The organism is Paraburkholderia sediminicola (assembly GCF_046030555.1).
In the GTDB taxonomy this organism is placed as follows: Bacteria; Pseudomonadota; Gammaproteobacteria; order Burkholderiales; family Burkholderiaceae; genus Paraburkholderia; species Paraburkholderia sediminicola_E.
This window is the reverse complement of sequence record NZ_JAQQCH010000005.1, coordinates 57,672-115,342: the sequence shown is the minus strand read 5'-3', so window position 1 is coordinate 115,342 and position 57,671 is coordinate 57,672. Positions and strand designations below refer to the sequence as shown.

Sequence of the window (57,671 nt, the reverse complement as noted above, 5' to 3'; positions counted from 1 at the left end):
CGAAGGAAATGCTCGAGGCGGCAGGAGCGAAAGTGGCCGGTTCAGTGTCGAAGAAAACAGACTACGTGGTGGCCGGAGCCGAAGCCGGCAGCAAGTTGGCGAAGGCGGAGGAACTCGGTGTCCCCATACTCGACGAAGATGGTATGCGTAAGCTCCTGGAGGGGCAGTTATGATCCGCGAAATTCTCAAGATGGGCGATCCGCGCCTTTTGCAAATTGCCGATCCTGTCGACCATTTCGACACCCCGGAATTGCATGAGCTTGTCAAAGACATGTTCGAGACCATGCATGACGCGAACGGTGCGGGACTTGCCGCACCGCAGATCGGCGTCAACCTGCAGGTGGTGATCTTCGGCTTCGGGCACAACGAGCGCTATCCGGACGCGCCGCCGGTGCCGGAAACCGTGCTGATCAACCCGACTATCACGCCGGTGTCTCAAGATATGGAAGAGGGCTGGGAAGGCTGTCTGTCGGTGCCGGGCTTGCGAGGGGCGGTGAGCCGGTTCTCGATGATCAAGTATCACGGCTTCGATCAATTCGGCAAGCCGATCGACCGCGTCGCCGAGGGCTTTCACGCGCGCGTCGTGCAGCATGAGTGCGATCACCTGATCGGCAAGCTGTACCCGATGCGGATCAACGATTTCGCGAAGTTCGGTTTCACGGAAATCCTGTTTCCAGATATGGACCCGAATAGCGACGACTGACGCCGCATTCTGGCGGACGGCGATCGCATCGTCGCGTTTGTCGCTGGAAACAAAAAACCCACGCCAATGCGTGGGTTTTTTGTTGGGCGAGCTTTACGGTAGAGCACCGCAAGTCGTTCGCTGTTTGAGCGTCAAGCTCCCGGCATCAGAACGATTCGTCCGCCGACAGATAACGCCATTGGCCCGGCGGCAGAGCGCCCAGCATCACCTGACCCATCCGCACGCGCTTCAGGCCGATCACTTCGAGACCGACCAGCTCGCACATCCGGCGGATCTGACGCTTCTTGCCTTCGCGCAGCACGAAACGCAGTTGCTCGCCGTTTTGCCAACTGACCTGTGCAAGCTTCAGCGGCACGTCGTCTAGCGAGAGGCCGTGGCGCAACAGTGCGAGGCTTTCCGGCGGGAAGTGACTTTCGACGTCAGTGGTGTGCTCGCCGAACGACACGCGCACCAGATACTCCTTGTCGATCTCCGAATGGCCGCCGATCAGCTGCTTGGCAATGCGGCCATCCTGCGTCAGTACCAGCAAGCCTGTCGAATCGATGTCCAGGCGTCCGGCCGGCGCGAGCTGGCGCAGATGCGAGACGGAGAAACGAATGTCCGAGCGATCGCCTTCCCAGCGATTTTCCGGCGTGACCAGCGTGATGGCCGGCTGGTAACCGTCTTCCGCCTGGCCTGAGACAAAGCCCACCGTCTTGTGGATCAGGACCGTCACCTGGCTCGCTTGTGCAGCTTCGGCGGCGGGGTCGATCTCGATGCGCTGGTCCGGACGAACCTTGGTGCCGAGCGTATCGATCCGCTCGCCGTCGACCAATACCCAGCCTTTTTCGATCCACTCGTCGGCTTCGCGGCGCGAGCACAGACCGAGTTCCGACATCAGCTTGGACAGGCGCAGGGTGCCCGGTGCATCTTCGTAATCGCGGCGCGGCGTGCGCGGCGCGGCATCGGCGCCGCGTTCGGTTTTGGCTGCGGATGCCGGGCCGCGCGGCTTGTCGGCACGGGCGGGGCGGCTGTCATCGCCAAAGCGGCGGCCGGCAGCCGGCAGCGCCTTGTCGAAGGTGCGAGCGGAGCGTTCGCCTCGGTCGGTACGTTCGTTACGTTCGCCGGCACGCGCCGGACGATCGCCGAAATCACGTTTGGCTGGGGCTCGTTCGCCGCGGTCGTCGCGCGGTGCGCGCGCCGGAGGGTCCGTGCGATCACCGTAACCGCTTTTGACGGGCTTTGCGAATGTGCGCTCGCCACGCTCGGACGAGCCGCGCTCACCTTCAAAACGGCGCGGCGCGCTGTCGCTGCGCGGCCCACGCTCGCCGCTGCGGCGTTCCGGCGGGGCGCCACGGTCGCTACTAAAGCGGGGCCGATCCGATGCATCACGGGCCGGACGCTCGCCACGCGGGCCACCTTCCGCCGGACGGCTTGCGCCCGGGCGCGGACCGCTGAATGAACGGCGTTCGCCGTCGTCACGTCTCGGAGCGCGATTGCCTTCGAAACTGCGGGGTGCGCGTTCACTGCGATCTGCGCTGCCTTCGAAGCGGCGGGGCGCACCTTGGCTGCGTTCACCGTCGGTGCGGCGCGGAGCACGCTCACTACCACCTTCAAACCGACGGGGTGCGCGCTCACCATCGTCCCGACGCGGAGCACGTTCGCTACGGTCCCCGGCGCCTTCAAACTCACGCGGCGCACGAGCGCCATCGTCCCGGCGCGGCGCGCGATCACCGCCGCCCTCAAACCGACGCGGAGCGCCTTGAGTGCGTTCACCGTCAGCACGACGCGGAGCACGTTCGCTACGGTCCCCGGCGCCTTCAAACTTACGGGGCGCACGAGCGCCATCGTCCCGGCGCGGAGCGCGATCGCCGCTGCCCTCAAACCGGCGCGGTGCGCCTTGAGTGCGTTCACCGTCAGCGCGACGCGGAGCACGTTCGCTGCGGTCGCCAGCGCCTTCAAACTTACGGGGCGCTCGCTCGCCATCGTCCCGGCGCGGAGCACGGTCCCCACTACCTTCAAACTTACGGGGCGCACGAGCGCCATCGTCCCGACGCGGAGCGCGATCGCCACTGCCCTCGAAGCGGCGCGGCGCACCGCCAGCCCCTTCACGCCGCGGCGGGCGATCCGACGGCGCCCGGCGCGCAGCGCCGGCGCCACCCGCATCCCGTTCGCGGGAAAACGATCCTTCAGCCCGTGGCGCACGCGCACCGGCGCCCGCCGGCTTGCCCGCACCTGCCGGCCGCTTGCCACCGCCCGCTGCGCCTTCACCCCGCGCTCCGTTAAACCCAGCCGTCGGCGTAGACGGCCTTGGCCCGGTCGGACGCGTCGGCTTACGCGCCGAGGTGCTTCCGGTACGGACAGGGGCGCGTTCGGACGAAGCCGGCCGCGGGTGCTTGGCTGTTAATTTGACTCGCATGAAATCTCACACTGCAATCGCGCGCAGCAGTTCGGTCTCGACCTGAATTTGCAGGCGGTTGTCCGACAGACCGTGCCCATCCAGCAGGAACACGTCTTCGACGCGTTCGCCGAGCGTATTGATCCGCGCCGACGCGACGCCGACCCGGTGCTCGGCCAGCACGCGCGCGATCGAATAAAGAAGGCCCGGCCGGTCGTTCGCAGACACGGACAGGATGTAATATTGGCCGCGCTCGTCGGCCCGAAGATCGACGCGCGGCGTAACAGGGAAGGTCCGCGAGAGCCGTGACAAACGGCCTTTCGACGGTCCCGGGAGCAGGGTGCCGTCACCCGTGAGGCGTGCGGTCAGTTCCTGTTCGACCAGATTGGCAATATCGCGATAATGCACGTCTTCTTCGGTATGCGCGACGAGGAAATTATCGAGCGCGTACCCGTGACGGGTCGTGCTGACCCGCGCATCGAGCACCGACAAGCCGTTGCGGTCGAAATACGCACAAATGCCGGCGAACAGATCGGGTTGGTCCTTCACATACACGAGCACCTGAAGCGCTTCGCCGATCGGCGATGGACGCGCCCGGACAATCGGCGTCGTGGTCTCGACGTGCCGGTACAGCACGCGGGTTTGCCACGCGATGTCCGCGGCGTCGTGGCGCAGGAAATAGCCGATATCGAGCTTGTCCCACAGCGCCTTTTGCGCGCCTTCCGGCACGGTTTCAAGGCGCAGCAGCGCAAGCGCCTCTTCCTGGCGCGATTTCAGTTCTGAATGCGCGTCGGGCCGCGCGCCACCGAGCACAGCCAGGGTGGCGCGGTACAGGTCCTCCAGCAGCTTACCTTTCCACGTGTTCCAGACTTTCGGGCTGGTGCCGCGAATGTCGGCCACGGTCAGCAGGTAAAGCGCGGTCAGCCGGCGCTCGTTGCCGACCAGTTCGGCAAACCGCTTGATGACTTCGGGGTCGCTCGTATCCTGCTTCTGCGCGACCTGGCTCATGGTCAGATGCTGCTGGACCAGCCACACCACCAGTTCGCCGTCCTCGCCCTCAATGCCGTGGGTGCGGCAAAAGCGCCGCGCATCGGCCATGCCGAGCGTGGAATGGTCGCCGCCGCGGCCCTTGGCGATATCGTGAAAGAGAGCGGCCACGTACAGCACCCACGGCCGGTCGAAGTTCACGATCAACTGGCTGCAGAACGGATATTCGTGCGCATGCTCTGCCACCGCGAAGCGGCGCAGGTTACGCAATACCATCAGGATGTGCTGATCGACCGTGTAGACGTGGTACAGGTCGTGCTGCATCTGTCCGACAATGCGCCGGAAGTTCAGCAGATAGCGCCCGAGCACACTGGTCTGGTTCATCAGACGCAGCGCATGCGTGATGCCGGCCGCCTGCTTCAGGATGTCCATGAACAGGCGCCGGTTTTCCGGATCGCGCCGCCAGTGCTGATCCATCACTTCGCGGGCGTTATAGATCGCGCGCAGCGTGCGCGCCGACAAACCCTTCACGCCCGGCGTCTGTTCGTAGAGCAGGAAAGCTTCGAGGATCGCGTTCGGCTCGCGCTGGAATACGTCGTCGCTGGCGATTTCCAGCATGCCTTGCTTCTCGACGAAACGGTCCGACAGCACGCGCGTGATGCCGCTCGTGTTGGGGAAAAGCTGCGCTTCGATGTTCTGGATCAGGATGGTGGCGAGCTGCGTAACCGCTTTGGCGGACCAGTAATAGCGGCGCATCAGTTGTTCGCTGGCACGCTTGGTGGCCGTTGGCTGGTAGCCGAAGCTTTCGGCCACCGGCGTTTGCAGGTCGAACACCAGAATGTCCTGACGGCGGCCGGCGATCACATGCAGCCGGGCACGCAGTGTTTTCAGGAAGCCTTCGTTGCGGCGCAGTTCGCGCGCTTCACGCTCGGTGATCAGGCCGCGTGCTTCGAGTTCGCGCCAGCTGCTGCCGAAACCCGCCGCCTGTGTAATCCACAAAATCAGTTGCAGATCGCGCAGGCCGCCCGGGCTTTCCTTGATGTTCGGTTCGAGCGAATACGGGGTGTCCTGAAACTTGGCGTGCCGTTGACGCATTTCCAGTACTTTGGCCTGGAAGAACGCGCGCGGGTCGAGCGCTTCGCGGTAGCGCTTCGCAAAGTCGTCGAAGAGCGGGGCGCTGCCCGTAATGCGCCGCGCTTCGAGGAGCGAGGTGCGCACGGTGACGTCGTTGGCGGCTTCTTCGAGACATTGCGACACGCTGCGCACGCTGCTGCCCAGTTCGAGCCCCAAATCCCACGCGAGGCTGATAAAGCGTTCGATGCGTGCTTCGAGATGCTCGATCGGCGTGTCGGGCAGCAGAACCAGAATATCGATGTCGGAGTGCGGCGCGAGTTCGCCCCGCCCGTAACCGCCCACGGCCAGCAGGGCCAGTTCGGGTGGCAGCTGACAGGTGTTCCAGGCGGCGCGCAGCGACTCGTCCGTGGCACGCGCGAGCGCGGCCATTAGCGAGTCGACGTTGGAGGCGGTCTTGAAGCGTTCCAGCAACTGGGCTTTGGCCACTTTATAGTCCGCCTTGAGCGACGTGGCATGGGAGTGGGCGACGGCTGGAACACTACTCATTGGCAGGCTGGCGGGTGGGGTCGGAAGTCGGTCAGGCTGTAGCTGCGACAACCGGCGGACGCGCGGGCGTGCCAGCTGAGACAGTCAGCACGTCGTAACCGGTTTCGGTGACGAGTATGGTGTGTTCCCACTGTGCCGACAGACTGCGATCTTTGGTCTTGACGGTCCACTGATCCGGCATGGTGCGGATATCGCGCCGACCGGCATTGATCATCGGTTCGATCGTGAAGATCATGCCGGTCTGCAGTTCGAGCCCGGTGCCGGGGCGGCCGTAATGCAGAATCTGCGGGTCTTCGTGGAATACCGTGCCGATGCCGTGGCCGCAATATTCACGTACCACGCTGTAGCCCTGACCTTCGGCGTGTTTCTGGATTGCATAGCCGATGTCGCCGAGATGGGCGCCCGGGCGCACCTGATCGATGCCGAGCCACATGCATTCGAAGGTGGTCTGCACGAGGCGCTTTGCCATGATCGAGCCTTCGCCGACGATGAACATCCGGCTGGTGTCGCCGAAATAGCCTTCCTTGATCACCGTGATGTCGATATTCAGCGCGTCGCCGTTCTTCAGCGTCTTGTCGCCCGGAATGCCGTGGCAGATCACGTCGTTCACCGAAATACAGGTGGCTTTCGGATAAGGGGGATAGCCGGGCGGCTGATAATTCAGCGGCGCCGGGACCGTGCCTTGTTCCTTGAGCATATATTCGTGACACAGCCGGTCGAGTTCGCCGGTTGTAATGCCGGCTACAACGAACGGCGTGATGTAGTCGAGCACTTCGCTGGCGAGTTTGCAAGCGACGCGCATCTGCGCGATATCGTGTTCGTTTTTGAGCGTAATAGCCATGAGTCGGGCCTGAAATGCGATTTATTGCAAGATTATCGCACCATATTCCGGCCGCCGCAGGGTTTTGCCAGTGTTTTGCCATCAGGCGGCGAGCGCGTAGGTGCAACCCGGCTGCGGCAAGCAGGAGCTACCGCGCAGGTTGAGTCGGCCGATAGTCACGTGCTATAATCTTTGGCTAAGTCGATCCCTGTCTTATTTTGTTGCTTTATTGCTGTCCTAATGGGCGCAAACTGGCGGGAAAGACCCTCTGTAGCGATAGTTGCCTGCGCTATGGGGTAAGGCAGTACCAGGGCAGCAGACTCGCAAGCCGGCGCACCCAGGGTGTCCGTCGCGTTCAGCCAGAAAACAATGGCAGCGCGGCAGATGCGGCAGCCGGCTTAAGACCCAACCCTCGCGGAGAATTTCATGGCAGTTACCATGCGTCAAATGCTGGAAGCCGGTGTCCACTTCGGTCACCAAACGCGCTTCTGGAACCCGAAGATGGCCCCCTTCATTTTCGGCCATCGCAACAAGATTCACATTATCAACCTCGAAAAGACGCTGCCGATGTACAACGACGCGCTGAAGTACGCGCGTCAACTGGCAGCCAATCGCGGCACGATCCTGTTCGTTGGTACGAAGCGCCAGTCGCGCGACACCATCGCTGAAGAGGCAAAGCGCGCTGGTATGCCGTACGTCAACGCGCGCTGGCTCGGCGGCATGCTGACCAACTTCAAGACGCTGAAAGTATCGATCAAGCGCCTGAAAGACATGGAAGCAGCGCTGGAAGCAGGCGAAACCGAACGCATGAGCAAGAAGGAAGCGCTCCTGTTCGAACGCGAAATGGCCAAGCTGCAAAAGTCGATTGGCGGCGTGAAGGACATGGGCGGTATTCCGGACGCGATCTTCGTGGTCGACGTCGGCTACCACAAGATTGCCGTTACCGAAGCCAACAAGCTCGGCGTGCCGATCATCGCCGTGGTCGACACGAACCACTCGCCGATCGGTATCGACTACGTGATCCCGGGTAACGACGACGCTTCGAAGGCTGTCGCTCTGTACACCGCTGGCGTGGCTGACGCGATCCTCGAAGGCCGTGCTAACGCGGTCAACGAAGTGGTGCAAGCTGCCCGTGGCGGCGACGGCGACGAGTTCGTCGAGGTCAACTCGGAAGCGTAAAGCTGCCCCGTGTCCGGCAAAAAAGGGGGCTTTCTACAGGCCCCCTTTTTTTAAGCCGCGACAAAGTAGTGGTGTGGTGTAAGCAGTGCCTAAACGTTGTCCGTAAAAAATACGTGCAACGTTGAAACGAATTCTTGCCGCCGGTATCGAAGTCCGGGCGGCGTGTGACAGACGGAACTCAAGGAGCAAATGATGGCGGCAATTACCGCAAGCATGGTTGCAGAACTGCGCGCAAAGACTGACGCGCCGATGATGGAATGCAAGAAGGCGCTGACGGAAGCCGACGGCGACATGGCGCGCGCTGAAGAGCTGCTGCGCGTGAAGCTGGGCAACAAGGCAAGCAAGGCAGCATCGCGCGTGACGGCTGAAGGCGTAGTCGCATCGTTCATCGGCGGCAACGCGGGTTCGCTGGTCGAGCTGAACTGCGAAACCGACTTCGTTTCGAAGAACGATGATTTCCTGGCTTTCTCGAAGACCGTTGCTGAACTGGTCGCTACGCAAAACCCGGCTGACGTCGCGGCTCTGTCGGCACTGCCGCTGGACGGCTCGACGGTCGACGCAGTGCGTCTGGCACTGGTCGGCAAGATCGGTGAAAACCTGTCGATCCGTCGTTTCGTGCGTTTCGAAACCTCGAACAAGCTGGCAGCGTACCTGCACGGCACGCGTATCGGCGTGCTGGTCGAGTACACCGGCGCGGACGAGCAGGTCGGCAAGGACGTGGCAATGCACATTGCCGCCATGAAGCCGGTTTCGCTGTCGTCGGACGACGTCCCGGCGGATCTGATCGCCAAGGAACGCAGCATTGCTGAACAAAAGGCTGCTGAATCGGGCAAGCCGGCTGAAATCGTCGCCAAGATGGTCGACGGCAGCGTGCAGAAGTACCTGAAGGAAGTGTCGCTGCTGAACCAGACGTTCGTTAAGAACGACAAGCAGACGATCGAACAGATGCTGAAGGCTGGCAACGCGAGCGTGCAGAAGTTCGCGCTGTTCGTGGTCGGCGAAGGCATCGAGAAGAAGCAGGACGACTTCGCAGCTGAAGTGGCCGCTCAAGTCGCTGCTGCAAAGCAACAATAAGCATCGCTTAAGCTTCAATTAGTACCGTTGGACCCGCGGCGGAGCAAGACTTTGCCGCGGTCGGCGGCGCCGCAAGGCTGCGCGCGGGTTGACCCTCGCTGCGCAGCCGCCTCTGGCGAACCCCAGGGTTCGTCAATTTGGCGACGCTTGCCCGAATCAGCATTTCACCCCTACATTAGTCCCTTGTTGTTGCCCTGTTCTGCGCGATCTGGATACCCCCTATGCCCACTGCCTATAAACGCGTCCTGCTCAAACTCTCCGGTGAAGCTCTGATGGGCGACGATGCCTTTGGCATTAATCGCGCAACCATCGAACGAATGGTAGCGGACGTGGCCGAAGTGGTCCGTCTCGGAACGCAGCTGGCCGTGGTGATCGGCGGCGGCAATATTTTCCGCGGCGTGGCGGGCGGCGCGGCCGGCATGGATCGCGCCACGGCTGACTATATGGGCATGCTGGCCACCATGATGAACGCGCTGGCGCTGCAGGATGCCATGCGCCACGCCGGTATTGAAGCGCGCGTGCAATCCGCGCTGCGCATGGACCAGGTGGTCGAGCCGTACATCCGGCCCCGCGCGATTCGCCAGCTCGAAGAAGGCAAAGTCGTGATTTTCGCGGCCGGCACCGGCAATCCGTTCTTCACGACGGATACGGCCGCTGCACTGCGCGGCTCTGAAATCGGCGCGGAAGTCGTGCTGAAAGCCACCAAGGTGGACGGCGTCTACTCCGCCGACCCCAAGAAGGACCCGAGCGCGACCCGCTACACCACGATCAGCTTCGACGAAGCCATCGGCCGCAATCTGCAGGTGATGGACGCCACGGCGTTCGCGCTGTGCCGCGACCAGAAGCTGCCGATCCGGGTGTTTTCTATCGTCAAGCCGGGCGCGCTCAAGCGCATCGTACAAGGCGAGGACGAGGGTACCCTCGTCCACGTGTAAACTCTCGTTCACACAACGTGGGCTTTAACGCGGGCCCAGGCCGCCGCATATTGCGCGCGCTGGCCGGCTCGCACCGTTTTGAAGGTTCGGAGGCTTAAAAATGTCTGTGGCTGATATCAGGAAGGGCGCTGAACAAAAGATGCAGCGTTCCATCGACGCGTTCAAGAACGATCTGTCGAAAATCCGCACGGGCCGTGCACACACGGGCTTGCTCGATCACATCCAGTGCGATTACTACGGTTCGCCGGTGCCGATTTCGCAGGTCGCGAACCTGACGCTGATCGATGCACGCACGATCGGCGTGCAGCCGTGGGAAAAGAAGATGGTCCAAGTCGTCGAAAAGGCGATCCGCGAGTCGGACCTCGGTCTGAACCCGGCCACGCAAGGCGACGTGATCCGCGTGCCGATGCCCGCGCTGACCGAAGAACGCCGCCGCGAACTGACTAAAGTGGTGAAGAGCGAAGCGGAAACGGCCAAGGTTGCCATCCGTAACCTGCGCCGTGACGCAAACGAGCAACTGAAAAAGCTCGTTAAAGACAAGGAAATTTCAGAAGATGACGAACGCCGTGCAGGTGACGACGTTCAGAAACTGACGGACAAGTTCGTTACGGAAATCGACAAACTTGTAGTGACCAAAGAAGCCGAGATCATGACGGTCTGAGGCCGTTGGCTCCCAGGAGAATGCCGGGCCGCCCCGGGTTTTATTGCCCTCTCGGGGGCCTGCTGCGAAGCGGCAGGTTTTGGGGGCGCTCAACAGTTTCAGGGTTTCCACTTCTTTTTTTGCAGTCACTGTCCCGACGGCCATGACCTATACCAGCTCAACCGTGCGCGTGCCTGATGTCGCCGCGGTGCCGCGACATATCGCGATCATCATGGACGGCAACGGCCGTTGGGCAACCCAACGCCGGCTGCCCCGCGTGGCCGGCCATACGCGCGGCGTCGACGCGGTGCGCGCGGCCGTCGAGGCGTGCGCCCGGCAGGGCGTCGAATATCTGACGCTCTTTGCCTTCAGTTCGGAAAACTGGCGCCGCCCGAACGACGAAGTGTCGTTCCTGATGCGCCTGTTCGTCACCGCGCTGGAGCGCGAGATCGGCAAGCTGCACGCGAACGGCATCCGTTTGCGGGTAGTGGGCGATCTGTCGAAATTCGACACGCGCATTCGCGACCTGATCAAGCGCGCAGAAACCAAAACCGCGCGCAATACCCGTCTCACGCTGACCATCGCCGCCAACTACGGCGGCCGCTGGGACATCATGCAGGCCACCCGCAAGCTTGCCGAGCAATCGGCGCTGGCGGGCAAGGCGGTCGAGGTGAACGAGGACTCGTTCGCCGAACACCTGTCGATGGCCTATGCGCCGGAGCCGGACCTCTTTATCCGCACAGGCGGCGAGCGCCGCGTCAGCAACTTCCTGTTGTGGCAACTCGCCTACACCGAGTTCTATTTCACCGACACCTTCTGGCCGGATTTCGACGCGGACGCGCTCGGCCACGCCATCGCTTCCTATGCGGAGCGTGAGCGCCGCTTCGGCCGCACCAGTGCTCAACTCGAGCCGCAATCGCAAAACGTCGATTCGCTTCCATGCTAAAAACCCGTGTCATCACGGCGATCATCCTGCTGGCGATTTTCCTGCCGGTCACGTTGTTCGCGCCGGTGGGCGCGTTCGGCGCGCTGATCGCCTTCGTCGTCGTGTTCGCTGCGTGGGAATGGGCGCGCCTGCTGAAGCTCGGCGGCGCGGGCCCGATCGTATACGCGCTGGTAGCCGCCGTTGCGTTGGTCGCGAGCACACGTCTCGGTACCGGCGTCGAGGAGCCCCGGCCGCTCTTTCAGGCGGCGGCGATTTTCTGGGTGATTGCGGGGCCGTATGTGCTCCTGCGCAAGCCGACCCTCGCGCAGGGTGCCTGGCGCGCTTTTCTATTCCTTGCTGGCATTGTGGTTTTCGTCGCGTGCTGGCATGCTCTCGTCGCCGCGCGCATGAAGGGCGTGCCGTTCGTGCTGTCGCTGCTGCTCCTGGTATGGCTGGCCGATATCGGCGCATACTTCTCGGGAAAGGCTTTCGGGAAGCACAAGCTGGCGCCTGCCATCAGCCCGGGTAAGACCTGGGAGGGCGCGATCGGCGGCTGGCTGGTGGTGATGATCGTCGCCGCGGCGGCGGTCTTTTTGCACGCGTTCGAGCCGACCCTGTATTCTGCGCTGCTGGCGCAACTGGGCGCCGTACGTACGCTGCTCGCTCTGACCCTGCTGGTGGCATTCAGCGTGGTGGGCGACCTGTTCGAATCAATGATGAAACGCCAGGCTGGAGTGAAAGATTCAAGCGGCCTGTTGCCTGGGCACGGTGGCGTACTCGACCGCATCGACGCATTGTTGCCGGTGCTGCCGCTTGCCATGCTGCTGCTCGGCTAGAGAAAGAGATATGCAAAAACGTCTGACATTGCTCGGTTCAACGGGCTCGATTGGAGACAGCACGCTCGACGTCGTCGCGCGTCATCCCGAGCGCTTTTCGGTTTACGCGCTCACGGCGCATCGCAACGGCGACAAGCTCGTCGAGCAATGCCTGCGCTTTCAGCCCGAAGTCGCGGTAGTCGGCGACGCCGATACGGCCATTCGCGTGGCAGCGAAGCTGCGCGAAGCGGTCTGCAAGACCGAAGTCACGTACGGACCGCAAGCGCTCGTCGACGTGTCGGAGAGCACCGGCTGCGATACGGTAGTGGCGGCGATCGTCGGCGCTGCAGGTCTCGCGCCTAGCCTGGCTGCCGCTCGTGCCGGCAAGCGCATTCTGCTCGCCAACAAGGAAGCGCTGGTCATGTCCGGCGCGATCTTCATGGACGCGGTGCGCGACAACGGCGCCGTGCTGCTGCCGGTCGACAGCGAACACAACGCAATTTTCCAATGCCTGCCGCGCGAAGCCGCACTGCACGGCGGCGTGTCGAAGATCATCCTGACGGCGTCGGGCGGCCCGTTCCGCACCCGCGAACCGGCCACGCTGGTCGACGTCACGCCTGACGAGGCCTGCAAGCATCCGAACTGGGTCATGGGCCGCAAGATATCGGTCGACTCCGCCACGATGATGAACAAGGGCCTGGAAGTGATCGAGGCACACTGGCTCTTCAATTTGCCGGGCGAACGCATCGAGGTGCTGATTCATCCGCAAAGCGTGATTCATTCGATGGTGTCGTACGCAGACGGTTCGGTGCTCGCGCAACTGGGCAATCCCGACATGCGCACGCCGATCGCTCACGCGCTGGCATTTCCGGATCGCGTCGATTCGGGGGTGGCACAGCTCGATCTGCTACAGGTCGCGTCACTTTCGTTCGAAAAGCCGGATTACACGCGCTTCCCGTGTCTCGCGCTCGCAGTGAAGGCGCTGGCCGAGGGCGGGTTGGCGAGCGCGGCCCTGAATGCCGCGAACGAAGTCGCTGTTGAAGCGTTTCTGTCGCGTCAGATCGGTTTCATGGCGATCGCCCAGGTTGTCGACGCCGTGCTCAACGCGTTGCCGAATCGCAGCGCGCATGCGCTCGAAGACGCGATTGAGGCCGACGCCGCCGCGCGCCGCGCCGCCGCCGACTTCATTGCGCGTCTGCCGGACGGCGCCCGTCGCACGGAACGCGCCGTCCAGTGAGGCGCCTATGAATCTGTTGATCGAACTGCTTGCCTTCGCGGTCGCGATCGGCGTACTCGTGGTCGTCCACGAGTACGGGCATTACAGCGTCGCGCGTTTGTGCGGCGTCAAGGTATTGCGCTTTTCGATCGGTTTCGGCAAGCCGCTGTTTCAATGGGTGAGCCCGAAGACGGGCACCGAGTGGACGATTGCCGCGCTGCCGCTGGGCGGCTACGTGAAGATGCTCGACGAACGCGAGACCGGAGGGGCGCCGATTCCGGTTGAAGCCTTGCCACATGCGTTCAACCGGCAGTCAGTGTGGCGCCGTTTCGCGATTGTCGCGGCGGGCCCGGTCGCCAACTTCCTGCTCGCCATCGTGCTGTTCGCGCTGGTATTTGCCACCAGCGTGACGGAACCGGCCGCCGTGGTCGCAGCGCCTGCTCCGAATACGCCGGCCGCGCTGGCCGGCTTCGACGGTGGCGAAACCATCGTCGCGGTGCGTGCCGGGAACGCTGGCGAATCCGAGCGTGTGCGCTCGTGGTCCGACCTGCGCTGGAAACTGCTGGGCGCGGCATTCGATCACAAGCGCATTGTGCTGAGCGCGAAAGATGCCCACGGCACCTCGGATTTCCAGCTGGATCTGCGCGGTATCACCGAGAAAGACGTCGACGACGACTTTATGTCACATCTCGGTTTTGAGCCGGGTGGTGGCAAGCTGACGGTTGCGGGCGTGCAGTCGGATAGCGCGGCGCAAAAGGCGGGCCTTGCGGTGGGCGACCGTCTTCGCGCGGTGGACGGTATTCCTACGGACAATGCCACCGCCTTCATCGCTTATGTAAAATCGCACGCCAGCAAGCCTGTGACGCTGCAAGTGGAGCGTGGCGGGCCGGCGGCGGGCAAGCTGGAAGACGTTCGCATCGTCCCGCAGTCGCAGCGCGATGACGCGACGGGGCAGCAGATCGGCCGTATCGGCGCGGAACTCGCCACCCAGGTGCCGTCGATCGACGTGCGTTACGGGCCGGTCGAAAGTCTGCAACTGGGCGCGCGCCGTACGTGGGATCTGGCTGTTTATTCGGTGCGCATGTTCGGGCGGATGATCGTCGGCGAGGCATCGCTCAAGAATCTTTCCGGTCCTGTCACGATCGCGGATTACGCAGGAAAGAGCGCACGTCTAGGTCCTTCTGCATTCCTGTCGTTCCTGGCCCTTGTCAGTATTAGCCTCGGCGTACTGAACCTGTTACCAATTCCGGTATTGGACGGGGGTCATCTGTTATATTATTTGGTTGAAGCTGTAACCGGCAAAGTTGTCTCTGATCGCTGGCAACTCGTTTTTCAGAGGGCGGGGCTCGCCTGCATCGTCGCGTTGTCGGCGATTGCGCTGTTCAACGATCTGGCTCGTTTAATCCATTTTTAAAGTGTCTGGCGGCGTTCACGATGGCGACCGCCCGACCTGATGCAGCTATACACACTGGGGAAGCACGTTGTTTAAACCTCATCGCTTTGTTCCAAAGACGGTTATAGCCGCGGCGTTTGCCGCGCATGGGCTGGTTGCTCACGCAACAACGCCCTTCGTGGTGCAAGACATCCGGATCGAGGGATTGCAACGCGTCGAACCTGGTACCGTGTTTGCCTACCTGCCCATCAAGCAAGGCGACACGTTTAGCGACGACAAGGCTTCTGAAGCCATTCGCGCGCTGTACGCCACGGGCTTCTTCAACGACGTCAAGATCGCGACTGAAGGCAATGTCGTCATCGTGCAGGTGCTGGAACGTCCGGCCATCGGCACGATCGACTTTGCCGGCATTCACGAGTTCGACAAGGACAACCTGACCAAGGCGCTGCGCGCGGTCGGTTTGTCGCAAGGCCGTTACTACGACAAGGCACTCGTCGACAAGGCCGAGCAGGAACTGAAGCGCCAGTACCTGACGCGTGGCTACTATGCCGCTGAAGTCACCACCACGATCACGCCGATCGACCGCAACCGCGTATCGGTGCTGTTCTCGGTGGCTGAAGGTCCGAGCGCGAAGATCCGCCAGATCAACTTTATCGGCAACAAGGCGTTCAGCACGGGTACGCTGCGCGACGAAATGCAGCTGTCCACGCCGAACTGGTTCTCGTGGTACACGAAGAACGATCTGTACGCGAAAGACAAGCTCACCGGCGACCTCGAAAACGTCCGCTCGTATTACCTGAATCGCGGCTACCTCGAGTTCAACATCGAGTCGACCCAGGTGTCGATCACGCCGGACAAGAAGGACATGTATCTGACGGTCACGCTGCACGAAGGCGAGCCGTACACGATCAGCAGCATCAAGCTGGCCGGTAACCTGCTCGACCGTGAGCCGGAGCTGGCCAAGCTCATCAAGATCAAACCGGGTGACCGCTTCTCGGCTGAAAAGCTGCAAGCCACCACCAAGGCGATTGTCGACAAGCTCGGCGAATACGGCTACGCGTTTGCAACGGTGAATGCCCAGCCGCAGATCGATCAGGAACACCACAAGGTCGACCTGACGCTGCAGGTGGACCCGAGCCGCCGCGTGTACGTGCGCCGTATCAACGTGGTCGGCAACACGCGTACTCGCGACGAAGTGGTGCGTCGCGAAATGCGTCAGCTCGAAAGCTCGTGGTTCGATTCGAACCGCCTCGCGCTGTCAAAAGACCGGATCAACCGTCTCGGCTACTTTACCGATGTCGACGTGACCACGGTGCCGGTGGAAGGCACGCCGGACCAGGTCGATGTGGACGTCAAGGTGGCCGAAAAGCCGACCGGCGCGATCACGCTCGGCGCGGGCTTCTCGTCGACCGACAAGGTGGTGCTCTCCGCAGGCGTGTCGCAGGACAACGTGTTCGGTTCGGGTACGAGTCTCGCGGTGAACGTGAATACCGCCAAGACGTACCGTACGTTGACGGTCACGCAGGTCGACCCGTACTTCACGGTCGACGGCATCAAGCGGATTACCGACGTCTACTACCGTACGTATCAGCCGTTGTACTACTCGACGGATTCGAGCTTCAAGATCGTCACGATCGGTGGTGATCTGAAGTTCGGTATTCCGTTCTCCGAAGTCGACACGGTGTACTTCGGTGCCGGCCTCGAGCAGAACCAGCTGGACATCGACTCGAACACGCCGCAAAGCTATATCGACTATGTGAACCAGTTTGGACGTGTGTCGAACAACGTGCCGATCACGGTGGGCTGGTCGCGCGACGCGCGTGACAGCGCCCTGGTACCGAGCCGCGGTTATTTTACGCAGGCGAACGCCGAATACGGCACGCCGCTCGGTGGTACGCAGTACTACAAGGCCGACATCAACGCGCAGTACTATTATTCGTTTGCGCGCGGTTTCGTGCTGGGCTTCAACTTCCAGGGCGGTTACGGTAACGGCCTGAGTGGCAAGCCATACCCGATTTTCAAGAACTACTACGCCGGCGGTATCGGGTCGGTGCGGGGCTACGAGCCGAGCTCGCTGGGCCCGCGTGACGCGAAGACGAACGATCCGATCGGCGGCTCGAAGCTGCTGGTGGGTAACGTCGAATTGACATTCCCGCTGCCGGGCACGGGCTACGACCGCACGTTGCGTGTGTTCACGTTCCTCGACGCCGGTAACGTCTGGGGTACGGAAGGTAACAGTATCGGCGCGAATGGCCTGCGTTATGGCTATGGTGTCGGTCTTGCCTGGATCTCACCGATCGGCCCGCTCAAGCTCAGCTTGGGCTTCCCGCTCACGAAGCACACTGGCGACCAGTATCAGAAGTTCCAGTTCCAGATCGGGACGGCGTTCTGATCAGGCGGCCGGGGCCCCGGCGGCTGGTGGCCCGATTATGGGCCGCTTCCGACGGCGGACCAGGCCAAACTACAGTATCGAGAGGATGACTTTGCTAACCGGTATGTTTTCGAAACGTGTGGCGTGTGCGTTCGCGCTGGCAATGACGCTGGGCGTAGGAGTAGCGGGGGTAGCGCACGCGCAGGAAGCCCGGATCGCTGCGGTGAATTCGGACCGTATCCTGCGTGAATCGGCTGCCGCGAAGGCTGCACAGGTCAAGCTCGAGGCGGAGTTCGCCAAGCGCGACAAGGATCTGGCCGACATGGCGCAGAAGCTGAAGACGATGTCCGACTCGCTCGACAAGAATGGCGCGTCGATGTCGGCTGCCGATCGCGCGCAGAAGCAACGCGATCTGTCGCAGCTGGATACGGACTTCCAGCGCAAGCAACGCGAGTTTCGCGAAGACCTGAACCAGCGCCGCAATGAGGAGCTGGCGGCGGTGCTCGACCGGGCCAACAAGGTAATCAAGCAGATCGCCGAGCAGCAGCACTACGACCTGATCGTTCAGGAAGCGGTGTACGTGAGCCCACGCATCGACATTACCGACCAGGTGCTCAAGGCATTGGCGGCGTCGGGCAACTGAACGCGGCCGTGGGCCGCCGGCTGGCGGCGTCGCAGGCCGGTTCGCAGCGCGTGGCTGTAGAGCGGACAAGTTGGACTGATTGGCGGCAACAAGTTTGGATGATCGGCGTAAGCGCTGAGGCGCTAACGCCGGTCGACAGCGTTGCATGGGACCAAAGTAAGCGCTAAAGCGCTAACTCTGGTCGACAGCGTTGCATGGGACCAGAGTAAGCGCTAAAGCGCTAACTCTGGTCGACAGCGTTGCATGGGACCAGAGTAAGCGCTAAAGCGCTAACTCTGGTCGACACAGGAGACAGGATAGGCATGGCATTTACGCTCGAGGACATCGTCCATCGGTTCGGCGGTGAAGTAGTCGGAGATGGTTCGCAGCGCGTCGGCAGTCTGGCGCCGCTCGACCAGGCAGGCCCGGACCAGCTGGCGTTCCTCGCCAATCCGAAGTATCTGTCGCAGGTCGAGACGACCCGTGCGGGCGCAGTGCTGATCAATGCCGACGACCTCGCGAAGCTGGCCTCCCGCGACGCTCGTAACTTCATCGTCACGCCGAATCCGTACGCTTACTTCGCGCGCGTCGCGCAGACTTTCATCGATATGGCAGCGCCCAAGGCTATGCCTGGTGTGCACCCGAGCGCGACGATCGACCCGTCGGCTCAGATTGCCGCGAGCGCGGTGATTGGTCCGCACGTCACGGTGGAAGCGGGCGCGGTGATCGGCGAAAACGTGCGTCTGGATGCCAATGTGGTGATCGGTCGCGGCACGCGGATCGGCGCGGGCTCGCATCTGTATCCGAATGTCGCCGTGTACTACGGCTGCAAGCTCGGCGAGCGCGTGATCGTGCACGCGGGTGCGGTGATCGGTTCGGACGGTTTTGGCTTCGCGCCGGATTTTGTCGGCGAAGGCGATGCGCGTACCGGCAGTTGGGTAAAGATTCCGCAGGTCGGCGGTGTGTCGATCGCGGCAGACGTCGAAATCGGTGCGAACACCACCATCGACCGTGGCGCCATGGCTGACACGATCATCGAAGAGTGCGTGAAGATCGACAATCTCGTGCAGATCGGTCACAACTGCAAGGTCGGCGCTTACACGGTGATCGCCGGCTGCGCGGGCATCGCGGGCAGTACCACGATCGGCCGTCATTGCATGATCGGCGGCGCAGTTGGGATTGCCGGTCACGTCACGCTGGCGGACTACGTGATCGTCACGGCGAAGTCGGGCGTGTCGAAGTCGTTGCTGAAGCCCGGCATGTATACCAGCGCTTTCCCGGCCGTGAACCATGCCGACTGGAACAAAAGCGCCGCTTTGCTGCGTAACATCGACAAACTCCGCGACCGTATCAAGGCGCTCGAAAATGCCGCTTCGGCAGGCAAGCCGGGCCACGCAGCAAGTAATTCCGCAGGCGACAAAGCCTGAGTATCAGGCCGACTCGCAGAGCAACCGTAGGGCAACCTGCCGGCACCGCGTAAAATAGCGGGCAAGCATCAGGAAGCAAAGTCGGTTGCCGTGGCCGGGTGGCATGGCCTCCGGATCACAGCAAGCGCCGGCAGTACGCGTTACCAACCCACCTGCACCAGCATCCGCAGTCATCATCGCGCAGTCAATGCGTGAGTAGAAACACCATGAGCACCGAAAAAATCAATCTCGACATTCATAAGATTCTCACGCTGCTGCCGCATCGTTACCCGATTCTGCTGGTTGACCGGGTGCTCGAACTTGAGCCGCATAAGAGCATCAAAGCGTTGAAGAACGTGTCGATCAATGAACCGTATTTCCAGGGTCACTTTCCGACCCGTCCGGTGATGCCCGGCGTGCTGATTCTCGAAGCACTCGCGCAAACGGCGGCCTTGCTGACGTTTTCGGAAGAGCCGAGCGATCCGTCGAACACGCTGTATCTGTTCGTGGGCATCGACAATGCGCGCTTCAAGCGCGTGGTGGAACCGGGCGATCAGTTGATCCTGAACTGCACGTTCGAGCGTCATATGCGCGGCATCTGGAAGTTCAAGGCGCGCGCCGAAGTGGATGGTGCCGTAGCGGCGGAAGCCGACCTGATGTGCGCGGTGCGGCACACGGACAAAGACGTTTAAGCCGGTTTCCGGGCAGTCAGCGGCTTACTCTGAGCCCTGCAAGCCTCCGGCTACGCCCATCCAGACAACGCAACAGAATCAGAAGCGAGGACGCATGAGCAGGATTCATCCCACTGCGATCGTCGAACCGGGCGCGCAACTCGACGAATCCGTCGAAATCGGACCGTATGCCGTCATCGGCGCACATGTGACGATCGGCGCACGGACCACGGTCGGGTCGCACAGCGTGATCGAAGGTCACACCACGATCGGCGAAGACAACCGGATCGGCCACTACGCATCGGTCGGCGGCCGTCCGCAGGACATGAAGTACAAGGACGAGCCAACCCGGCTCGTGATCGGCAATCGCAACGCGATCCGTGAATTCACCACGATCCACACCGGCACGGTGCAGGACTCGGGCGTCACCACGCTGGGCGACGATAACTGGATCATGGCCTACGTGCACATCGGGCACGACTGCCACGTCGGCAGCAACGTCATTCTGTCGAGCAATGCGCAGATGGCCGGCCATGTGATCATTGGCGACCACGCGATCGTCGGCGGCATGTCGGGCGTGCATCAGTTTGTGCGCATCGGTGCGCACTCAATGCTGGGCGGGGCTTCCGCGCTCGTGCAGGACGTCCCGCCGTTCGTGATGGCTGCCGGCAACAAGGCCGAACCGCACGGTATCAACGTCGAAGGTCTGCGCCGCCGCGGTTTCTCCGCGGACGCGATTTCGGCGCTGCGCTCGGCGTACCGCTTGTTGTACAAGAACGGCCTGTCGCTGGAAGAAGCGAAGGTGCAGTTGCGCGAACTCGCGTCCGCGGGTGGCGATGGCGATGCGCCGGTACAAACGCTCCTCGCGTTCGTCGAAGCGTCGCAACGCGGCATCATCCGCTAAGCGATGGCATTGAACCCGAGTCCGCTGCGTGTCGCGATGGTGGCTGGCGAGCCGTCCGGCGACCTGCTGGCGGCGTCGCTGCTCGACGGCCTCGCGAGCCGTCTGCCCGCCGGTACCCAGTATTATGGGATCGGCGGCCCGCGCATGATCGCCACGGGCTTCGACGCCCACTGGCCGATGGAAAAACTGACGGTGCGCGGCTATGTCGAAGCACTGCGGCATATTCCCGAGATCCTCAGCATCCGCAACGAACTGAAGCGCCAACTGCTGGCTGAGCCGCCGTCGGTGTTCGTCGGTGTGGATGCGCCCGATTTCAACTTCGGCCTCGAGCATCCGTTGCGCGAAGCGGGCATTCCGACTGTTCACTTCGTCTGTCCGTCCATCTGGGCGTGGCGGGGCGGGCGCATCAAGAAGATCGCCAAGGCGGTCGACCACATGCTGTGCGTGTTTCCGTTCGAAACAGCGCTGCTGGAAAAGGCAGGCGTCGCGGCGTCCTACGTCGGTCATCCGCTTGCTGACGAGATCCCGATCGTGCCCGATACGCTCGGCGCGCGCCGCACGCTCGGCCTCGCTGAAAGCGGTCCGATCATTGCGGTGCTACCCGGCAGCCGGCGCTCGGAGATCGATCTGATCGGTCCGACGTTCTTTGCCGCGATGGAGATGATGCAGCACCAGGAGCCCAGTTTGCGTTTCGTGATGCCGGCGGCCACGCCCGCGCTGCGCGAAATGCTGCGGCCGCTGGTCGATGCGCATCCCGGTCTCGCGCTGACCATCACGGACGGCCAGTCGCAACTCGCGATGACAGCGGCAGATGCGATCCTCGTCAAGAGCGGCACGGTGACGCTGGAAGCCGCGTTGCTGAAAAAGCCGATGGTGATCTCGTACAAGGTGCCCTGGCTGACCGGCCAGATCATGCGCCGCCAGGGCTATCTGCCGTACGTTGGCCTGCCGAACATTCTGGCGGGGCGTTTCGTGGTGCCGGAAATTCTGCAGCACTTCGCCACACCGCAGGCGCTTGCCGAAGCCACGCTGAAACAGTTGCGCGACGAAGCCAACCGGCGCACGCTGACGGAAATCTTCACGGAGATGCATCACGTGCTGAAGCAGAACACCGCGCAGCGTGCGGCGGAAGTCGTGGCGAGCGTCATCGAAAATCGGAAGGCGCGGCCGTGACTACGGCGCGCGGACCAGGCCGCAAGGCTGCGACCGCTGCTGGCGCGGCAGTGCAGGTCGGCATGGACTTCGAGACACCGGATGACATTGTCTGCGGCGTCGACGAGGCCGGGCGTGGGCCGCTGGCGGGTCCGGTGGTCGCCGCCGCGGTGATTTTCGATCCGTCGAAGCCGATGATTCGCGGCCTCGACGATTCGAAAGTGCTCACCGCCAAAAAGCGCGACGAACTGTACGACAAGATCGTCGATCGGGCGCTCGCGTACTGCATCGCGTCCGCTACCGTCGAAGAAATCGACACGCTAAACATCCTGCACGCCACGATGCTGGCGATGAAGCGGGCAGTCGAAGGTCTTTCGGTCGTGCCGACACTCGTAAAAATCGACGGCAATCGCTGCCCGACGCTGAGCATTCGCAGCGAGGCGGTAATCGGCGGCGATGCGCTGGTCAAGAGCATTTCGGCTGCGTCGATTCTCGCCAAGGTCACGCGCGACCGGATGCTGCTCGAATTGCATCAAACCTATCCGGTCTACGGTTTTAACGCGCATGCCGGCTACGGCACGCCGCAGCATCTCGCGGCGCTGCGCGAACATGGGCCGTGTGAGCATCATCGGCGTTCCTTTGCGCCAGTGCGTGAAGCGCATCTGCGCTTCGGCACGGGTTTGAAACTGCTGGCCGGCGACGTGATCGTGGTGTCCGGCACCCTCACCGACGCCATGCTCGACGACGACGCCTTCGGCGAACGCAGCGGCGCCTGAGCGCCCTGTATGGCCCGGCGCGTCGCCAACTCTTTCCTCATTCTCACTGTCTTCGCTGCCTGTGAAAGCCATCACCTCGCGGGACAATCCGCTCTACAAGCGCCTGAAAGCATTGGCCGGCTCGACGCATCAGCAGCGCCGCAGCGGCCACGCGCTGCTCGAAGGTTTCCATCTCGCGAGCGCCTATCTCGACGTCGCGGGGCAGCCGGAAATGTGCGTCGTCACCGAGGGCGCGCTGCGCCACGACGAAGCGCAGGCCATCGTGTCGCGCATCGACGAGCAGCGCATCGTCACGCTGCCTGACGCATTGTTTGGGCAGTTGTCGAACGTCGTGCACGGTGTCGGGATTCTGCTGCTGGTCGAAAAGCTCGATACGCCGGTGCCGGAGAAGGTGGGAGAAACCTGCCTCGTACTCGATGGCGTGCAGGACGCCGGCAACGTCGGTTCGATTCTGCGCAGCGCGGCGGCCGCCGGTATTCAGCAGGTGTTTTGCGCGCCGGGCACGGCATACGCATGGTCGTCGAAGGTATTGCGCTCGGGCATGGGCGCGCATTTTCTGCTACGGATCCACGAAGATGTCGAAACGCTGGCGCTAATCGAGCGCCTGGCCGTGCCCATCGTCATTACGGATTCGCACGGTGCCGAGGCGATCTACGACTGCGATCTGAGCGGACAGCTCGCGTGGGTCTTCGGCAACGAAGGGGCGGGCGTGTCGCAGGCCTGGCGCGATGTGGTGTCGCTGCGGGTGACGATTCCTCAGCCAGGCGGCATGGAATCGCTCAATGTGGCGGCTGCGGCGGCTGTCTGCGTGTTCGAACAGTGCCGCCAGCAGCGCCGCGCGTGACTTCAACGGCATGATTTGAGTGGCGTGGCGTCCCTCATCTGAATGCCACGCGTATCTCGAGAACAGGCCGCGCTCAGTAAGCCGGCCGGTCCAGTTTGATCTCCTGCAGGATCGTCGTGGCAATCTCTTCGATCGACTTATGCGTCGACGACAACCACTTGACCCCTTCGCGCCGCATCATGGCTTCGGCTTCATTGATCTCGTAACGGCAATTTTCCGGCGCAGCGTACTTGCTGCCCGGCCGGCGCTCGTTACGGATCTCCGACAGACGTTGCGGATCGATCGACAACCCAAACATCTTCTGCCGATGCGCCAATAGCGGCGTGGGCAGCTTGCCGCGCTCGAAGTCTTCCGGAATCAGCGGATAGTTGGCCGCTTTCACACCGTACTGCATCGCCAGATACAGGCTCGTCGGTGTCTTGCCGCTGCGCGACACGCCGACCAGAATCACGTCGGCGTCGGCGAGATTGCGGTTCGATTGACCGTCGTCGTGCGCGAGCGAGAAGTTGATCGCCTCGATCCGATTCTTGTACTCCTCAGTATCCGCGTTCTGGTGGCCGCGACCCATCGCGTGGCTCGACTTGAGCTCCAGTTCCTGTTCAAGCGGCTCGACGAAGGTCTGGAACATGTCCAGCACGAGCGCATTCGAACCTTTGACGATCTGATTCGACGCGCTGTCCACCAGCGTCGTGAAGACGATCGGACGGCGGCCGTCCTGCAGGATCGCTTCGTTGATTTTTTCCAGCGTGGCGTAGGCTTTTTCCGTCGAGTCGACGAAGGGCACACGAACCAGGCGGAATTTCTGGTCGAACTGGGAGAGGATCGAATGCGCGAAGGTTTCGGCAGTGATCCCGGTACCGTCGGAGACGATGAATACGGTGGGCGGCATCAGTGGGCTGGGGAACGTGAGCGGGGAAAAGCGCTCGAATGAAACATCGCTGCATTGACGTCGCTGCACGGTGGCTAACCGGAGATTGCAGCAGCGTCATTTCAGCGCGCCGTGGGCACCGCAACTGCGCCCGGATGGCGGCGGGGCCTCGCGAGAGCCTCGCAAGAGCCCGTCAGCCGGTCCGGGGCGCGATTCGAGGCGCAATTCTCGTCCGACAGTCACATTTTGAGAGTCGGCACGGTAGAATAGCGGCAACCTGTTGGATAAGCAATTGCAGGCGATTGGCGTCTAACTCACCGTGAACGGTCGGTCAACGCCGCGCTTTGCCCCGGTAACTTGCGGCAAATAGAGCGAATAGGCTGGATCGATCGGTAATTTCGTCCATCCGCTATCTATCTCGTGCTTCTGGGCTTCACGCCAGTTGCAGCGATTGCTTCTCCAACAGGTTGTGCAAGACGCGGGGTCACGCTTCCAATGGGCGTCTCGCGTTCAAGCCCACTTGCACAGCCGTGAATTTCTTTCACACTTAGGGGCTTGTATGACTAACGCAGTTACCGTCGCAAAGGAAGAGGCGTATGTAGTTCCGTTTGAGCAGTTGCGGATGACCGATGTGGAGATTGTCGGCGGCAAGAACGCGTCGCTTGGCGAGATGATCAGTCAACTCGCCGAAGCCGGTGTGCGCGTGCCGACTGGCTTCGCTACCACGGCGCTGGCTTTCCGTGACTTCTTGCATCACAACAATCTGACTGAACGCATCGCCAAACGCCTCGAAACGCTCGACGTCGACGACGTGAAGGCGCTCGCCGAAGCGGGCAAAGAGATCCGCCAATGGATCATCGACGCGCCGATGCAGCCGCGCCTCGAAGCGGATATCCGCGCAGGCTTCGACACCCTGCAAAACAGCTCGCCTGAAGAGCTGTCGTTTGCCGTGCGTTCATCGGCAACGGCAGAAGACTTGCCGGACGCATCGTTCGCGGGTCAGCAGGAAAGCTACCTCAACGTGGTCGGCATCGACGACGTGCTTGATCGCATGAAGCACGTGTTCGCGTCGCTGTATAACGACCGTGCTATCTCCTATCGCGTCCACAAAGGTTTCACCCACGCTGAAGTCGCGTTGTCGGCAGGCGTGCAACGCATGGTGCGCTCGGACGTCGGCGCGGCAGGCGTGATGTTCACGCTGGACACGGAATCGGGTTTCAAGGACGCCGTCTTCATCACGTCGAGCTACGGCCTGGGCGAAACAGTCGTGCAGGGCGCCGTGAATCCGGACGAGTTCTACGTCTTCAAGACCACGCTCGCACAAGGCAAGTACCCGATCATCCGCCGCTCGATCGGCTCGAAGCTGATCAAGATGGAATTCACCAAGGCTGGCGAAGAAGGCCGCGTGAAGACCGTCGACGTCACGCACGAGCAGCGCAATCGCTTCTCGATCACCGATGAAGACGTGATCGAACTCGCGAAATACGCCGTCATCATCGAAAAGCACTACGAGCGTCCGATGGACATCGAGTGGGGCAAGGACGGCCGCGACGGCAAGATCTTCATCCTGCAGGCGCGTCCGGAAACGGTGAAGAGCCAGGCAGCCGGCAAGGCCGAGCAACGCTTCAAGCTGAAGGGCCAATCGAACGTACTGGCCACCGGCCGTGCGATCGGCCAGAAGATCGGTGCGGGTCCGGTGCGCGTGATTCACGATCCGTCGGAAATGGACCGTGTGCAGCCGGGCGACGTGCTGGTCGCCGACATGACCGACCCGAACTGGGAGCCGGTGATGAAGCGCGCGTCGGCAATCGTCACGAACCGTGGCGGCCGTACCTGCCACGCGGCGATCATCGCGCGTGAGCTGGGCGTGCCGGCCGTGGTCGGCTGCGGCGATGCCACCGACGTGCTGAAGGAAGGCGCGCTCGTGACCGTTTCGTGTGCCGAAGGCGACGAAGGCAAGATCTACGACGGTCTGCTCGAAACCGAAATCACCGAAGTCCAGCGCGGCGAACTGCCGCCGATTCCGGTGAAGATCATGATGAACGTCGGCAATCCGCAACTGGCCTTCGACTTCTCGCAACTGCCGAATGCAGGCGTGGGTCTGGCTCGGCTGGAATTCATCATCAACAACAACATCGGCGTTCACCCGAAGGCGATTCTCGAGTACCCGAACATCGATCAGGACCTGAAGAAGGCCGTGGAAAGCGTGGCCCGCGGCCATGCATCGCCGCGCGCGTTCTACGTCGACAAGCTGACCGAAGGCATCGCCACGATCGCGGCGGCGTTCTATCCGAAGCCCGTGATCGTGCGTCTGTCGGACTTCAAGTCGAACGAGTACAAGAAGCTGATCGGCGGTTCGCGTTACGAGCCGGACGAAGAAAACCCGATGCTGGGCTTCCGTGGCGCATCGCGCTACATCGCTGACGACTTCGCCGAAGCGTTCCAGATGGAATGCATCGCGCTGAAGAAGGTGCGTGAAGAGATGGGCCTCGACAACGTCGAGATCATGGTGCCGTTCGTGCGTACGCTGAAGCAGGCGGAGCGCGTGGTCGGGCTGCTGGAGAAGTTCGGCCTGAAGCGCGGTGAGAAGAATCTGCGCCTGATCATGATGTGTGAAGTGCCGTCGAACGCGATTCTGGCCGAAGAATTCCTGCAATTCTTCGACGGTTTCTCGATCGGTTCGAACGACCTGACGCAGCTCACGCTCGGCCTCGACCGCGACTCCGGTATGGAACTGCTGGCAGTCGATTTCGACGAACGCGACCCGGCCGTCAAGTTCTTGCTGAAGCGCGCGATCGACACGTGTCTGCGACTGAACAAGTACGTCGGTATCTGCGGCCAGGGCCCGTCGGATCATCCGGACTTTGCGCAATGGCTGACCGATGAAGGCATCAAGTCGATCTCGCTGAATCCGGACTCGATCATCGAGACGTGGCAGCAGTTGGCGAAATCGCTGACGAAGTAATCGCAGTCAATAAGCGCAGTAAAAATATGCGCGAGGCAGGTGCCCGATAAGCGGCTTGCATAAAGGACGGTGCGGTACGTCAAAAGCACGTGAAAGCGTGCTGCACCGCCCGGTAAAATGCACCCGCTTCGTGCTATAAACACCCCGGTAGATCCGGGGTGTTTTGTTTTGTGGAGGTCGACGTGGCGCCAGGTGGATTGTTCTGGTGGATCGGGGCGGGTGTGCTTGTCGTGCTGGAGTTGATCAGCGGCACGTTCTATTTGCTGATGATCGCGTTGGGCTGCATTGCGGCTGCCATTGCGCAACTGGCGGGCGTCGCCGCCGACCTGCAGTTCGCGATTGCAGCGGTCGTGGCGCTGGCGGCCGTCCTGTTGCTCAGGCGTTCGCGCTTTGGCCGCAGAACGCGTAAGGAGGCGTCGAAGAACCCGGACGTCAACCTGGACATCGGTCAAACGCTTGCCGTGCCGGCTTGGCACGAGCGCCGGGCGCGCGCCAACTATCGCGGTGCCGCATGGGACGTCGAATTGGCTGCCGGCGAACCCGAAGACGCGCAGCTCTATGAAATCGTCGAGATGCGTGGCAGTTGCCTTGTCGTCGTGGCCAGCCGGCTGGAGAAAGCCAAGGCAACGGCGGCCTGAGCACATACCAGTGCGCGTACAAAATCCTGCACCAGCGCGTGCACAGAACTACGCACAACCATTCGAACTACGGACCGGAGGGCAGTAATGGATTCAACCATTGTCGGGGCGGTGCTTCTGATTATCGTGATCGTGCTAGCGGCGCAGACGCTCAAGATCGTGCCGCAGCAACATGCGTGGGTGCTGGAGCGGCTCGGCCGCTATCACCGCACGTTGACGCCGGGCCTGAGTTTTGCGTTTCCGTTCGTCGACCGCATTGCGTACAAGCACATCCTCAAGGAAATCCCGCTCGAAGTGCCGAGCCAGGTATGTATTACGCGCGACAACACGCAACTGCAGGTGGATGGTGTGCTGTATTTCCAGGTCACCGATCCCATGAAGGCGTCGTACGGCTCAAGCAACTTCGTGTTCGCGATTACACAGTTGTCGCAGACCACGCTGCGCTCGGTGATCGGCAAACTCGAACTTGACAAGACTTTCGAGGAACGCGACTTCATCAACCACAGTATTGTGTCGTCGCTCGATGAGGCCGCGTCGAACTGGGGTGTCAAGGTGCTGCGCTACGAGATCAAGGACCTGACGCCGCCCAAGGAAATTCTTCATGCGATGCAGGCGCAGATCACCGCCGAGCGCGAGAAGCGCGCGCTGATCGCGGCATCCGAAGGGCGTAAGCAGGAGCAGATCAATATCGCCTCGGGTGGGCGCGAAGCATCGATCCAGAAGTCCGAAGGCGAACGGCAGGCGGCGATCAATCAGGCGCAGGGGCAAGCAGCGGCGATTCTGGCGGTGGCGGAGGCTAATTCGCAGGCGATTCAGAAGATTGCGGCGGCCATCCAGTCGAACGGCGGGATGGAAGCGGTGAACCTGAAGGTGGCCGAGCAGTATGTCAACGCATTCGGTAACCTGGCGAAGCAGGGCACCACGCTGATCGTGCCGGGCAACCTGGCGGATATGAGTTCGATGATTGCGTCGGCGCTGACCATCGTGAATAAGGGGAAGGGCGCGACGGACGTGCGCTGATTGACGTTTTTCCTTGCCGAAAAAAATGGCCCGCGAAATAAGCGGGCCATTTTTCGTTGAATGTTCGTTGAATTTTCGTCCAATCGCAGCTTTTGCCGGCGAGCCAACTCGGGCTGGCAAAGTGCGGCAAATCCGCGCATCACGCAGCGCCGGTCAGGCCAGGTCGCGGATCGACTCGCCACTCAAGCCTGAAGACCACCATTACGACGGCGAGCGCATCAGGCGCGCCTTCTCGCGTTCCCAGTCGCGTTTCTTTTCGGTCTCGCGCTTGTCGTGCTGCTTCTTACCCTTGGCCAGGCCGATCTCGCATTTGACGCGGCCGCCCTTGTAATGGAAGTTCAGCGGCACGAGCGTGTAGCCGCGCTGCTCGACTTTGCCGATCAGTTTGCTGATTTCCTCGCTATGCAGCAGCAGCTTGCGCGTGCGCACCGGGTCCGGGTTGATGTGGGTCGAGGCTTCGGGCAGCGGGCTGATATGCGTACCGATCAGGAACAGTTCGTTATTCTTGATGACAACGTAACCTTCCTTGATCTGACCGCGCCCGGCGCGCAGCGCCTTGACCTCCCATCCTTCGAGCACGAGCCCTGCTTCATAGCGTTCTTCGACCGAGTAGTCGTAGAAGGCTTTTCTGTTGTCGATGATGCTCATGAATGGAAAGTGCCCAACTCGTTTAAAATCACGATTTTAGCAAAGCGGGGCAAGGAAAGCCCGCGGCGCTTGTCCACCCTTGCCACGCGCTGTTCAATTTATGGCAGATGTCCAGAAAACCGTGTTGATCCGCCATTCGGCGGAACAGATGTTCGACCTCGTCACCGACGTCGCCGATTACCCCAACTTCCTGCCTTGGTGCGGGGGAGTCGAAATCCGTCGCCAGGACGAAACCGGCATGGAGGCGAAGATCGATATCAACTTCAAGGGCATCAAGCAGCATTTCGCCACGCATAACAGCATGGAGCGGCCCACGCGCATCGATATGGAGTTCGCGGACGGCCCATTTCGCAAATTCACCGGTTTCTGGCGCTTTACGCCGTTGCGCGCGGATGCCTGCAAGATCGAATTCGCGCTGCACTACGAATTCACCAACATTATTCTCGAGAAGATCATTGGGCCGGTGTTCAGCCACATTGCCAACACCTTCGTCGAATCGTTCGTGAAGCGCGCCGATCAGCGCTACGGTAAGGCATGAGCGCGCGCTTGTCGATTGAAGTCTGCTACGCGCTCGCCAATGAGCAGACAGTAATCGCCGTGGAATTGCCGGAAGGCGCCACGCTGCAGCAGGCGCTGGACGCGAGCGGCATCGTGCGGCGTTATCCGCAGATCGATCTGGGCACGCAGAAGGTCGGCGTGTTCGGCAAGCTCAAGCCGCTCGATACGGTACTCGCCGACCACGATCGCGTCGAGATTTACCGGCCTTTGCTGGTGGATCCGAAGCTGTCGCGTCAACGGCGCGTCGAGAAGACCCGCAAGGCGGGTTCGATCGAAGGGCGTCGCTGGCAGAACAAGGATTCGCGCTAAGGGTATCGTGCGGTAGTGGCGTTTGACGGAGCGTCGTAAGCCAGTTCAGGGCTTACCATCCGCAAGCTGCCGTCGTTGCGCAGCGTTGGCCATGCCTCGTCTCAATGCGCCGAAACCTGTGCTTTTCCCTCGATCGACGCCGCCCCGGACGAATCGTCGTCCGCGTGCTGGCGCACCGACCAGCACACCCCCGCGACCAGCAGCAGGATCGCCGCGGTTTCCAGCGGGCGCGGCAGGCGCTGGTCGTAGATGAACGCGTAGAGCAGCGCGAATAGCGTCTCAAACACGATCATCTGACCGGACAGGGTCAGCGGCAGCCGCTTCGACGCGGCGTTCCACAGCCCGTTGCCGAGCCACGACGCGCCCACAGCGAGCCCCAGATTCAGCATCCAGAAGGTGTGCCAGCGCCCGTCGCCGAGGGGCGCCTGCAGGCCGCCAGAGGGCATGACGGCGACCACCAGCCACAAGGCAGCGCCAAGCGCGCCTGTCACCACGCCCCAGAGCACCGACCACTCGTTGCCGCTGAAATGCGTCCGCCGCTGCAGATAACGGGCGTTTTCGACCGCGAACCAGGTCCAGCAGGCGAGCGCGCCGACCGCGCAGGCGAGGCCGAGGAGCTTCGTCGCGATACTCACGGGCGTGCTGTCCGCTACCGTGAAGACGTCGATGTTGATGCAGGCGATGCCGGCCACCACCAGCGCGAGCGGCCATGCGAGGCGGGCGAGCGGCACGGCGCCCTGATCGCGCCGGCCGAGCAGCGTCACCGTGACCGGCAGCACGCCGACGATCAACGACGCCGGCGCGATGCCGATCATATGGACGGCCGCGGTCAGCAGCAGGTAGTAGAGCAGATTGCCGGCCAGGGCCAGTTTGACCAGGGCGCCGAGATCCTCGCGGGTCAGGCGTTTGACGAGCGAACGGGCCATTGGCAGCGCGGCGGCCAGCGAGACGATGCCGTACATCGTGTAGCGACCGGCGCTTAGCAGCAGCGGCGAAAAATCGGGCAGCACGCGCGGCACCAGAAACACCATGCCCCATAGGGCCCCGGCCATTACTCCATATGCCACACCGCGCTGCATCGACTGCCCCTGCAAGAAAAACTGGAATGGTCGGCAGAATAGCCGTTTGGCGGGTGGGGTGTCTTGTTTGATTCTGCATTCCGGCGGTTATATCTGGCGCTTTCAGGCGCCTTTTAACGCTCACGCGGCGGCTCGGCGGCGCATAAGTCGCCCTGAATTTCCCGAGATCGACCCGAGCGGCGCCTCCATGCGCCCGAACGCGCAAACGAAACCGGATCGAACCCGAGGCGAACGCAGAAGCGAAATTGAAGGGTCCGAAGTCACGAAAAAAATCGCCCGAAATTCGCTAAGCTGCTGTTAGTGCAGTGAAAACCAGGGAGGTATCGCGTATAATTCGCTTTTGCGCCTATAGGATTTGCCATGCGTCTGATCCAAACAGCACTCACGTTCGATGACGTGCTCCTCGTCCCGGCCTTTTCTGATGTTCTGCCGCGCGACACCAGCCTCAAGACCCGGCTGACCCGCAACATCTCCCTGAATATGCCGCTTGTGTCCGCCGCCATGGACACCGTCACCGAAGCCCGTCTCGCGATCGCGATGGCGCAAATGGGTGGTGTGGGCATCATCCACAAGAATCTCACGCCGGCCGAGCAGGCGCGTGAAGTTGCCAAGGTCAAGCGCTTCGAATCGGGCGTCGTGCGCGATCCGATCACGGTGCCGCCGCAAATGAAGGTGCGCGACGTCATCGCACTGTCGCGCCAGCATGGCATTTCGGGTTTTCCGGTCGTCGAGGGCGCGCAGTTGATCGGGATCGTCACGAACCGTGACTTGCGTTTCGAAGAGCGTCTGGACGAACCGGTGCGCAACATCATGACGCCGCGCGAGCGCCTCGTCACCGTCAAGGAAGGCACGCCGCTCGCCGAAGCCAAGGCGCTGATGCACAGCCACCGCCTCGAGCGCGTGCTGGTCATTAACGACGCATTCGAACTGCGCGGCCTGATGACCGTCAAGGACATCACCAAGCAAACCGAACACCCGGACGCGTGTAAAGACGAACACGGCAAGCTGCGCGCAGGCGCCGCGGTCGGCGTGGGCGAAGACAACGAAGAGCGCGTGGAACTGCTGGTGCAGGCGGGTGTGGACGTGATCGTCGTCGACACGGCGCACGGCCACAGCAAGGGCGTGCTCGAGCGCGTCAAGTGGGTCAAACAGAAATTCCCGCACGTCGAAGTGATCGGCGGCAACATCGCTACTGCTGCGGCGGCCAAGGCGCTCGTCGAGTACGGCGCAGACGGCGTGAAGGTCGGTATCGGCCCCGGCTCGATCTGCACGACGCGGATCGTTGCTGGCGTGGGCGTGCCGCAGGTCACCGCGATCTCCAACGTCTCCGAAGCACTGAAGGGCACAGGGGTGCCGGTCATCGCCGACGGCGGCGTGCGTTTCTCGGGCGACGTCAGCAAGGCGCTGGCCGCCGGTGCGAATTCCGTGATGATGGGCAGCATGTTCGCCGGCACCGAAGAAGCGCCGGGCGACGTGTTCCTGTTCCAGGGCCGCCAGTACAAGTCGTACCGCGGCATGGGCTCGGTCGGCGCGATGAAAGACGGCGCTGCGGATCGCTACTTCCAGGACAACTCCGCGAACATCGACAAGCTGGTGCCGGAAGGTATCGAAGGCCGCGTCGCCTACAAGGGCTCGGTCAACGCGATCCTGTTCCAGCTGATCGGCGGTGTGCGCGCCAGCATGGGCTACTGCGGTTGCCGCACGATCTCGGAGATGAACGACAAGGCCGAGTTCGTGCAGATCACGGGCGCGGGCTTGCGCGAGTCGCATGTGCATGACGTGCAGATCACCAAGGAAGCACCCAACTACCACGTGGACTAAACGCCAATGAAGCCATTGCTGCGCGCTGTACTCATCCTCGATGCATTGTTGTTGCTTGCGTTCGGCCTGCTGTTTCTGCTGACGCCCTGGACTTCGTTGTACAACGCGCTGCTATTGGTGCAAACCCAGCCGGCCCTGGTCGGCCAGGGGTTTGGCGTGGCGCTGATCGGGCTCGCGTGGCTTGCTTTGCACGCGTCGCTCGACGGTTCGCTTACGTCGACGGTTGCCAAGGTCGTCGGGCATGTGAACTGGCTGACCGGCGTGCTGATGCTGGTCTGGCTACTGGGACTGCATACGCCGGCACTGACCGGCTTCGGGCAGATCATCGCTGTGTTGACCGGTGTGGTGCTGCTGGTGATCGGTCTCGGCGGTGTGCGCCTTTCGGGCGCGGTGCGGCGGCGCGAAAAGGTACAGCTGGCTGAGGCCGCCGCTGCCGAGCGCGCTGAGAAACAGGCTGCTAAAGACGCCGCGAAAGATGCTGCCAACCGGCGCGAACCCACTCCCGTCACGGCGGGTTTTCCGGTTTATCGCGCTGAGCCGGTGGTTGAGCCTGTCATGCCGGTCACACGGCCCGCGAGTCCAGTTGCGGCAGCACCGCTTCATCCCGAGATCGACGAGCCGGGCCTGACGGCGTCTGAACGCGCCACACGGGCCGAGGCTGCGGCCGCGCGCGACGAAGCTCGCAACTCCGCGGCCGATGCGCCCGGCGCACCCCGGCCGCCGTTTCATGGCTGACTCATGACTGACGCCTCGAGCGCCAGAACACCTGCCGAAGCTACCGGATTCCGTTCGTGCGCGCCGCAGGTGAGTGCCTGCAGCGCCCGAAGATTTCGCGTGCTTCATCGTCACGCTTCATGTTCGATCGTCCCCACGTGGACCGCTTTGAATTCAACGCCGCGCTTCGTGCGCGGCATCCCGTATCCGTTCACTTTTGACTCCGTCCGCTGCCATGCATGACAAGATCCTGATCCTCGACTTCGGTTCACAAGTCACCCAACTGATTGCACGTCGCGTTCGCGAAGCCAACGTGTATTCGGAAATTCATCCGTACGACGTCGATGCGTCGTTCATTCGCGATTTCGCGCCGAAGGGCGTGATCCTCTCCGGCGGCCCGAGCTCGGTCACCGAAACGGATACGCCGCGCGTGCCGCAAGCGGTGTTCGAACTCGGCGTGCCGGTACTCGGCATTTGCTACGGTATGCAGGCGATGGCCGAGCAGCTCGGCGGCAAGGTCGATATCGGCCACCTGCGTGAGTTCGGCTATGCCGAAGTGCGCGCGCGCAACCATACGAGCCTGCTCGAAGGCATCAGCGACTTCACCACGCCGGAAGGTCACGGCATGCTGAAGGTGTGGATGAGCCACGGCGACAAGGTGCTGGAAATGCCGGCGGGCTTCCAGCTGATGGCATCGACGGAATCGTGCCCGATCGCGGCCATGGCCGACGAACAGCGCCATTTCTACGGCCTGCAATGGCACCCGGAAGTCACGCACACCGTGCAAGGCCGCGCGATGCTCGAACGTTTCGTGCTGAAGATTTGCGGCGCGAATCCCGACTGGGAAATGGGTCATTACATCGACGAAGCCGTCGCGAAGATTCGCGAGCAGGTGGGCAAAGAGCATGTGATTCTGGGCTTGTCCGGCGGCGTGGATTCGTCGGTGGCGGCGGCGCTGCTGCATCGCGCGATCGGCGACCAGCTGACTTGCGTGTTCGTCGATCACGGCCTGCTGCGCCTGAACGAAGCCGAGCAGGTAATGGCAACGTTCGCTGAAAACCTCGGCGTGAAGGTGATTCACGTTGACGCAAGCGAAGTGTTCCTGTCGAAGCTGGCCGGTGTGACCGACCCGGAAGCGAAGCGCAAGATCATCGGCGCGGAATTCGTCGAAGTGTTCCAGACCGAAGCCAACAAGCTGACCGACGCAAAGTGGCTGGCGCAAGGCACGATCTATCCGGACGTGATCGAATCGGCGGGCAAGGGCAAGAAGGCGACGCAGACCATCAAGAGCCACCACAACGTGGGTGGTCTGCCCGAGACGCTGAATCTGAAGCTGCTCGAGCCGCTGCGCGAGCTGTTCAAGGACGAAGTGCGCGAACTCGGCGTGAAGCTCGGTTTGCCGCCGGCAATGGTGTATCGCCATCCGTTCCCTGGCCCGGGTCTGGGCGTGCGGATTCTCGGCGAAGTGCGCCGTGATTTCGCCGATCTGCTGCGTCGCGCGGACGCAATTTTCATCGAGACGCTGCGCACGTTCATCGACAAGGAAACCGGCAAGTCATGGTACGACCTGACGAGCCAGGCGTTCGCGGTGTTCCTGCCGGTGAAGAGCGTCGGCGTGATGGGTGACGGCCGGACTTACGAGTACGTCGTTGCGCTGCGCGCTGTACAGACGCTGGACTTCATGACCGCGCATTGGGCGCATCTGCCGCACGAGTTGCTGGGGCATGTGTCGAACCGCATCATTAATGAAGTGCGTGGGATTAACCGGGTGGTGTACGACATCTCGGGGAAACCGCCGGCGACGATCGAGTGGGAATAAAAGCATAATATTCTTTCCATTTTGGCCGATTAGAGTGGTGATATTGCTCTTGTGGCCCCAAAAACCGCTCCCTTGCTACGCAGTACCGAGCTGCGCTTGCAGCAGCTCGGGGAGCGTTTACGCTTGGGGCGCCGGCGCCTGACCGGCAAGCGGGTCGCGGAACGGGCGGGAATGACGCCAGTCACACTGCGGAGTTTGGAGAAGGGCAGTTCCGGGGTCACGATAGGCGCCTATCTGGCGGTCATGCAGGTATTGGGCGCGGACAAAGACCTGGCTCCTGCTGAAGGACGACCCTCTTGGCCGAAGCCTGCGGGATGCAGCACCGCCAAGGCGGTCGCGCGCTACAAAGCAAATTGCACCCCCGGCGCCAAAGCGTCGGGACTCTACGTCTGCTCCCTCCGGAAAAACAGAGCCCTTCGTCGCGAGCAATTGGACAGCAGATGACACGTTCGTCCGTGCAGACAACCTGGCCTCCCTCATCAGGACGGGATTCTTTGGGCGAGCGCAGGGAAAATGCGGGATACGACTCAATCGGAAGTTGTGTTTTTGAGTACGGCGGCTAAGGTGGCGGCAAGCCGGCGAATTGCTTCATTCATGAACTGAGGATCGGCGATCGAAAAGCTCAGACGAAGATTCGACGAGCCACGCGCGTCATGATGAAATTCCGAACCGGGGACATACGCAACGCCGTTCTCAATTGCCTTGTCTAGTAACTCGCTCGCGTCGATAGGAACACTTAGTTTTACCCATACAAAGAATCCGCCCTCTGGCGCGTTCCACGTCGCGTACGGAAGCAGGTGTGTTTGCAATGCGTCGAGCATTGCATCGCGCCGCGCCTGGTACCTCCGTTGAACACGTGCCACGTGGCCATCTATTCCGTGCTTGAGCAGATTGACCACAATTTCCTGCGAGAGCGTGCTGGGCTGAAGATCGCTGCCCTGGCGCAGAAGTGTCAGCAGCGAGATGACGTTTGCCGGACCCACAATCCACCCGACCCGAAGTCCCGGGGCGATGATTTTGGAAAATGAACCGACAAACAATGTCCTTCCCGTGTTGGGCGATGCATTGCCGCAATCCATTTCAAGAAGTGTGGGCGGAAGGTCACGGTCGGAAAATCTGATCTCACGATACGGGCTGTCTTCGACTAGAAACGTGCCACGCTGACGTGCAGTCGCCAGGAGCGCCGCACGCTCGTCCGCGCTGAGAACCTCGCCAGTGGGATTCTGGAAATCGGTCATAGCGTAAATAAACTTCGTGTCGCTCCCTCGCATCGAATCATCCTGATCAGCGAGCGATGCGACTTTCGCGCCACGGGCCCGAAACACCTGCAATGCGCCCGGATAGGTATTGGGTTGCACCAGCACGGAGTCACCCTCATCTACCAGCAACTGGGCAATCAGGTCGATTGCCTGCTGGGCGCCCGCGGTAACAAGAATGTTCGACGTGTCACAGGTGACGCCGCGGTTGAGCATGTGCCGCGCCAAAAGAGCCAGGAGCTCCGGACTGCCCTGAGATGGGCCGTACTGCAGAGCGCGCGCGGCTGTATCCGGATTGCCGAACACACCGTTCAACGCGCTGAAAATCTCGATGGAAGGGAACAGCGCGTCATCGGGTTGCCCTGGTCCTAACGAAATGAGACCGGGCGTGTCTTTGGCCAGTTGCTCGAGTTTCCGGATGCCCGACGGTGCGAGGCGGGTAGACAGGCGCGACAGCAGATTCGGGTGTGACATTGTTTGGCCTCGCATAGTTCGGTTCACGATTTGCTTGAATTATCTGAAAGTTATCGCAAACCCATTCGTTACCGCGGAGGCATGGTAGATTTTGTGATTAAAATCGGTAAACAATGAAAATTGCCGATGAATTCGCAAGGAACCCAGCATGATCGATGACCGTGACCGAAGAATCCTCACCGCTCTTGCGGGAAACAGCAGAATAAGCTTCCGTGAACTTGGCGAAGTGGCGAACCTGAGTGCCAACGCGACGGCTGAGCGGGTGCAACGACTGGTGGAAACCGGCGTGATCTCGAAGTTCTCGATCGAAATTCCTGCGGCCGCGATGGGCCTCGGTCTGCAAGCCTTCATCGACGTGCGGTTGCAGCCCGGAACCTCAATGGCGACCTTCGAGAAAAAGATCCAGCGCATGGACAGTGTTCTCGAGGGAACGGTCCTTACGGGGACGTTCGACGCGAGACTTCGCGTTGCGTGTTTGGACCCGGAACACCTCAACCGGATCATCGAGGAATTGCGTAGTGCCTGCGGCATATTGGAGACCAGTAGCGCGATCGTATGTCGGCAGATGCAGCTGACTTCACATAGCCAAGGGGGTAGCCGGCTTCCATTGAAATAGCAGTCATCCTCCGTTTGGCCTCCAACCGCGAGGCATAAGTCAACCGCCTGCACGAATCGGGACCGGTGAATGCCTGATGCGGCATTTCGCCAGGTCGCCGGGCCGGTTTTCCGGTCCGTGACGGTATCGATGTGCCCCCCAATTCACATGCGAGCCCGGGATCAGTGTTTGCCCGAGGTGCGATTGAATGCCGTTGACGTAGTTAAATCAATTGATTTAATCTGAAGCCGTCTGAAAGCGCGGACTGATCTGATGCAGCACGGATGCAACATGTGCGCGAATCAGGTGCTGCCGGCATTGGTGACCCACGCTGTCGATGAGGCTGGTTATCGCCGGATCATTGACGACACGGGCGCTATGCCGGCCGGGTGAGGCGGTCGGACATCGGTACAGGGTCAGGCAACGCCTGCGCCGCTCATTACCTTAAAAAACGGAGACACCCGATGACCAGACTATCGAACAAGCTGATCGGCGTCAGCGCGCTGACCCTGAGCCTGATGAGCGGCACGGCGGCCATTGCAGCGCCGGCCGGAACGGTCGCCTTCCTGATGCCCGACGAGGGCTCGACGCGCTACGAACAGCATGATTTCCCCGGCTTCAAGGCCGAAATGAGCAAGCTCTGCCCCGACTGCAAGGTGCTTTATCAAAACGCAAACGGCGACGTCGCGCAGCAGCAGCAGCAGTTCAACTCGGCGATTTCTCAGGGTGCGAAGGTGATCGTTCTCGACCCTGTGGATTCGGCGGCCGCCGCCTCTTTGGTCCACCTGGCGCAGAGCCAGGGCATCAAGGTAATCGCCTATGACCGGCCTGTACCGTCGACGCCAGCCGACTACTACGTGTCGTTCGACAACGAAGGCATCGGCCGTGCAATCGCGCAGTCGCTCGTCCAGCACCTGAAAGACACGGGCGTGCCGACGACCAGGGGCGGCTTGCTCGAAGTCAATGGCTCGCCCGTCGACGCGGCGGCTGGGCTGATCAAAAAGGGCAGCCACGAGGGCGTGCAGGGCAGTGGCTACAAGACGCTAGCGGAGTACGACACACCGGACTGGGCTCCGCCGAAAGCGCAGCAGTGGGTCAGTGGACAGATCACCCGCTTCGGGTCGCAGATTGTCGGCGTCGTGGCCGCCAATGACGGCACGGGCGGCGGGGCCGTCGCGGCCTTCAAGGCAGCCGGTGTCAACCCGGTGCCGCCCGTGACGGGCAATGACGCGACGATCGCAGGGCTGCAGTTGATCATCTCGGGCGACCAGTACAACACGATCCTGAAGCCGAGCGAGATCGTCGCGGCCGCGGCCGCGAAAGTGGCTGTCGGCTTCCTGTCCGGCCAGTCCCCGAAGGCCGAAACGACGCTCTTCAAGACGCCGTCCCAGCTCTTCAAACCAGCCGTGATCACGGCGAAGAACCTCAAGGCGGAGGTCGTCGACAAGGGGTTCGCGAGCGCCAAGGATCTGTGCACCGATCGCTATGCCGAAGGGTGCAAGAAACTTGGCATCACGAACTGATCCGGCGCGGCGCCGGACGGGATCTGGCTCGTGCCGGGTCGCGCCATCCCTCATGAGGTGTCCCTCCCATGACTGACGACCCCACAACACGGTCAAGGCCAGGCGAACTGGTCCTGAGCCTGCGCGGCGTCTCGAAACACTTCGGCGCGGTATCTGCCCTGACGGACATCGAGCTCGACGTGCATGCCGGCGAAGTCGTCGCCCTCGTGGGTGACAACGGGGCCGGGAAATCAACGTTGGTGAAGGTGCTCGCCGGTGTCCATCAACCGACCACTGGCACGATCACCTTCGGTGGCCAGGAGGTCACGCTGCCCGATCCGGGCGCGGCGCTCAATCTCGGCATCGCCACTGTGTTCCAGGACCTCGCGCTGTGTGAAAACCTCGATGTCGTTGCGAATATCTACCTTGGACGCGAGCTGAATCCGCTGCGTCTCGACGAGGTCGCGATGGAGGTGAAGGCATGGACGCTGCTGAACGAGCTGTCGGCCCGCATACCTAGCGTGCGCGACGTGGTCGCCTCGCTGTCGGGTGGCCAGCGCCAGACCGTGGCAATCGCGCGCTCGCTGCTGCTGGACCCGAAGCTGATCATGCTCGATGAGCCGACGGCGGCGCTGGGCGTGGCCCAGACCGCTGAAGTGCTGAACCTGATCGAGCGGGTGCGCGACCGTGGCCACGCGGTCATCATGATCAGCCACAACATGGAAGACGTCCGCGCCGTAGCGGATCGGATCGTGGTGCTACGGCTCGGCCGCAACAACGGCGTCTTCTATCCCGACTCTTCGAACGAGGAACTTGTGGCCGCGATCACCGGCGCCACCGAGAACGCTGTGTCGCGCCGCGCCGGCCGCCGTCAGGCCGAGCAGGGCGCCTGGACAAAGGAACGATCATGAGTAACAAAATGCAAGGCGCTCCCGATGAAACGCCAGGCGCGCCGCAGCCGTCCACGCTGCTCGATCGCAGCGATGTTCGCGTCAAGCATGCCGTCGGAGTCGGCGGTACCGTTGCCGCCTTTGTCGAACGGGTGCGCTCTGGCGATCTGGGATCGCTGCCGGTCATCGCGGGCCTGATCATTATCTGGACCGTGTTTACCAGTTTGAACCCAGTGTTCCTCTCGGCCAACAACATGGTGAACCTGCTGTTCGACTGCTCAACGGTGGGGGTGATCTCGCTGGGCATCGTCTGCGTGCTGATGGTGGGGCAGATAGATCTATCGGTAGGCTCGATGAGCGGCTTCGCTTCGGCCCTCGTAGGTACGCTTTGGGTCAATCAAGGCTGGCCGGTGCTGCTGGCCATCGTCGCCGCCGTCGCAGCCGGCGCGCTGGTCGGCATCCTGTACGCGCTGCTGCTCAACCGGTTCGGCATGCCGAGCTTCGTCGCGACACTGGCCGGGCTGCTTGCGATCCTCGGGTTGCAGCTCTACGTCCTCGGCGCCAGCGGTTCGATCAATCTGCCCTACGACTCGGCGATGGTGAACCTCGGGCAACTCATCATCATCCCTGCCGTCGTATCGTATCTCCTTGTGCTGGTACCGGGTGCCGTGATGCTGGCGCTTGGACTGCGCACGCGTGAACGGCGCCGTGCATCCAGGCTCTCTGCGCCCTCGGTGGGCGGCCTGCTCGTGCGCAGCCTTGCCATCACCGTGCTGCTGGAGATCGTGGTGGCCTACCTCAACCAGGGACGAGGTGTTCCGCTGATGTTCGGCATCTTCCTCGGCCTCGCGGTAGCGATGGACTATGCGCTCAAGAGGACGCGCTGGGGCCGCTCGATGAACGCAGTCGGTGGGAATCGCGAGGCCGCGAGGCGGGCAGGCATCAATGTCGGCGCCATCTACACCAGCGCCTTTGTGCTGTGCGCCAGTCTCGCCGCGCTTGGCGGCGTGCTGACCGCAGCACGACTCGCCTCGGCAAGCACGCAGGCCGGTACCGGTGACGTGAACCTGAACGCCATCGCAGCAGCCGTGATCGGCGGCACCAGCCTGTTCGGCGGCCACGGCAGTGCATATTCTGCAGTACTGGGCATTATCGTAATCCAGTCGATTGCCAGCGGTCTGACGCTGCTGAACCTGTCGTCCTCGTTGCGCTTCATGATCACCGGCGCGGTGCTGGCGATCGCGGTGATCGTCGACTCGCTCGCCCGGCAGTCTCGCGTCTCGCATGGCCGCGCGTAAATCCAGTAAGCCAGCAACTATCTTGCATGAGACCGGAGAGCAGCAAATGACTGACTTGATGAAGGGGAAAGTTGCCGCCATCACAGGTGCGGCATCGGGAATCGGCCTCGAGTGCGCGCGCACACTGATCTCGGAAGGTGCGAAGGTCGTGCTGATCGATCGTGCCAGAGAGAGGCTCGAGAAATTGTGCGCAGAGTTGGGAGACAACGCGTTGCCGCTCGTCGTGGATCTGCTGCAGCCCTCGGAGGTGTCGGGGATGCTGCCGAAAATCCTTGACCTTGCCGGCGGACTCGACATTTTCCACGCCAACGCCGGCGCGTACGTTGGCGGCGAAGTGCTGAATGGCAATCCGGACGAGTGGGATCGCATGCTGAACCTGAACGTCAACGCCGCGTTCCGATCGGTTCACGCTGTGCTGCCGCATCTGGTCGCGCAGAAATCGGGCGACATCATCTTCACCAGTTCTGTCGCGGGCTTCGTCCCGGTTGTGTGGGAGCCGATCTACACCGCCTCCAAATTCGCGGTACAGGCCTTCGTCCACACGCTTCGACGCCAAGTCTCCAAACATGGCGTGCGGGTCGGTGCGGTGGCCCCGGGTCCGGTCGTCACGGCGCTGCTCGACGACTGGCCAAAGGAGAAGATGGACGAGGCGCTCGCCCTGGGCAGCCTGATGCAGCCCAAGGAGGTCGCCGACGCGGTGCTCTTCATGCTGACGCGGCCACGCAACGTGACGATCCGTGACCTCGTGATCCTTCCGAATAGCGTCGATATCTGAATTGCGTGGCAGGCGGGGGCAGGGTGTGTACCCGGTCCCTGCACCGAAGGGCATTGTCAGGTAGCCGATTTTCCAATCACTTCACGAGATTCATCATGACCCTTGAGAAATTCCGCCTCGACGGCAAGCTCGCGTTGATCACCGGTGGCACGCGCGGCATTGGCCTCGCCATCGCGCACACCTTCGGCGAAGCAGGCGCGCGCCTCGTCATCAGCAGCCGCAGCCCGGTGCCCGAAGCTGAACGTAGCCTGCGGGAGGCAGGATACGACGTCGACTTCATCGCGGCTGACCTGGAGCAGGAACAGGCGCCCCAACAACTGGTCGACGAGGTGCTCAAGCGTCACGGGCGCATCGACGTGCTGGTCAACAACGCTGGCGTGGCGATTCACGGTGACAGCGGCGATTTCGACGAAGCGCGCTGGCGCCGCATCATGAGTCTGAACCTCGACGCGGTATTCCGCGGTTGCCGGGCCGTGCTCGCGCCGATGCGAGCACAAGGCGGCGGCGTGATTCTCAACGTAGGCTCCATCTCCGGCATCGTCTCCAACATTCCGCAGAACCAGGTCGCTTACAACAGTTCAAAGGCGGCCGTCCACATGATGACCAGGAGCCTGGCCAGCGAACTGGCAGCCGAGCATATTCGGGTGAACGCCGTCGCGCCCGGCTACATCGAAACCGACATGTCACGCGGTGGTATTGAGAATGACGAATGGTTCTCCATCTGGCGCGACATGACCCCGATGGCGCGGGTCGGCCAGCCTGAAGAAGTTGCCGCCGCCGCGCTGTTCCTCTGCTCGCCGGCCGCCAGTTATGTGACCGGCGAAGTGCTGGTCGTCGACGGTGGATATACGACGCGCTGAAATCTGTCGCCCTCATGCAAACAGAGAGATTTCGGTTGCGCTGGGCGCGGCTACCGTGCCGCTCTACGGCGATCCGTTCAAGCACTACCACTATGTCGATCCATTTTTACCCACTCATCGTGAAGGGCGTCGTGATTCTCGTCGCTGTCCGCATCGGTGTTCAAATGAAAAAGCGTCATGGCTAATTCGGAACTGCACAAGGCTGGCAAGACTGGCTACATCCTGACGATGGGAGAAATCCTTGTCGAGATTATGGCGGCCGAGCGCGGGCAGTCCTTTCGGCGGCCCGGCACGCTCATCGGTCCATATGCCAGCGGTGCGCCCGCGATCTTCATCGATCAGGTGGCCCGCGTGGGCAGTCGCTGCGCGATGATCGGATGCGTCGGTGACGACGACTTCGGCGCCCTCAATGTGGAGCGCCTGCGCGCGGATGGCGTCGATGTCTCGGGCATTGCGGTGATCAAAACCGCGACGACAGGTAGCGCTTTCGTTACCTACCGCGAGGACGGCGAGCGTGACTTCATCTTCAATATTGCGAACAGTGCGTCAGGACAGCTATCGGTTGACAACATCCGCGAGGACTTCCTGAAGGACTGCGGACACTTCCATGTGATGGGGTCGTCGCTGTTCTCGTTTCGCATCATCGAAGCGATGAAAAAGGCGATCGAGACGGTGAAGGGCCATGGCGGGACAGTCAGTTTTGATCCGAATGTCCGTAAAGAAATGCTACGCATCCCGGGAATGCGCGAGGCGCTCGATTCCGTCCTCGACTACACGGATGTTTTCCTGCCAAGCGGCCACGAAGTGACGTTGCTGGTCACGGCTGGTTCCGAGGCGGGAGCGATCGACGAGCTGCTCAAACGGGGTGTGCGCGAGGTGGTCGTCAAGCGCGGGAAGGATGGGTGTAGTTTCTACGATGGCACCAGCGAGACCCATCTTCCTGCTTTCTCCGTCGACGAGGTTGATCCGACCGGTGCCGGCGACTGCTTCGGTGCGACGTACATCGCATGCCGTTCGCAGGGTATGGAAGTCGAACAGGCGCTGCGCTACGCCTGTGCCAGTGGAGCAATGGCGGTAACCGCCATGGGGCCGATGGAGGGAACGGCGACACTCGCAGAGCTTGATGCGTTCATTGCAAAAACGTCGGAGCACAATCATGCATAACGTCGTTGCACGGCTGTCCGGCCTGTCCGGCGACAGCGCTGCGGGCCAGAAGTTGAAAGGCATCTACTCGATCTGCTCCGCGCACCCATGGGTGCTTGGCGCCGCCATGAAGCAGGCGCTGGACGACGGCACGCCGCTGCTGATCGAGTCGACCTCGAACCAGGTCGATCAGTTTGGCGGGTACACGGGTATGAAGCCTGCGGATTTTGTGCGCTTTGTCCATCTGATCGCGGACCGTGTCGGCTTCTCACGCGACCGTCTGATCCTCGGCGGAGACCATCTCGGACCGAATGCATGGCGAGGTCTTGCCGCCGAAGAAGCGATGCAGCGGGCCGAGGCGTTGATCGACGCGTATGTCTCGGCTGGTTTCTCCAAGATCCATCTGGACACCAGCATGAGCTGCGGCGGTGATCCGGTGCGACTCTCGGATAGCTTCGTCGCGGAGCGCGCCTCGCGTCTATGCGCCGTCGCGGAAACGGCGAGCTTGCGCGAAGGGAAAGCCACGAAGCCAGTTTATGTTATTGGCACCGAAGTCCCTGTTCCGGGCGGCGCCAGCGAAGAGCTGGAGAGTGTTGAGGTCACGCGCTGGGAAGCGGCTCTCGACACGGTCGCAGTTCATCGCGACGCATGGCGTGAGCGGGGGCTTAACGAGGCGTGGGAGCGGGTGATTGCGCTGGTCGTGCAACCGGGTGTCGAGTTCGACCACACGAAGGTGATCGATTACCACCCTGAACTCGCTACGAAGCTTTCCGACGTTCTCACCCAACTACCGGGCATGGTCTTCGAGGCGCACTCGACTGACTATCAGAAGCCAGAAGCGCTCCGGCAACTCGTTCGTGACGGGTTCGGGATTCTGAAGGTAGGCCCGGGGGTGACTTTTGCGCTACGCGAAGCGTTATATGCGTTGGCAGACATTGAAGCTGAGGTCGTTGCGGAGAGCGAGCGCTCAAAACTGCACGACGTTATCGAGGCAGTCATGCTAGCCAAACCCGGAAATTGGGAAAAGTACTATCACGGTGATGACAGCGAAAAACGTCTGCTCCGTACTTACAGTTATAGCGATCGAGTACGGTACTACTGGGCCGACCCCGAGGTCGAGGCCGCGGCCCAGAAACTGATCAACAATCTCACGGCAATCTCGATTCCGGAAAATCTGCTGAGCCGGTATCTTCCGGCCCAATATTGGGCATTGCGCCGCGGTGTTATCGACGGCTCTCCCATGAGCATCATTCAAAGCAAGGTAAGAGAAGTCGTCGGGATGTACGCGTCGGCATGTCGCACTTGAGTCTGAAAGCGCACGGGCTCGGGTGGCATGCGGAGTGGATGCGCCTCTGGCGGCATGGAGCGTAGCCCGTCGAATCTGATCACCCAGACAACGCTGTAAACGCACGATCAAGGAACAATCATGGTCTTTAAGTCGAACACTGCTTATGACTTTACGGATGCTGTCGTCGTAATCACTGGCGCGGCGGCCGGAATCGGACGCAAAACCGCGGAGCTTTTTGCAGAGGCGGGCGCGACGCTGGCACTCATTGACCGCTCTCAGTCGGTGACAGAAGTGGCGTCAGACCTGGGCTCAAAACATGGCGGTTGGATTGTTGATGTCAGTGATGCTGAGTCCGTCACTGCAGCTGCGAACGAAATTCTGACGCGATTTGGTCACGTGGACGTGCTGGTCAATAACGCCGGCATCGGACCCCTGGCGCCGGCGGAGACGTTTCCCCTGGAGACCTGGGATAAAACGATCGCGATTAACTTGACGGGACCGTTTCTGGTTGCGCGAGCGTTCGCACCCGACATGCTCGCGCGCAAGAGCGGCAGGATTATCAACCTGGCCTCCCAGGCGGCTGTGATCGGCATCGAGGGTCATCTCGCCTACTGTGCAAGCAAAGCCGGAATTATCGGAATGACCAATTGCATGGCGCTCGAATGGGCACCTAGGGGAGTCACCGTAAATGCGATTTCGCCAACCGTGGTTGAGACTGAGCTAGGGCTAAGCGGATGGGCAGGGGAGACGGGAGCGCGCGCTCGAGCTGCAATTCCAACCCGCCGATTTGCGAAGCCCGCCGAAATAGCATCCGCAATCATGTATTTGGCTAGCACGGAAGCCGCCATGATAAACGGAGCAAACGTGATGGTGGATGGCGGTTACACCATCACTTAGACCGGGTGCTCTGCATGAATTTCTGTTCGTTTGTATGGTGAGCCGGCTGGGATCCTTCATTCGTGACTGAAGCTCTCTGTCCGATTTATGCGCTTGATAAGTTTTAAGGAGACGAAAATGAAAACAAGGCACTATCGTGGAGAGAGAATCTTGCGTACGTTATGCCGCTATTTCACGATGACGGCGGCGATGTGTAGCGTCATGGGTGCATGTAGCGTGGCCTACGCGACGACCATCACGGTCGGCGTTCCCAATAATAACGACCAGATTGAACTGAAGAAGCTGTCGTCGGCCTTCGAGAAGGCTAACCCGGACATTCAATTGAAATGGGTGGTGCTCGAGGAAAATGTACTGCGTCAGCGTTTGACGACGGACATAACGACCAATGGCGGGCAGTTTGATGTTCTGGCAATCGGAACCTACGAGGCGCCTCTGTGGGGAAAGCGTGGCTGGCTCGTTCCGATAAAAGACTTACCGGCGGACTATGACGTCGACGATCTCTTCAAGACGGTGCGAGATGGTTTGTCCTATGAAGACAAGCTCTATGCGCTGCCATTCAATGCAGAAAGTTCGATGACGTTCTATCGAAAGGATCTGTTCGCGGCAAAGGGCCTGAAGATGCCCGATCAACCGACCTACGAACAGATCAAGGGCTTTGCCGACAAACTGACTGACAAAAGCAATGGTGTATATGGCATTTGCCTTCGCGGCAAGGCGGGGTGGGGAGAAAACATGGCCTACGTCGGTACGCTCGTCAACACGTTCGGCGGCCGGTGGTTTGACGAGAAGTGGCATGCACAGATCAATTCTCCTGAATGGAAGAGCGCAATCGCTTTCTATGTGAACCTGTTACAGAAAGATGGCGCGCCCGGAGCCAGCTCGAATGGCTTCAACGAAAATCTTTCATTGATGTCTAGTGGCAAGTGCGCTATCTGGGTCGATGCGACCTCAGCTGCCGGCATTCTCTACAACAAAAAAGAATCGTCGGTGGCAGACAAAGTGGGATTTGCGGCCGCGCCAGTCCAGGCAACGCCTAAGGGCTCTCACTGGTTGTGGTCCTGGGCCCTCGCGATCCCGAAGACGTCAAGATCGCAAGACGCAGCGAAGCGATTTATTGAGTGGGCGACTTCAAAGGAATACATCAAGCTTGTCGGCGCCGATATTGGCTGGGCGTCGCTCCCACCCGGTACCCGGCTCTCAACTTACCAGTTGCCTGAATACAAACAGGCTGCTCCGTTTTCAGACTTTGTGCGCAACGCGATCGAGACTGCGGATCCGGGTCATCCGAGCGCGAAGCCGGTACCGTACACCGGTGTGCAGTACGTCAGTATTCCTGAGTTCCAGTCGTTCGGAACGGTAGTCGGTCAGAGCATCTCCGGCGCGGTTGCCGGACAGTTGACGACCGACCAGGCATTGGCTGCTGGTCAGGCCGCCGCGGACCGTGCGGTGAAGCAGGCCGGGTACCAGAAGTAAAGCAGGGGCGCGCCACATGGAAGAATGTGGCACGCGCCGGCTGACGCCCGTCAGTCGGCGCCCGCTTGATGACCAGCGAAGTACCGGTCATTGGCGGTGGGTATACTACGCGCTGAAAAAGCATCGCCCTCGTACTGCGCAAGATCGCGAAGGGCTCAACTGCAATGGAGCATATTCGCGTGCCGAACAAGCAATCCCGACATCAACATGGATTCAACGGGCCTCGCGTGCGCGATCTCAATCGGGCACTCGTGCTCGAAGCCATCCGGCAGGACCCGGGCATCGGGCGCGCCGAGATCGCCGCGTCCACACGTCTGACTGCTGCGACGATCACCAATATCGTCGCGGCGTTGATCGCGGATGGCGCCGTCGAAGAGTCGGCTGAGCGCGAGCCACGGACCACGGGTCAGCCGGTGCGCAGTCTGCGCATCATCGCCGGCTACGCGGCCACGATCGGTTTGCACTTCGACCACGAGTTCGCGACCGGCGTGCTGGTCGATGTGGCCGGCAACGTGATCCATGAAGCGCGCAAACAGTTGTCGATTGAAGACCCCGCTATGGCGGTGAAAGTGCTTGCACGGCTGTACGACAGCCTGCACGATCATCCGCAACGTGTGGGTAAGCTCCTTGGCGTGGGGGTTTCGGTGATGGGCGCGATCGATAACGTGCGCGGCCTCGTCTGTCAGTCGGCCGAATATCCCGCCTGGCGAGATTTCGGGTTTCGGGAAGCGTTGTCCCAGCATGTTGAACATGAAATTCATATCGAGAACAACGGCACGGCTGCGGGCCTCGGCGAGTACTGGTTCGGCGATGGCCGGCGCCTGGGCAGCTACATCCATGTCTTTATCGGCAACGGCCTGGGTGGCGCGTTGCTGATGAATCGCCGGGCGGTGCGCGGCCTCACTGGCAATGGCTGCGAGATTGGCCACGTCAATGCTCATAGAGGGGGCAAGCCATGCTTCTGTGGCGCGCGCGGTTGTCTCGAAACTGTCGTGTCCTTGCGAGGACTGGCTCACGCGCTTGGGTATGACCGGGTCGCCGAATTCGACCTCACGGCGTTTTATGCCAAACAGAGTGATGCTTTCGATCCGTGGGTCGAGCAGGCCGGCACCGACCTGGGCCGGGTGCTCGCCGGCGTATCCAATGTGGTCGACGTGTCCGACATCATCATTAACGGGCTGCTACCACCTGAGTTACTACAGCGTCTGATCGAGCGTACGCGCGAGGTGGCGACCGAGTACGAGATGAACGGGCGCCCGGGGCGACTCGCTTTCCACCAGGGCCGCGCAAACAGAGAGATTTCGGCTGCGCTGGGAGCGGCCACCGTGCCGCTCTACGAAAATCTGTTCTAGCGTCGCCGATAGATCGTTCAAACCGCGGTCGAACAGCCGGACGGCGGAGTCTCGGCCGGCGTTCGCCGGAAGGAAGTGATGCGTCTGCCGGTCCCGCGCTACCGCAATCGGGTCGCGGCGGTACGTTCCCCGGATTCTCAACGCCTCTGACTCTGCCGCAACCAGACCTCCGCACTTCGTAGCCGACCCTCCCCGCAACACCCCGCCAGCCGCCAGAACTACGATTCCCCGCGCGGCATGCCCAAACCAACCCCCATAAAATCGTCAAATCAGGTCGCCCAATTCCGTCAGAAATGGGACGTCTGGCCGACACGCCCCTAAGCCACTTAGCCAACCCGCGAATCCACTTGATCCCGCCGTGCATGCCCTGCCTCTTTTGCGAGCTGACATCGACGACCGTACTGATCAGGTGATGGCCGACCCGGAAGCGACCCGCCGGCCCGGCGCCAGCCCCGCGCCGTCTGTGCCGTCTGTGCCTGCGACCGCGCTCGATACTTCGCCGTATCTGCCGCGGCTATCCGCCGCCGCGGCGAGCGGCCTGACGCACGCCTATGCGGCCCTCGCGCCCTTGCCGCTGACGCTCGGCGGTGTCGACTACCAGGTCAGATGGCGCGTCGATGCTGAACCGGCGCTCGACGCGAACACGTATCGCTATGTCGTCGGCCCGGCGTACGGCACGCTATGGATCGACCCGTCGGCCGAGGTGGCATGGCTGGGCGATGCCGCGGACCCCTCGGTGCCGGCGGTGTTGCGTGCGGCCCTGCTTGCAGACCTGTGTGCGCCGCTCGTCGCCGCGTTGCAAACGCTGACCCGTCAACGCGTCGAGTTGTTGCCGCCGGCCGCCGGCTCGGACGCAAATGTCGCACCTCATCAGGAGGGGGGCGGCACCACCGGGTTGTCGAGGTTGCGCAGTGCGCCAGCCATGTTGCGCTTTGAATTGCGGCGCAGCGATAACGAGTGGCATTGCCACGGCGCGCTGCTGTTCGATGCGGCCGATGTACTCGGCGTGTTCTTTGCCGCGCCACCGCAAGCGGCCGGGAGCTTCGCCCCGTCGCGCGCCATCGCCGCGCAGAAAAACGCATCGGCCTTCGCAGCGTTACCCGTGCCGCTCGCTTTCGAACTTGGCCGCACGAGCCTGACGGCCCAGGAACTGGCGGATGTGCTGGCCGGCGACATCATCGCGATCGAACACTGGCGTGCGGAGGGCCAGAGCCTGCTGTGCGTCGCACGTGTCCCCGCCGAGCCGGCCTGGGAAATCACCGGCCGCCCGTCGGGCAACCGGCTAGTCGTTGAACGAATCAGGGAGATGCCGTTGGAACCTTCGCAATCATCCGAAGCCCCGCGCACGCAACCAGCCAGTCCAGAGGACAGTGGCGCCGCGCCCTCGACCGCGCGTCACTTCGACGGGCTCGCCGTCGAAGTGACCTTCCAGCTGCCATCCTGCACAATGCCGCTCGGTGAGCTCAGTGTGCTGCAACCCGGTGGTGTGATCGAACTGCAGCAGGGCATCAACCAGAGCGTGATCAACATCGTCGCCAACGGGATGCTGGTCGGCACCGGCCATCTGATTGCGGTCGGTCAGAAACTCGGCGTGCGCGTCACCACGCTGACGCCGCCGGCCAGTCAGGCGCCACGCGAGCGGCAGGATGGGTAATCTGCCGAATCCGGTTTCGCTGATCGCGGTCATTGTCGCGCTCGGCGTGGCGCCATTCGCGGCGCTGATGGTGACGAGCTATACGAAGCTGGTGGTCGTGCTTGGCCTGCTGCGTTCGGCGCTCGGCATTCAGCAGGTGCCGCCGAACATGGTGCTTAACGGTATCGCGCTGATCCTGTCGCTATTCATCATGGCGCCGGTCGGCATGAATATCCGCGACGCGCTGCAGGCGCGCAACTTCGACGCATCGGCGCAGCTATCGACGGCGGACTTAGGCGCGCTCGCCGATGCCGCACTGCCGCCGATCAAGGATTTTCTCGTCGCGCACACGCGACTGCGCGACCGCGAATTTTTCGTGAAAACGGCAACGAGCGTCTGGCCGAAAAACCGCGCGGACGGTCTGCAGAACGATGACCTGCTGGTCCTTGTGCCGAGCTTCACGCTTGCCGAATTGACCAAGGCATTCCAGATCGGTTTCGTGATTTACATCGTATTTATTGTGGTCGATCTGTTGGTGGCGAACATCCTGCTCGCGCTCGGCATGCAGATGATCTCACCGACGACGATCTCGGTGCCGTTCAAGCTCCTGCTGTTCGTTGCACTCGACGGCTGGTCGCTGCTCGTGCACGGCCTCGTGCTGTCCTACAGGGTGGCGGGATGACACGCGCGGCGCGCCCGGCGTTCGTCGCGCCGCTCGCGGGCGCCTGGCGGCGGCATGGCGCCCAGCTCGTGGGCGTGCTGCTGCTGGCTGTATCGATAGCAAGCGGCACCGTCCCGCACGCAGCAGGTGCGACGCAGACAAACGGGCGCGTCGGCTTCACGCAGCTTGCCCGTGACTGCGCGCCGAACGTCGATCCGTACACCTTGTCCGCGCTCGTGCGTACCGAATCCGGCTTCAATCCGTTCGCAATCGGCGTGGTGGGCGCGCATCTCGAACGGCAGCCGGCGTCACTGGCTGAGGCGCTTGCCACGGTGCGCGAGCTTGAGACGCTCGGCTACAGCTATAGCGTCGGTCTCTCGCAGGTCAACAACCGCAATTTCGCGAAGTACGGCGAAACAGCGGCAACGCTGTTCGAACCGTGCCGCAATCTGCGCGCCGGGGCGGAAATCCTGAGTGAATGCTTCAGCCGTTCGAGCCGTGCGTCCCTCGATCAGCAGGCCGCGTTGCGCGCTGCATTGTCGTGCTATTACAGCGGCAATTTCACCACGGGGTTTTCCACCGGCTATGTGCGCCAGGTTCTGGTGAATGCGCGCCGCGACGCGTTGCATGGAGGAATCGAGCCGATCCCGGTGGTGCGCGAAGAGAAAGAACCGGCACGCGCTAACGCGTCCTATCGACCCGGCCAGAGCGCACCGCAATCCGTGGCGGTATCGGTCGAATCGCCTCTTGCACAGCCGCAGTTCAAGCCAATCAGCGACATGAAACGCAGCACGCCGTCGTGCCAGGCACATCCGCTCGTCACGGTATGCCGGGGCTTGAACGCCGCGCAGATCCGCGCACTGTGCGTGCGCTGTCTGGATTCGCACTAGCGCCGTCCACGAACGGGAAGCGCGCTCAACGCCCAGTACGAGCGCCTGGAGCACCCTCACGGCGCGCGACACGCCGGCTGAACCCCATCGTTTCGTAGCGCGCGCCACGCAAGTCAGCCAGGCCGTGCGCCGGGCTACGAGATCCCGCCGTGCCCACGGTGCGCTGGCTTCGTACACTCGCATCAGTGCCCTGTGCGGCGCTGGGCGACGCACGCCCAATGCCTGCGCACAGGCTGGATGGCAGGGAGATTTGCATGCTGGAAATCGACGGCGTTGGCATGGGCGTCAACTGGATGCGTTTTCTCGACGAGACGCTCCTTAACAAACCCACGCCCCAACCTCCGCAAACACAAGCGCAGACCGGCTCGCAAGCGCCGGTCATGCCGCCGCAGATCACGGTGCAAGTCGACGCGAACTCGGACCCCTCGAAGCCGACCAACGAGGACATCGGCGCCGCGGCCACGCTGATCCAGATGCTCGCCGGCCAGTATCAGCCGCCGCCGCCCGACATCACCGTTGACGACCCGACCACGAAAGCTGCGCAATCAGCGATCCAGGACTCGCAAACCCAATACGACAACGCGGTCGCGAATCAGCAGACCAAGCTGAACACGCTGACGAACCTGCAATCGGACCCGACGACGAGCGCGGCGGACCTCAAGAGCGCGCAGACCGACTACAACAATGCCCAGGCGGCCACCACGAAAGCGGGGCGCGAGCTCGAGGTGACGACGGACGCCGGCTACATGATCGCGTATGCGCAGCAGGCCGACTCCGACAAGGGTGCGATCGCGCCCGCCCAGACGGCTGCGGACAATGCGACCACGGCGCTCCAGAAACTGATGCCGGGCTTCGACCCGAAGAATCCGCCGCCAGCCAGCGCGTGCAAAACGCCGGAGCAGTTGGGGGCCTACGACGCCTGGCAAAAAGCCGACGCTTCACTCGCCAAAGCCAATAGCCGCTACAGCGCCGACGTCGCCAATTCGAATCTGGCCTATGCGCAGCTGCAGTCGCATGCGTCGGACCCGGACTATAGCGACGCGATGAAAACGAGCATCGCGAATCTGAACAACACGCTTGCGCCGCTCGGTCTCGAGGTCAGCGCGCCGCCCGCCATCGACGCGAGCACGGCCCAGACCAACCTGAACAGCGCCGCCGACGATGCCAACTACGCGAACGCCTGCCTGAGCGCGGCGAGCGACGCCTCGCAGGTCGCCGACGTGCAGCAGACCTTCGACGCGGTGTCCGGCAAGTTCGGCCCGACGGTCATGACCACGACGGTGGCCGCGCAGCAGAATCTGCTGACCCGTGCGCAAACGGCCGCGCAGACGAGCGGCGGCTATCTGCAGATGCTGTCCGCGAACCGTCAGGTCGATCAGGACCAGACGGACTACAACAACGCGCTGAGCGCGTCGAATCAGTGGCACAAGGCCAATCCGAACTCGCAGCTCACTGACCCGCAAGTCGATGTCGCCCTGGGCAACGCCTATACCAGGCTTTCCGCCGACCAGACCCAGGCGGGTCTCGCGCACGACAGTTTCGTGGCCGCCTACGGCAACTCGCTCGCATCGCAATACGACGATGCCGCGAACGGTCTGCAGAACCAGTACGACCATCGCACGATGTGCGCGGTCAACGATCCCACGCCGCTCGAAATCAAGGGTCTGAAAACTGTCGCGTCCGCACTGCATGCGGCGGACGGACGCCTGTCCGATTCGGTCAACGACCAGGCGACGAAACTCGCGCTGAATGCGGCGCAAAGTGATCAGACCGGCGCTAAAAGCACTCTGCAGACGGTCCAGCAGCAATACGACGGCTGGAATAGCCAGCACGGCGGCGCGGCTGATGGACCGTTCGTCAATGTCGCCCAGCGTGGCGGCCCGGGTCACTTGCTGCTTACATCGGTGGGCCCGTATCAGATCAATCCGTATACCCAGCAGTTGTCGGATGCGCGCGCTGCACTGGACGCGGCGAACAACAAGGTCGGCCAGCTGCAATTGATGTCCGACGGCGCACACGATCAGGTGTTGTTCGACCAGTTCAACGCAGGCCTCAGCGACAATCTGCTGAACCCGGTGACCGATTCGGACAAGGCCGATTACGCGAAGGCGCTCGACCAGTTTTACGAATCGCATCGCAGCGAATTGTCGCAATCGATGCTCGGTAACGCGAGTGCGACCACCAACAAGGGTCAGGCCTACAATTTCGGCGCGACCAGCGCAACTGACCAGAAAAATCTGATCGGCAAGGCGCTTGGCCTGCAAACCGCGCAGCAACCAGGCGCGGACGGCGTGCAGTACGACGGCGACGCGCTGAAGACGATCAACACCGTCTACGACGAAATTCACAAGGTGGGCGGCAGCGACGCTCAGGTGAGCATCCTGCCTATCGTCTACGCGTCGAAAGACAGCGGCATGACGACGACCGCGCTGTTCAAGGTCACGAACAAGGACGGCGGCGACGCACATTATGTCGACGACGGCGGCGCGAAGTATTCGAGTATCGACGACTACATCAACAACAACCAGTTGTCGTCCGACGGTACGGTGGATATTGCGACCGGCTACAACAACGGTGTGCTGCAGGTGAAGTCGAGTGCCGCGCATCACGACAGCTTCTGGGAAAGCACGCTGCACGAACTCGGCGCGAGCAATCTGAATCTCGGCACGCTGATTGGCGGGGTCGTGCTCGACGTGGCGGGTGGGGTGCTCGATGCGACGGGCGTCGGACTGCCGTTCGGCGTCTCGTTGAATGCGATCGGCACGGGCATGATCTATAGCGCGTCGGCGGCGGCCATGGCGAACTCCGTTTACGACCTCGGGAACCGGATCGATCACGATCGCACCATCAGCCCGTTCGACGCCGGCGCGCGCGCCGACTATATCAATCTGATTCCGGTCGGGGCCGCGGGCGCCGAGAAAGCCGTCGCGAAATTCACCGGCACCGAATTGTTCGCCAAGGCGGCGACGACACTGGGCGCGGACGCTACCAAGGCGGGCGACTTCGTCAACGGGGCAGCGAAAATCGGCGCCAAGGCGAGCGCGTTCGGTGGCGCCGTCGAGGCCGGCGGACAGCTCATCGACGACGTCGCGACGGGCCACGGCAATATCGCGCAGGACGTCTCGTCGCTCGTGATGAACGTGGCGCTGGTCAAAGGGCATGACGTGCTGAAGGCGACCTCGACCGGTATCGTGCGCAGCCGTTTGGACTTTGCGGCGCGCACCGAAGACGGCCAGACGAATCTGACGCTCGGCGATCAGTCCGTGCGCGTGCAGCGCCTCGCCAATACGAGCACCGACGCGCTGACGCTCGATCGCAATATCGCCACGCTCGACGGAAAAACCGTGAAGGTCGGCAGCGACGGTACGCTGCAGGTCGGCAACAAGGTGTTGACTTACGACGGCATGCCGGTGCGCGTGCTCAATCGCGGCAATGCGGACGGCTATACGGGCCGCGGCAAGGAAACCGGTGCGTCGGCGGTGCTCGGCGATGACGGCAGCATCTCGGTCGTCGATCCGACAAAGAGCGGCCCGCTGCGGCAGGTGAAGCTGAATTCGTACGACACGGGCGAGCGCGTCACGGTTGACGAATCGGGCGGTCTCGAGCTGTCGGACAATCTGTCGCTCAGCCGTCCCGGCGAGCTGAAAACGCCGCAGGAAGTGACGGCGACGGTGGCGCAACTCGCCGGTCGCAATGCCGGCACGCCGTCCAACAGCGAGCCGGCCGAGCCCGCCCCACCGCGCACGACCACGCCGCCCTCCAGCGACACCACCGATCCGCTTACGCGCCAGGCCGCGCAGAACGCGGAGACGAGTCTGACGGAAAACACTGTCGGCGCCGCGCAGTCGATGAGCGAGGGACTGCGCAGCTCGGCGGAAGTCCGCGAGCGCAGTCAGCAGGCCAACGAGGAAGCCCATCTGACGGACAGCGCGAATCGCCGTAGCAGCGAAACCAATGCGATCGTATGGCGGCGTGTGAATGATCCGCTCGCCGGAAACGGCGTAGACGAAGCGCGTCCGACGACTTTTCAGCAGCGCGTCGCGTGGACCGCGCTCAATGCCACCGAGGCGCCGCCGTTTGCACCCGAAACCGACACGGGAGCGCCGGGCGGCCAGCCGTTGACGCGCGCACCGCTGATCGAGCCGCGCGACTATGACGGCAGCACGCTGTACGTCGTGCGCAACGACGCCAGCAAGAGCAACAACACCTTACTCGGCCCGGACGGGCAACCGCTCGCGGAAAGCGAAGCGGCACCGGCGGCGCGCCTCGCCGCGTCGTCCGCGGCATCCGATGCGAGGCCGATCGTTCTGATCGAAGGCAGTGAGGAAGCGAAGATCGCACCGGAACTCGCGAACGCGTGGAACGAGCCGGTCTTCGTCGCGCCGCGCAACGCGCTCGCGGCCGACGGCGCGTTGCGCGGCGCCAGTGGTTTTATCCGTTTCGATCCCGCGCCGGGCGCGCCGGCCGATGCACAAGGGCTCACACTGCGCGAGAGCGGCCTGTACGTCGCGGGTTCGGAGGCGCTCGCCGATGCGCAGGCGCCGCGCGCGACAGATGCGCCGCAAACCTATCGCAACGGTCTGTATGTGCCGAAAGACCCGAGCCGCACGAGCAATGAAGACGCTGACGCACAGGCTGCCGGCAAGGCCCGCGATGGCCAGAAACCGACGGAGACGGAGGAGGCCGATACCGACGGCATCGAATTCGCGCATCCGGAAATGGAAGAGACCTCACCGGCCGCCGACAGCAACAAGGCCGGTCTGCTGGCGCGTCTGCAGATGCGCTTCGGCGGCGCGCCGCTGCCCAATGAAGTGA

At 62.1% G+C, this 57,671-nt stretch carries 48 protein-coding genes and 1 pseudogene (2 of these 49 cut by a window edge); 42 read left to right on the top strand and 7 right to left on the bottom strand.

Annotation, left to right across the window (positions count from 1 at the left end):
- Both ligA and def read left to right on the top strand, forming a co-directional pair.
- Positions 1 to 173, top strand: the 3' end of a protein-coding gene (ligA, locus tag PQQ52_RS09875) for an NAD-dependent DNA ligase LigA (RefSeq protein ID WP_408209833.1). It extends 1,894 nt beyond the left edge of the window; only the last 173 of its 2,067 coding nucleotides appear in the window; its start codon lies beyond the left edge, outside the window; the stop codon is at positions 171 to 173.
- A complete protein-coding gene (gene def, locus PQQ52_RS09870; protein WP_325046819.1) occupies positions 170 to 703 on the top strand; it encodes a peptide deformylase in 534 nt (177 codons plus the stop codon). The genes ligA and def overlap by 4 nt, the downstream gene beginning before the upstream one ends.
- A 145-nt stretch (positions 704 to 848) precedes the next feature.
- On the opposite strand, the gene PQQ52_RS09865 is transcribed toward def, so the two are convergent.
- From PQQ52_RS09865 to map, 3 genes are read right to left on the bottom strand one after another with little or no spacing between them, the layout of a single operon-like run.
- A complete protein-coding gene (locus PQQ52_RS09865) occupies positions 849 to 3,101 on the bottom strand; it encodes a pseudouridine synthase (protein ID WP_408209828.1) in 2,253 nt (750 codons plus the stop codon).
- Between the two features lie 6 nt (positions 3,102 to 3,107).
- Positions 3,108 to 5,687: a [protein-PII] uridylyltransferase gene (locus PQQ52_RS09860; RefSeq protein WP_408209825.1), complete on the bottom strand. Its 2,580-nt coding sequence runs from the start codon at positions 5,685 to 5,687 to the stop codon at positions 3,108 to 3,110.
- Between the two features lie 31 nt (positions 5,688 to 5,718).
- The gene (map, locus tag PQQ52_RS09855) at positions 5,719 to 6,528 is read right to left on the bottom strand and encodes a type I methionyl aminopeptidase (protein WP_408209822.1); all 810 of its coding nucleotides are present in this window, start codon (positions 6,526 to 6,528) and stop codon (positions 5,719 to 5,721) included.
- A gap of 405 nt (positions 6,529 to 6,933) precedes the next feature.
- Here map and rpsB point away from each other — a divergent pair, with 405 nt between their 5' ends.
- From rpsB to PQQ52_RS09775, 16 genes are all read left to right on the top strand, one after another.
- Positions 6,934 to 7,686 carry a 30S ribosomal protein S2 gene (gene rpsB / locus PQQ52_RS09850; protein ID WP_408209819.1) on the top strand — a complete coding sequence of 251 codons (753 nt, stop codon included), beginning with the start codon at positions 6,934 to 6,936 and terminating at the stop codon, positions 7,684 to 7,686.
- Between the two features lie 192 nt (positions 7,687 to 7,878).
- On the top strand, positions 7,879 to 8,760 hold the full coding sequence (tsf, locus tag PQQ52_RS09845; protein ID WP_408210326.1) for a translation elongation factor Ts: 882 nt from the start codon (positions 7,879 to 7,881) through the stop codon (positions 8,758 to 8,760).
- Between the two features lie 221 nt (positions 8,761 to 8,981).
- Complete coding sequence (pyrH, locus tag PQQ52_RS09840; RefSeq protein ID WP_011488865.1) at positions 8,982 to 9,695, top strand: UMP kinase; 714 nt, start codon at positions 8,982 to 8,984, stop codon at positions 9,693 to 9,695.
- Positions 9,696 to 9,795: 100 nt separating this feature from the next.
- Positions 9,796 to 10,356: a ribosome recycling factor gene (gene frr / locus PQQ52_RS09835; RefSeq protein WP_028199370.1), complete on the top strand. Its 561-nt coding sequence runs from the start codon at positions 9,796 to 9,798 to the stop codon at positions 10,354 to 10,356.
- A gap of 142 nt (positions 10,357 to 10,498) precedes the next feature.
- The gene (uppS, locus tag PQQ52_RS09830) at positions 10,499 to 11,281 is read left to right on the top strand and encodes a polyprenyl diphosphate synthase (protein WP_115780231.1); all 783 of its coding nucleotides are present in this window, start codon (positions 10,499 to 10,501) and stop codon (positions 11,279 to 11,281) included.
- A complete protein-coding gene (locus PQQ52_RS09825; protein ID WP_408209815.1) occupies positions 11,275 to 12,096 on the top strand; it encodes a phosphatidate cytidylyltransferase in 822 nt (273 codons plus the stop codon). Before uppS ends, PQQ52_RS09825 begins: the two co-directional genes overlap by 7 nt.
- 10 nt (positions 12,097 to 12,106) lie before the next feature.
- The gene (locus PQQ52_RS09820; protein WP_408209812.1) at positions 12,107 to 13,312 is read left to right on the top strand and encodes a 1-deoxy-D-xylulose-5-phosphate reductoisomerase; all 1,206 of its coding nucleotides are present in this window, start codon (positions 12,107 to 12,109) and stop codon (positions 13,310 to 13,312) included.
- Between the two features lie 7 nt (positions 13,313 to 13,319).
- On the top strand, positions 13,320 to 14,705 hold the full coding sequence (gene rseP, locus PQQ52_RS09815) for an RIP metalloprotease RseP (protein WP_408209811.1): 1,386 nt from the start codon (positions 13,320 to 13,322) through the stop codon (positions 14,703 to 14,705).
- A gap of 67 nt (positions 14,706 to 14,772) precedes the next feature.
- Positions 14,773 to 17,076 (top strand): outer membrane protein assembly factor BamA, encoded by a 2,304-nt coding sequence (gene bamA, locus PQQ52_RS09810; protein WP_408209808.1) that lies wholly within the window; start codon positions 14,773 to 14,775, stop codon positions 17,074 to 17,076.
- 85 nt (positions 17,077 to 17,161) lie between these two features.
- Positions 17,162 to 17,698, top strand: coding sequence for an OmpH/Skp family outer membrane protein (locus PQQ52_RS09805; protein WP_408209805.1), 537 nt, complete (start codon positions 17,162 to 17,164; stop codon positions 17,696 to 17,698).
- Positions 17,699 to 18,000: 302 nt separating this feature from the next.
- Positions 18,001 to 19,104, top strand: coding sequence for a UDP-3-O-(3-hydroxymyristoyl)glucosamine N-acyltransferase (gene lpxD / locus PQQ52_RS09800; protein ID WP_408209802.1), 1,104 nt, complete (start codon positions 18,001 to 18,003; stop codon positions 19,102 to 19,104).
- Positions 19,105 to 19,310: 206 nt separating this feature from the next.
- Positions 19,311 to 19,775 (top strand): 3-hydroxyacyl-ACP dehydratase FabZ, encoded by a 465-nt coding sequence (fabZ, locus tag PQQ52_RS09795; protein WP_408209799.1) that lies wholly within the window; start codon positions 19,311 to 19,313, stop codon positions 19,773 to 19,775.
- Between the two features lie 94 nt (positions 19,776 to 19,869).
- A complete protein-coding gene (gene lpxA, locus PQQ52_RS09790; protein ID WP_408209796.1) occupies positions 19,870 to 20,658 on the top strand; it encodes an acyl-ACP--UDP-N-acetylglucosamine O-acyltransferase in 789 nt (262 codons plus the stop codon).
- A gap of 3 nt (positions 20,659 to 20,661) precedes the next feature.
- Positions 20,662 to 21,831, top strand: a complete 1,170-nt coding sequence (lpxB, locus tag PQQ52_RS09785; RefSeq protein WP_408209793.1) for a lipid-A-disaccharide synthase — start codon at positions 20,662 to 20,664, stop codon at positions 21,829 to 21,831.
- Positions 21,828 to 22,586 (top strand): ribonuclease HII, encoded by a 759-nt coding sequence (rnhB, locus tag PQQ52_RS09780; protein WP_408209790.1) that lies wholly within the window; start codon positions 21,828 to 21,830, stop codon positions 22,584 to 22,586. Before lpxB ends, rnhB begins: the two co-directional genes overlap by 4 nt.
- Positions 22,587 to 22,647: 61 nt before the next feature.
- A complete protein-coding gene (locus tag PQQ52_RS09775) occupies positions 22,648 to 23,430 on the top strand; it encodes a TrmH family RNA methyltransferase (protein ID WP_408209787.1) in 783 nt (260 codons plus the stop codon).
- A 73-nt stretch (positions 23,431 to 23,503) separates the two neighbouring features.
- On the opposite strand, the gene ppsR is transcribed toward PQQ52_RS09775, so the two are convergent.
- Positions 23,504 to 24,319 carry a posphoenolpyruvate synthetase regulatory kinase/phosphorylase PpsR gene (ppsR, locus tag PQQ52_RS09770; protein ID WP_408209785.1) on the bottom strand — a complete coding sequence of 272 codons (816 nt, stop codon included), beginning with the start codon at positions 24,317 to 24,319 and terminating at the stop codon, positions 23,504 to 23,506.
- Positions 24,320 to 24,857: 538 nt separating this feature from the next.
- Here ppsR and ppsA point away from each other — a divergent pair.
- The 3 genes from ppsA to PQQ52_RS09755 all read left to right on the top strand — a co-directional run bounded on the left by ppsA (position 24,858) and on the right by PQQ52_RS09755 (position 28,921).
- Positions 24,858 to 27,263, top strand: a complete 2,406-nt coding sequence (gene ppsA, locus PQQ52_RS09765; protein ID WP_408209783.1) for a phosphoenolpyruvate synthase — start codon at positions 24,858 to 24,860, stop codon at positions 27,261 to 27,263.
- A gap of 182 nt (positions 27,264 to 27,445) precedes the next feature.
- Positions 27,446 to 27,901 (top strand): NfeD family protein, encoded by a 456-nt coding sequence (locus PQQ52_RS09760; RefSeq protein ID WP_408209780.1) that lies wholly within the window; start codon positions 27,446 to 27,448, stop codon positions 27,899 to 27,901.
- Positions 27,902 to 27,988: 87 nt separating this feature from the next.
- A complete protein-coding gene (locus PQQ52_RS09755) occupies positions 27,989 to 28,921 on the top strand; it encodes an SPFH domain-containing protein (RefSeq protein ID WP_408209777.1) in 933 nt (310 codons plus the stop codon).
- A gap of 201 nt (positions 28,922 to 29,122) precedes the next feature.
- Here the strand turns inward: PQQ52_RS09755 and smpB are convergent, their stop codons facing one another.
- The gene (smpB, locus tag PQQ52_RS09750; protein ID WP_042323149.1) at positions 29,123 to 29,569 is read right to left on the bottom strand and encodes an SsrA-binding protein SmpB; all 447 of its coding nucleotides are present in this window, start codon (positions 29,567 to 29,569) and stop codon (positions 29,123 to 29,125) included.
- Between the two features lie 100 nt (positions 29,570 to 29,669).
- Between smpB and PQQ52_RS09745 the strand changes: the two genes are divergently transcribed.
- On the top strand, positions 29,670 to 30,107 hold the full coding sequence (locus PQQ52_RS09745; RefSeq protein ID WP_063496516.1) for a type II toxin-antitoxin system RatA family toxin: 438 nt from the start codon (positions 29,670 to 29,672) through the stop codon (positions 30,105 to 30,107).
- Complete coding sequence (locus tag PQQ52_RS09740) at positions 30,104 to 30,436, top strand: RnfH family protein (RefSeq protein ID WP_408209774.1); 333 nt, start codon at positions 30,104 to 30,106, stop codon at positions 30,434 to 30,436. Before PQQ52_RS09745 ends, PQQ52_RS09740 begins: the two co-directional genes overlap by 4 nt.
- 101 nt (positions 30,437 to 30,537) lie before the next feature.
- Here PQQ52_RS09740 and PQQ52_RS09735 read toward each other — a convergent pair whose 3' ends face one another.
- The gene (locus PQQ52_RS09735; protein ID WP_408209771.1) at positions 30,538 to 31,515 is read right to left on the bottom strand and encodes a DMT family transporter; all 978 of its coding nucleotides are present in this window, start codon (positions 31,513 to 31,515) and stop codon (positions 30,538 to 30,540) included.
- A gap of 360 nt (positions 31,516 to 31,875) precedes the next feature.
- Here PQQ52_RS09735 and guaB point away from each other — a divergent pair, with 360 nt between their 5' ends.
- From guaB to PQQ52_RS09715, 4 genes are all read left to right on the top strand, one after another.
- Complete coding sequence (gene guaB / locus PQQ52_RS09730; protein ID WP_408209768.1) at positions 31,876 to 33,336, top strand: IMP dehydrogenase; 1,461 nt, start codon at positions 31,876 to 31,878, stop codon at positions 33,334 to 33,336.
- A 6-nt stretch (positions 33,337 to 33,342) separates the two neighbouring features.
- Positions 33,343 to 34,071, top strand: a complete 729-nt coding sequence (locus tag PQQ52_RS09725) for a hypothetical protein (protein WP_408209765.1) — start codon at positions 33,343 to 33,345, stop codon at positions 34,069 to 34,071.
- A 214-nt stretch (positions 34,072 to 34,285) separates the two neighbouring features.
- A complete protein-coding gene (guaA, locus tag PQQ52_RS09720) occupies positions 34,286 to 35,869 on the top strand; it encodes a glutamine-hydrolyzing GMP synthase (RefSeq protein WP_408209762.1) in 1,584 nt (527 codons plus the stop codon).
- Between the two features lie 51 nt (positions 35,870 to 35,920).
- The gene (locus tag PQQ52_RS09715; protein WP_408209759.1) at positions 35,921 to 36,313 is read left to right on the top strand and encodes a helix-turn-helix domain-containing protein; all 393 of its coding nucleotides are present in this window, start codon (positions 35,921 to 35,923) and stop codon (positions 36,311 to 36,313) included.
- An 83-nt stretch (positions 36,314 to 36,396) separates the two neighbouring features.
- On the opposite strand, the gene PQQ52_RS09710 is transcribed toward PQQ52_RS09715, so the two are convergent.
- Positions 36,397 to 37,599, bottom strand: a complete 1,203-nt coding sequence (locus tag PQQ52_RS09710; protein ID WP_408209756.1) for an aminotransferase-like domain-containing protein — start codon at positions 37,597 to 37,599, stop codon at positions 36,397 to 36,399.
- A gap of 148 nt (positions 37,600 to 37,747) precedes the next feature.
- Between PQQ52_RS09710 and PQQ52_RS09705 the strand changes: the two genes are divergently transcribed.
- The 15 genes and pseudogenes from PQQ52_RS09705 to PQQ52_RS09635 all read left to right on the top strand — a co-directional run.
- Entirely contained in the window at positions 37,748 to 38,215 is a 468-nt protein-coding gene (locus tag PQQ52_RS09705) for an Lrp/AsnC family transcriptional regulator (protein WP_408209754.1), read from the top strand.
- A gap of 497 nt (positions 38,216 to 38,712) precedes the next feature.
- On the top strand, positions 38,713 to 39,717 hold the full coding sequence (locus tag PQQ52_RS09700) for an ABC transporter substrate-binding protein (protein WP_408209752.1): 1,005 nt from the start codon (positions 38,713 to 38,715) through the stop codon (positions 39,715 to 39,717).
- A gap of 68 nt (positions 39,718 to 39,785) precedes the next feature.
- Positions 39,786 to 40,607 (top strand): ATP-binding cassette domain-containing protein, encoded by an 822-nt coding sequence (locus PQQ52_RS09695; RefSeq protein ID WP_408209749.1) that lies wholly within the window; start codon positions 39,786 to 39,788, stop codon positions 40,605 to 40,607.
- Complete coding sequence (locus tag PQQ52_RS09690; protein WP_408209746.1) at positions 40,604 to 41,884, top strand: sugar ABC transporter permease; 1,281 nt, start codon at positions 40,604 to 40,606, stop codon at positions 41,882 to 41,884. The genes PQQ52_RS09695 and PQQ52_RS09690 overlap by 4 nt, the downstream gene beginning before the upstream one ends.
- Before the next feature lie 46 nt (positions 41,885 to 41,930).
- Positions 41,931 to 42,659: an SDR family oxidoreductase gene (locus PQQ52_RS09685; protein WP_408210323.1), complete on the top strand. Its 729-nt coding sequence runs from the start codon at positions 41,931 to 41,933 to the stop codon at positions 42,657 to 42,659.
- A 95-nt stretch (positions 42,660 to 42,754) separates the two neighbouring features.
- Entirely contained in the window at positions 42,755 to 43,519 is a 765-nt protein-coding gene (locus PQQ52_RS09680; protein ID WP_408209743.1) for an SDR family NAD(P)-dependent oxidoreductase, read from the top strand.
- A 177-nt stretch (positions 43,520 to 43,696) separates the two neighbouring features.
- Complete coding sequence (locus PQQ52_RS09675) at positions 43,697 to 44,683, top strand: tagatose kinase (protein ID WP_408209740.1); 987 nt, start codon at positions 43,697 to 43,699, stop codon at positions 44,681 to 44,683.
- Positions 44,676 to 45,968 (top strand): D-tagatose-bisphosphate aldolase, class II, non-catalytic subunit, encoded by a 1,293-nt coding sequence (locus PQQ52_RS09670; RefSeq protein WP_408209738.1) that lies wholly within the window; start codon positions 44,676 to 44,678, stop codon positions 45,966 to 45,968. The genes PQQ52_RS09675 and PQQ52_RS09670 overlap by 8 nt, the downstream gene beginning before the upstream one ends.
- Positions 45,969 to 46,088: 120 nt before the next feature.
- Positions 46,089 to 46,847 (top strand): GolD/DthD family dehydrogenase, encoded by a 759-nt coding sequence (locus PQQ52_RS09665; RefSeq protein WP_408209735.1) that lies wholly within the window; start codon positions 46,089 to 46,091, stop codon positions 46,845 to 46,847.
- 252 nt (positions 46,848 to 47,099) lie between these two features.
- A pseudogene (locus tag PQQ52_RS09660) lies at positions 47,100 to 48,320 on the top strand (ABC transporter substrate-binding protein); the annotation flags it as partial.
- Positions 48,321 to 48,547: 227 nt separating this feature from the next.
- Entirely contained in the window at positions 48,548 to 49,672 is a 1,125-nt protein-coding gene (locus PQQ52_RS09655) for an ROK family transcriptional regulator (RefSeq protein ID WP_408209732.1), read from the top strand.
- Positions 49,673 to 50,030: 358 nt separating this feature from the next.
- On the top strand, positions 50,031 to 51,326 hold the full coding sequence (gene sctQ, locus PQQ52_RS09650) for a type III secretion system cytoplasmic ring protein SctQ (protein WP_408209729.1): 1,296 nt from the start codon (positions 50,031 to 50,033) through the stop codon (positions 51,324 to 51,326).
- Positions 51,319 to 51,987 (top strand): type III secretion system export apparatus subunit SctR, encoded by a 669-nt coding sequence (gene sctR, locus PQQ52_RS09645; RefSeq protein WP_408209726.1) that lies wholly within the window; start codon positions 51,319 to 51,321, stop codon positions 51,985 to 51,987. The genes sctQ and sctR overlap by 8 nt, the downstream gene beginning before the upstream one ends.
- On the top strand, positions 51,984 to 52,856 hold the full coding sequence (locus PQQ52_RS09640; protein WP_408209723.1) for a lytic transglycosylase domain-containing protein: 873 nt from the start codon (positions 51,984 to 51,986) through the stop codon (positions 52,854 to 52,856). Before sctR ends, PQQ52_RS09640 begins: the two co-directional genes overlap by 4 nt.
- Positions 52,857 to 53,110: 254 nt before the next feature.
- Positions 53,111 to 57,671 carry the beginning of an LWXIA domain-containing protein gene (locus PQQ52_RS09635; RefSeq protein WP_408209720.1) on the top strand. It continues 8,093 nt past the right edge of the window, so only the first 4,561 of its 12,654 coding nucleotides appear in the window; the start codon lies at positions 53,111 to 53,113; its stop codon lies off the right edge, out of view.

Coding starts and splice junctions, on each gene's coding strand:
- def (WP_325046819.1), top strand. CDS start 170: ATGATCCGCGAAATTCTCAAGATGGGCGATCCGCGCCTTTTGCAAATT.
- PQQ52_RS09865 (WP_408209828.1), bottom strand. CDS start 3,101: ATGCGAGTCAAATTAACAGCCAAGCACCCGCGGCCGGCTTCGTCCGAA.
- PQQ52_RS09860 (WP_408209825.1), bottom strand. CDS start 5,687: ATGAGTAGTGTTCCAGCCGTCGCCCACTCCCATGCCACGTCGCTCAAG.
- map (WP_408209822.1), bottom strand. CDS start 6,528: ATGGCTATTACGCTCAAAAACGAACACGATATCGCGCAGATGCGCGTC.
- rpsB (WP_408209819.1), top strand. CDS start 6,934: ATGGCAGTTACCATGCGTCAAATGCTGGAAGCCGGTGTCCACTTCGGT.
- tsf (WP_408210326.1), top strand. CDS start 7,879: ATGGCGGCAATTACCGCAAGCATGGTTGCAGAACTGCGCGCAAAGACT.
- pyrH (WP_011488865.1), top strand. CDS start 8,982: ATGCCCACTGCCTATAAACGCGTCCTGCTCAAACTCTCCGGTGAAGCT.
- frr (WP_028199370.1), top strand. CDS start 9,796: ATGTCTGTGGCTGATATCAGGAAGGGCGCTGAACAAAAGATGCAGCGT.
- uppS (WP_115780231.1), top strand. CDS start 10,499: ATGACCTATACCAGCTCAACCGTGCGCGTGCCTGATGTCGCCGCGGTG.
- PQQ52_RS09825 (WP_408209815.1), top strand. CDS start 11,275: ATGCTAAAAACCCGTGTCATCACGGCGATCATCCTGCTGGCGATTTTC.
- PQQ52_RS09820 (WP_408209812.1), top strand. CDS start 12,107: ATGCAAAAACGTCTGACATTGCTCGGTTCAACGGGCTCGATTGGAGAC.
- rseP (WP_408209811.1), top strand. CDS start 13,320: ATGAATCTGTTGATCGAACTGCTTGCCTTCGCGGTCGCGATCGGCGTA.
- PQQ52_RS09805 (WP_408209805.1), top strand. CDS start 17,162: ATGACTTTGCTAACCGGTATGTTTTCGAAACGTGTGGCGTGTGCGTTC.
- lpxD (WP_408209802.1), top strand. CDS start 18,001: ATGGCATTTACGCTCGAGGACATCGTCCATCGGTTCGGCGGTGAAGTA.
- fabZ (WP_408209799.1), top strand. CDS start 19,311: ATGAGCACCGAAAAAATCAATCTCGACATTCATAAGATTCTCACGCTG.
- lpxA (WP_408209796.1), top strand. CDS start 19,870: ATGAGCAGGATTCATCCCACTGCGATCGTCGAACCGGGCGCGCAACTC.
- lpxB (WP_408209793.1), top strand. CDS start 20,662: ATGGCATTGAACCCGAGTCCGCTGCGTGTCGCGATGGTGGCTGGCGAG.
- ppsR (WP_408209785.1), bottom strand. CDS start 24,319: ATGCCGCCCACCGTATTCATCGTCTCCGACGGTACCGGGATCACTGCC.
- ppsA (WP_408209783.1), top strand. CDS start 24,858: ATGACTAACGCAGTTACCGTCGCAAAGGAAGAGGCGTATGTAGTTCCG.
- PQQ52_RS09755 (WP_408209777.1), top strand. CDS start 27,989: ATGGATTCAACCATTGTCGGGGCGGTGCTTCTGATTATCGTGATCGTG.
- smpB (WP_042323149.1), bottom strand. CDS start 29,569: ATGAGCATCATCGACAACAGAAAAGCCTTCTACGACTACTCGGTCGAA.
- PQQ52_RS09745 (WP_063496516.1), top strand. CDS start 29,670: ATGGCAGATGTCCAGAAAACCGTGTTGATCCGCCATTCGGCGGAACAG.
- PQQ52_RS09740 (WP_408209774.1), top strand. CDS start 30,104: ATGAGCGCGCGCTTGTCGATTGAAGTCTGCTACGCGCTCGCCAATGAG.
- PQQ52_RS09735 (WP_408209771.1), bottom strand. CDS start 31,515: ATGCAGCGCGGTGTGGCATATGGAGTAATGGCCGGGGCCCTATGGGGC.
- guaB (WP_408209768.1), top strand. CDS start 31,876: ATGCGTCTGATCCAAACAGCACTCACGTTCGATGACGTGCTCCTCGTC.
- PQQ52_RS09725 (WP_408209765.1), top strand. CDS start 33,343: ATGAAGCCATTGCTGCGCGCTGTACTCATCCTCGATGCATTGTTGTTG.
- guaA (WP_408209762.1), top strand. CDS start 34,286: ATGCATGACAAGATCCTGATCCTCGACTTCGGTTCACAAGTCACCCAA.
- PQQ52_RS09710 (WP_408209756.1), bottom strand. CDS start 37,599: ATGTCACACCCGAATCTGCTGTCGCGCCTGTCTACCCGCCTCGCACCG.
- PQQ52_RS09705 (WP_408209754.1), top strand. CDS start 37,748: ATGATCGATGACCGTGACCGAAGAATCCTCACCGCTCTTGCGGGAAAC.
- PQQ52_RS09700 (WP_408209752.1), top strand. CDS start 38,713: ATGAGCGGCACGGCGGCCATTGCAGCGCCGGCCGGAACGGTCGCCTTC.
- PQQ52_RS09695 (WP_408209749.1), top strand. CDS start 39,786: ATGACTGACGACCCCACAACACGGTCAAGGCCAGGCGAACTGGTCCTG.
- PQQ52_RS09690 (WP_408209746.1), top strand. CDS start 40,604: ATGAGTAACAAAATGCAAGGCGCTCCCGATGAAACGCCAGGCGCGCCG.
- PQQ52_RS09685 (WP_408210323.1), top strand. CDS start 41,931: ATGACTGACTTGATGAAGGGGAAAGTTGCCGCCATCACAGGTGCGGCA.
- PQQ52_RS09680 (WP_408209743.1), top strand. CDS start 42,755: ATGACCCTTGAGAAATTCCGCCTCGACGGCAAGCTCGCGTTGATCACC.
- PQQ52_RS09675 (WP_408209740.1), top strand. CDS start 43,697: ATGGCTAATTCGGAACTGCACAAGGCTGGCAAGACTGGCTACATCCTG.
- PQQ52_RS09670 (WP_408209738.1), top strand. CDS start 44,676: ATGCATAACGTCGTTGCACGGCTGTCCGGCCTGTCCGGCGACAGCGCT.
- PQQ52_RS09665 (WP_408209735.1), top strand. CDS start 46,089: ATGGTCTTTAAGTCGAACACTGCTTATGACTTTACGGATGCTGTCGTC.
- sctR (WP_408209726.1), top strand. CDS start 51,319: ATGGGTAATCTGCCGAATCCGGTTTCGCTGATCGCGGTCATTGTCGCG.
- PQQ52_RS09640 (WP_408209723.1), top strand. CDS start 51,984: ATGACACGCGCGGCGCGCCCGGCGTTCGTCGCGCCGCTCGCGGGCGCC.